Source organism: Aquimarina atlantica (assembly GCF_000626715.1).
Classification (GTDB): Bacteria; Bacteroidota; Bacteroidia; order Flavobacteriales; family Flavobacteriaceae; genus Aquimarina; species Aquimarina atlantica.
Genome location: NZ_AQRA01000006.1, coordinates 288,358 through 346,028, shown reverse-complemented (window position 1 = coordinate 346,028; position 57,671 = coordinate 288,358). Strand labels below are relative to the sequence as shown.

The window sequence follows — 57,671 nt, the reverse complement described above, 5'->3', positions numbered from 1 at the left end:
CTTCATAAACTTATTTAATTCGGGATCATCATCTGTAGTTACAAAGAGAAATACTACTTTATCTTTATAGTCATTATATAATTTTTGCAGAGAAGGCATTTCTGCGATACAAGGAGGGCACCATGTAGCCCAATAATTGATTAAAACGACTTTACCTTTAGCTATATTAAAATTAGTAGACTCTGTATTTACTCCGTGCAATTTCCAATCATATGATGCTACCTGCGTTCTTTCTTCTACTTTTACTATCCCCGGGCTGAAGGAAAAAATTCTGGTTAAAAATATCTGCATCATTCCTCTGGTATTAGGAATAAAAAATAATACCAGTATGATTGCAAAAATCACATTCGAAATGTTCTTTTTATTAAATTTCATCTATTTAGATCTTTTGTTTATCAGAACTCATATGATGAGTTTATCTGATTTTTTTGTCTATTATGATCAATATTTTGGTTAGTACCAAAGTCCTTAATCACCTTACAAAGTTATATAAATTAATAGCACTACATCTAAGCTATAATACAGACTTTATTTTTTAAAACACAGGCTTTTTTAAATTAATAAAGCGCAATCAAAGATTGCGCTTTAAAACTAACAAAAAATAACAATGAACTATTATCTTGTTACACTTCCCGAAGGAAATGAAGCACTATTAAGCTCAAAGGTATAACTAGCAGGTGCGGTATCTGTACCAGCGGTACCTACCAAAGGTTTTAACAAAAATGGTGCTGCCGAATTGTCTGGAAATGGTTCTACAGAAATCACAACTGTTTTTCCTCTAACATCTAATGGAAATGTTACTCCGTCTGGAGCATTTCTAAAAAAGTCTTCTCCTGGTAATTGTGGACCATTAGAAGCGGTTTCACTAAACCCGTTAAGGTCTCCTGCATTATCATCTGCGGTATTATTCATTGTAAATGTTCCTGTAGAAAGTGGTACTCCATCTGCTACTACCCATCCTTCATATTTCCACCCTGCATCAAGAACTGGTAAGGTTAAATTTGCTGCTGGTGGCATCCCTGGTGTACCAAACCATACTCCATACTGATCATTCCCATTATTAGCTGTTCCCGAAGCTTCATCTGTTGGGGTTCTTAAGAAAAATCCTCCTGCCGAAGCTGAAAAATCTCCTTCTCCTACAGGTCCTAATCCTACTGTCGCTGTATTACCGGTTCCAAAATCACCTTTTAATAGTTTTGTATCCGATGGTGCCGGATTTGGATCTGGATTAGGTTCTATTGTTAATACAAAAGCTGCTGCCGCTTTAAGTGATTCTGTATTTACCATGAAAGAAGTACTAGATAATTCTCCTGCGCTATTTACAGAAAATGTTCCTGTAGAAACCGGGGCATTATTAACTATAATCCATCCTTCATAAAGGTAATCGCTTCCTAAGTCTTCTAATCCACTAAGATTAAGGGTTAAATTCGATTCTGTAGGTACATTACCAGAATCATCGTCATTATTACAGGAAGAAAAAATACATCCGATAACCAGAGTACCTATAATTGCTTTTTTAAACATCGCTTTTTTTTTATGATTATTAGATCATAAAATTATTGACATTGAAGTTTTTAAAATGTTAGCCACCTAACATTAAGCAACATTTTTTAATCGAATCTCTTTTCTATTAAAATCTATGACGTTAGATTCCTTTAGTTCGTTTAGAATAATATTTAGGGTTGGTCTCGATGTTCCGATAAGATGAGCTATGTCTTTTTGGGTATACGGATGTTCTATTACCATATCTCCTGTATCTGGGCAACAGTGCCCGTAGTCTTCTTTAAGTTCATTTAGGAATTCTAACAATCTTGTTTTGGTATCTTTAAAAAGTAACAACTGTAACCTTCTTTCTAAGCGTTTAAACCGCATACCAATAAACTTATAGATTCTGAGACTAAAAGATTGATTCTCGCGCATGAGCCCATGCATGGTTTCTACACCAATAGGACAGATAGAAGTTGTATTATCGACAGATTGCGCAAACTCTGTTCTTTTATTTTCTCCAAGAATTGCTTTTTCTCCAAAAATCTCTCCACGGGTAAGGATAGCTTTTATTACCTCGTACCCATCTTCTGCATAATATCCAATTTTTACTTTTCCTTTTTCTATAAGGTATACTTTGTTTGCAGAATCTTCTTCAAAATAAATATAGTCGTTCTTTCGGTAAGCATCAAAATCGTGGTCTTTTTTATACCTTTTGAACTTATGAGGGCATAATATCTTAAAGAGATCTGAATCCTCAAAAAACCAGATTGCACTCATGATGATTATGTTTTATGATGTTAGTTTATCTACTTATGTCGTAAAACACTCAAATCCCTTACATTATTGTATCAGAAACTCCTTAAAAAGGTAATTTTCAAGGAGTTTTGCGAATTTTATGAAATAAACTTGATTTATTGAGCAATTCTTTTACGAATCGTAAACAAGTTATCTTCTATTAGTAATTCTCCATCTTTAAAAACAGTTTTTAATAGCCCTTGGTTTTCTTCTTGTTCAGAAACCTGATCTTTGTACGCTATTTTTCCTTGTTCTTCGTATAATTGAATGCGTCCTTTTGCAGATTTTTTAGTTCCGTCATCTGTTATTGGGTCTTTAAAAATTTCTCTTCCCTCGCCTTGCACTTCGACATAAGTAGCTTTCATTGCAAATCCAAAAGTATCCCTGGTATTATATTGATATGTAAAACTTCCTATTCCCAGAACTACATTGGTAGAAGCAAAGCCTTTAGCTTTTAATTTTTCGCAAATCAGGGTAGCTCTTTCTATTGTGATACTATCTCCATAGATAGCTCCAATCTTTGGATTCAACACTTTGTATCCCTGATCATTTATGGTTCCTCCAAATTCATCCCAAAGCAGTTCTATAACACCTTTTGCAACTATTGGATTCTTGTGATCACAACCACAAATAATATCTACGGGATCGCCAGAATCTGGCCTAATAACAAGTTTACCTTCTCTTTCGAGAATTTCATTTTTTAGTTTAGGCAAATATTCTGTTAGCACTTTCCAAAGATCCCAGGTATCAGATACTACTGATAATATTCCCGTTGGGTATGTTTCTAGTAATCTTCTAAAAGTTCCTATTTCATCATCTTTACTTCCTGCGCACATTACACTATGCTCTGTAGCATTTACACTACCAATCACTAATTCTTTGGTAACATCTGCATTATAGTATGTTTCAAAAGCTTTTGCCACAGGTAATGTATCACTCCCAGAAAATGATAATGCATGCCCCATACCACTAAGAATCGAAGATTCTGTACCCGACATTCCTCGCATCGAGAAATCATGACCTTGCCAGGTAATAAACTCTATATTATCACGATCTGTATCTAATGCAAAAGAGGATAAAATGCTTTGATATTGTTTTGCAATAGTAGCAGAAGTACAAGGTTGCCAGATGATATTAGACAATAAAGTTTCTAGATAATTGGTAAGCCAAAAAAATTCTGGTTTAGTATTCATAACTGTAAACATCGGTACTCGAATAGGAACTTCTGTTCCTTCTGGTAGAGCTTTGATCTCGATAGGAAGATATCCTAAATCGTGTAACTCTTCGATATGGGTAACATCATAATCTGTACCTAGATAATGATCTACATATTTTTTATATTCTACAACCACTTCTTCTTTGGGAAGATTAAAAAAGTGTTCGTTAAATTGTTTGATTAGATATTCTTTAATAAAATACTGCAATCCAAAAAATACTACATTATCAATTCCCGCTATTCTACTTTTTCTAGGTGTCCAGTTAGAATACACAAAAGTGGTTCCGTTTGGATATTGCTCTTTATGCCCTAATTTATAACCGTCTGTTAACAGTAATGGATTCATCTTTATTTTATTTTGCGTTATTTATACGCAAATATAAATCATTTTTAATTATCACCAAAGCTATTTGCGATTTTTCTATTCTATTTGTTTAAAAAGACCTGTTAATTTGTATGGTATAGGCAGTACAAAAGTCGAGAATATTAAATCTAATGACTACACTGTTTCTAGTGAAATATTACGACTAGTTTCTTCCTTGTTCATTAGGATATAATGATGGAAGCGGATCACTTTGCCAATATTCTTTGGTATCAATATCCATAATGGTTAGCTTTCCTCTGAAACCTGCTCCTGTATCCATATTCCATAGGTTATAGGCATTTATGGGCGTGTCCTTGCCGTATTCGATAGTAGGAGTATGCCCGATATAGATCTCAGAATAATGACTAAATCGTTTTGGAGGATCATCTTTTAAAGCTATTTTCTCAACTTTATCAGCTAGCAATGCTGACTCCCATAACGTTCGGTCCCAATAATAATTAGAGTTATACTCCTCCCTCCCGACTCCATGCATGGATGTGAATCCTGCATGTACAAAAAGTCTATGTTCTTCGTCGAGGTAATAATCCTTGAGTGTATTAAAAAACTCCTTATGCGTTTCTTTGGTAAGTAATCCGGATTGAATATAGCTATTGATCGTTTCTTTTCCTCCATGTGCTAACCATACAGGATTCGTTACGCCCTTTTCTAACCATAACCCACACCATAAGTCATGATTTCCTCGTATAAAAATACAAGTATTAGATGCAGAAAGATGTATAAGTTCTTGTATTACCTTAGCCGATTCGCTCCAGCCATCTACATAATCTCCTAAAAAAATGAGTATATCTTCTGAGGTTACATTTGCTCGTTCTAAAACCTGAAGTAGTGCCTTATAACCACCATGTATATCACCGATTACCAGGGTTCGCATAATTACACTTCTTCACTTAACCTATTAATAATATTATTCATCAATGAATATTCAGACAATTTCTTTAAATTATCTTTCAAATATTCAGGTATACCATTATAACCAATATAAGTTCCCACTATTTGTCCGGTTATTGAACAATTCGTATCGGTATCTCCACCGCTATTTATAATTTCATCGAAAATAACATCAATAGGTTTTTCTTTTATCATATTTGCAGAAAAAATCGAAAAAGGAACTGAATTAACAACATATCCATCATTCCCTAAACTAGCAATTTCTGTTATTGATTTTGTTTTAGACAAAATATCTAATTCTAGTAACCTATCTTTTACTTTTGAATCTGGTAAATCCGAAGTAATTAATTCCATTAAACTTATTTCATTTATCCAATTCTCTTCTATAATGGTTTTAATTGCAAGAATTACTGCTAGAGCCCCAACATATGCCTCAGAATTATAATGCGTTATGGAGCATATTTGTTCTATTCGTTCTCTTGAAATATTTTTAAAAAAAGCTATTGGAGCGATGCGCATTGCTGCTCCATTACCTGCAGAATATTCTCCTCTTCTACCAGTCTGACTCCAATCTAAACCGATTTGGAGTTCCCTAAAAGCTTTTAACGTCGAGGCTCCAATTCCCCTAATCATTCCATTAGTAAAATAAGATATAAAATAACTAGATAGTGTTTGTGGATCCAAAAAAGGATCTTCAATCAATGCTTCACAAGTCGCTAATGTTAATTGCGTATCATCTGTAATATTCCAATCCGGTATTTTCTCCTCTGGTTTTCCAAAAGGATAAAAGATATTCTCTTCGGCTTGTTCTACATTTTCATATCCACTTCCTATAGCATCACCAATAGCTCCTAAAAACATAGAACCAAGAAATCTTTCTTTTTTAGTAATCATTTTACTTTTTTGTTATACAACTTAAACCTTATTGTTACAATCGTCTATACATAATATCTGTTCTTAACACATATTTTGTTCCAGATAATATTGGTTTTCCTTCATGGCGTAACGGATGGTAAAACACCAGAGCATCCCCAATTTTTGGGACAATTGTAATCCCTTCATCAAAATAAGTTTCCCCTCCATTAAAATCTTCATTTAGATATATTAAGAATGAGAAAAAACTACATTCATATTCATTTCGTTTATAACTCCCATCTCTATGCATCTTAAAACGTTGTCCTTCTTCGTATTTATATATCCTAAACATTTCATTAAGGCCAACTGCTTTGTAATTTCCAAAAGTCTCAACTATAAAGGGTTCTATTTTTAACCAAATCGATTGTGCCAGTTCTTCATCTTTAAAAAGGATTCTTTGGTTATTACGAATACCCTTTACCATTACCTGCCTACCGTCAATATTAACCTTAGCTTCTTCAAATGAAACCTGTTCTCCTTTTTCAATAAATTGATCGCACATTTCTTTAGAGAGAAAATTTTCAATAAGAAATATTTCTGGATGTAATTCTTTCCTTTTCATTTTAGATTATTCTTTATAATTGACTAAGACCTCACAGGTTTTAAAAACCTGTGAGGTCTGGATATATTATGATTTAAACTCAATATATTCTGGAGCTACTATATCGGTTAGCCATACTTTATTCTCCGATTGATAGAACTTAATGCCCCTGGCATACATTTCGCCTGATCTTACAGTTAGAATAATAGGTTTTCCTCTTCTGGATCCTACTTTTATAGCTGTTTCTCTTTCTTCACTAAGATGCACATGATGCCTGTTCATTTTTAGCAATCCTTTTTCTCTAATGGCACCCATAAATTTGGCTACAGTACCATGATACAAGAATTCTGGCGGCTGCTTGGGTTGATACTCTAAATCTACCTGTATCGAGTGGCCTTGATTGGCTCTAATCCTGGTATGATCTTCATTAAAAGCAAAGCGCTGTTTATCACAAGATGCTACAACTTCTTCTAATACATCCATATCTAATCCTGGTCGGTATCTATTTACTTTTTGCAGTAACTCCTGTACATCTAACCATTTTCATCGAGTTGCACTCCTACTTTATCAGGGTTATGCCTTAGAATAAGGCTTAAAAATTTACTTATATGTTTATTGTTTGTTTTCATTTTTCATTTAAAATCATAGACATAAACGTCTAATTGTTTTTCTAATAGTGTATTTGTAATAATGGGCTCTATCATTTTCCACTTTCCTCCTGCTAATCCGCAACCAATTCTAGGCATGTGTATACTTGCATTAAGTTGTTTTGCTTTAATTGCAATTTGTTCTAAACATTGTTTAACTGCTTCATAACGAATCGGAACTTCGTTTTTCTTTATTTTTATTCCTTGTTGCCCGATCATATTACCTACATACAGTTCTTCCGAAACTTGAATTAGTTGAACTGCACCTAACTCAAAATCATTATTTGCTCGATCACGATACCACTTTCTGTACGCTTTCTCCGGTTCTGTCCATTTTTTAGAAATCGCCAACACAAAACCTTTTCCCCAACCTCCTAAATCATTACAAATATGTACTATAATCTTAATTCCTTTTGCTTGAGGGATAGTCGCATCTCCTTTTAAATATGTTATTGTTTTCATTTTTTATAACTCTTGTTTTAACTCATCTCTCACTTCCATCAAAGCAAACCCCAACAGGTTTTGTCCTCTCCATAAATTAGGGTTTTCTGCTTTTTCATTATTCTCACTCATCCCTATTCCCCAGATACGATCTCTGGGACTAGCTTCAACAATAATTCTTTTACCGGTATTTAGTAAAAAATCCTTCAGTTCATTTTTTTGAGAAAATTTATAAATGTTTCCTTGTTTTACAATCTCAAATTTATGTTCATCCCAAACCTTTGGATCAAAGTTTTTTACTTTTCTTCCTAGTTGTTTAGCTTCCATTGGATGCGAAGATTTGATGATTTCTTCTATTATTTCGATATCATTAAACAATCTTGCTTTTTCTGCCATCATCCAATGTTCTGCAGTTTTATAATTGACATTATCAACTTTAAAAGAAGACTCCCACCATTGGCTAAAGCAACTTTTTCCTATACTCCCATCTTTATTTGGAGTATGCCCCCAAAAGAATAAGTACTTTAATTTTTTGCCTTTATTAAATTGCTCTTGTATGTTTTGTAGATTGTATTTCATTCTAATTTCTTCTTTACTTCATTAATCAATTCTTCTAAACTATTCACTTTTTGTAGGCCATACTGTTCACAGACAATATCTACATTTCCTTTTCTCCAAAATCCATCAGGGCAGCATACTACCAATTTATTACTCCGTGCATATAATCCTAATTCTAATAGTGTTATAGGAGATGTTGTGTTTTTATCAAAATACATAATGATCATATCTGCTTTTTCTAAAGCTTCTAACTCCCAAAGCACCTGTTCTTTAAAAACAGGGTTATCTATCTTTTGTTCCCAGCTAGCATCCCAACTCAATCTTCTGGGGTTTAGTAGTGTAACATTTTCTTCTGATAGCTCTTCTATTACCTTATCCTGCCATTTTTGGGCAACACCTGATTCAATGCTTCCTGCTAAAAAAACACTTAGGTCTTTATTCAATTCCGGAGTAATTGGCGGCACTACTAGATTCATATTTTAGTATTTATTGTCACAAAATAGATTCTTATTTACTCTTGGATTACAGGAATCTGCACTACTTTTTCTTCATCTACATCTCTAAAGGAATTTGTTGTAAAAATGGTATCAAATTGTTTTGTAAGTTCAGTAAATCCCTTGCTAAAAATCCCATGACTGATAATCAAACTTAGTTTACCTGCATTCTTTTCTTTTAGTGCTGTTGCCAGCCCTAGAAAAGTTCCTCCTCCATCACAAATATCATCAACAATTACACAATGTTTTCCTTTTAAATCATTTTCATAAACTCTAAAACCAGACAAAGCTCCTGTTTTTACATTTCTTTTTTTAGAACATTCTACCACTTCTACTCCTCCCAGAAACTCAGATACTTTATAGATTTTTTTTAACGCTCCACCATCAGGAGAAATTAGTACTACTTCTTCTTTAATGCTATCTAAACATTGTTTGACAAATTCATAATTCTGAACTACATGTACCCGATCTAATAATGCTGGAGTCACCTCAGAATGTGGATCAAAGATTGTTACCTGATTATAGTGTTGTGCATTAATACTATCGGCATATACCTTAACACTAAGTGATTCTCCTGCAACCATCACTCTATCTTGCCTGGCAGCAGGAAAATATGGAATAAACACATTAATCTCCTTTACATTCATTCTGCGTAACGCATCGGTAGCAATCAACAACAATCCTAAATCATTAAACGAATTGATTCGCTGTGTAATCGTTATACTACTCCCTATATTCTTGTCTAAAATATTTATATGTGGTTCTCCCCCATTAAAAACAAATGATTTAAAATCAATAGATTTTTCAAAAGGTGTAAACGATGGGTCCAAATGTAAATATCTCATAATTGTGTTATTTTTACGCAAATTTATAATAGAAATATGATATGACAAAATATTTTGCGTAAAAACTACATTATTATGATAAAATATATCTTTCTGAAGATCAATAGTATTAAAACAATGGTACTATTATTTGATATCGAAGAGAAAACCTTCTTCTTTAAGTTTGAAGTATTGCTTTTTATTAAATTTAAATAGATTTGCCGGCCGACCTCTTCCTTCTGAAATCTTTTCATCTAACTCTTCAAGGATTCCGAAACTCAGTATTTTTTTTCTAAAATTTCGGCGGTCAATTACCTTTTGAAGGATAGTCATATACAACTTTTCGAGATCCGAAAACAAAAACTTATCGGCAAGCAGATCAAATCCCACAGGTTCGTATGTGAGTTTATTTTGCAATCTTTTTTTTGCAGTTTCTAAAATTTGAATGTGGTCAAATGCCAAATCCGGAAGTTCTGTTACATCAAACCAGGCGACATCTTGTGCATCGGTATCTGCTTTAATTGCATGATGTTCTGGTTTAACCAATGCAAAATAAGTAACGCTTACTACCCTGTTTCTAGGATCTCTATCAGGGTCACCAAAAGAATATAATTGCTCTAAATAATCTATAGTTACATTGGTTTCTTCTTTAAGCTCCCTAACAACAGCTTGTTCTAAACTTTCGTTTTCTAAAACCAAACCTCCCGGCAAAGCCCAGGAATCTTTAAAAGGATCTATATTCCTTTTTATTAACAAGACATTAAGCGCCTTGTCTTTATATCCAAAGACTACAGCATCGACAGCTACTTTTATATTTTGGCGTACCATATACGCAAATTTACATATTTCTGTTTTGGAATAAAAAAACTTATCAATTTATATTTAAGAGATATACTGCTCCCATACCAATTTGTTTTTCTTAATTCTAAAGGGTATAGATTTTTCTTCAGAATTAGTATTATGGTAATATCCAATATACTTATTGAATATAAAAAAATAGTATTTTTATAGATAAGCTCATATCCTGAGAGCTATACAGTTCAGGATTATTACACAAAAAATTATGAAAAATACACTTTTAAATTTAGGGAAAAGCTTATCTAGAACAGAACAAAAACAAATTAATGGTGGCGGTCCATGTGATGGTTACAACGGTCCTACAATAGTTACTTGTAGCCAATACGAACAAGTTCCTCCTCAATACCAAATTTGTGTTAGGGTTAGTGTAGACTGTTTTCCTCACTAATCTATTTTTAATTCAGACAGAAAAAAACTCCCAAAGAATAATCCTTGGGAGTTTTTATATATTAATTGCTCTATTACATTAGTTAAGCATTCTGCTTTTTAATTAAGTTTAATGCAGAACCTTCTTGAAACCATTCTATCTGAGAATCATTATACGTATGATTTAACATAACAGTATCTTTAGATCCATCGGCATGAACAATCTCTAATGTCAATTGTTTTCCTGCAGCAAATTGATCAAGATCTGTAAAGTTAAACGTATCATCTTCCTGAATCAAATCGTAATCACTTTCATTTGCGAATGTTAATCCAAGCATTCCTTGTTTTTTAAGGTTGGTTTCGTGAATACGGGCAAATGATTTTACAATTACCGCAGCAACACCCAGATGTCTTGGTTCCATTGCAGCATGTTCTCGTGAAGATCCTTCTCCGTAGTTATGATCTCCCACAACAATAGTAGGTACTCCTGCAGCTTTATATGCTCTTGCCGTATCTGGTACACCACCAAACTCTCCTGTTAATTGATTTTTAACAAAGTTTGTTTTTTTACCAAATGCATTTACGGCTCCAATCAAACAGTTATTAGAAATATTATCTAAATGACCTCTGAAACGTAGCCATGGCCCTGCCATAGAAATATGATCTGTTGTACATTTACCAAAGGCTTTTATAAGCAATTTAGCTCCTTTAATTTCATTACCTATAGGTACAAACGGTGTTAACAACTGCAATCTTTCTGAAGTTGGACTTACTTTAACTTCTACATTACTACCATCTTCAACCGGAGCTAAATATCCATTATCTTTTACTTCAAATCCTTTTGGTGGTAACTCCCATCCTGTTGGCTCATCAAACATTACCTCTTCACCGTTTTCGTTAATTAACTTATCGGTTAATGGGTTAAAATCTAATCGCCCTGCGACCGCAATTGCAGCCGTTAATTCTGGTGATGCAACAAAAGCATGTGTATTAGGGTTACCATCTGCACGCTTAGCAAAGTTTCTATTAAAAGAGTGTACAATACTATTCTTGGGAGCGTTTTTCGGATCGTTATATCGTGCCCATTGTCCAATACAGGGTCCACAAGCATTGGTAAATATTTTTGCATCTAGTTTTTCAAATATCCCAAGAATACCATCTCTATCTGCCGTATATCTTACTTGTTCAGAACCTGGGTTGATTCCTAATTCTGCTTTCATTTTTAAACCTTTGTCCAACGCTTGTTGTGCTATTGAAGAAGCACGAGATAGGTCTTCATAAGAAGAGTTCGTACAGGATCCTATTAATCCCCATTCTACTTGAATTGGCCAATCGTTAGCTTTGGCTTTTTCTGTCATAGTACTACCAACTGCTGTTGATAAATCTGGGGTAAAAGGCCCATTTAACAATGGCCCCAGTTCAGATAAATTAATTTCGATTACCTGATCAAAATATTGTTCTGGATTTGCATATACCTCTGGATCTGCAGTTAAGTGTTCTTTCACTTCGTTTGCTGCATCTGCTACATCTGCTCTGTCTGTTGCTCTCAAGTAACGCTCCATAGACTCGTCATAACCAAAGGTAGATGTTGTAGCACCAATTTCGGCACCCATATTACAAATAGTACCTTTTCCTGTACATGACATTGATGTTGCTCCTGGTCCAAAATATTCTACTATGGCACCAGTTCCTCCTTTTACCGTAAGAATTTCTGCTACTTTTAGAATTACATCCTTAGGAGCTGTCCAACCCGATAACTTACCTGTTAATTTTACACCAATTAACTTAGGGAATTTTAACTCCCAGGCCATACCTGCCATAACATCCACTGCATCTGCTCCACCTACACCAATTGCAACCATTCCTAATCCTCCTGCATTTACTGTATGTGAATCTGTTCCGATCATCATACCTCCAGGAAAAGCATAGTTTTCTAATACTACCTGGTGAATAATACCTGCTCCCGGTTTCCAGAATCCAATTCCATATTTATCGGATACAGATTCTAAGAAGTTAAACACCTCACTACTAATATCATTAGCATTTTTTAAATCTGCTGCTGCACCTTCTTTTGCCTGGATCAAGTGATCACAATGCACTGTTGTTGGTACTGCTACTTTACTTTTACCAGCTTGCATAAATTGCAATAATGCCATTTGAGCTGTTGCATCCTGACAAGCAATACGATCTGGTGCAAAATCAACATAATCTTTACCTCTTGTAAACGCTTTTTTTGTTTTTACGTCCCACAAGTGTGAATACAAAATTTTCTCTGCCAAGGTTAAAGGTTTACCTGTAACTTCGCGTGCTGCATTAACACGGTCGGCTACCTGACTGTATACCTTTTTTATCATATTGATATCAAATGCCATCTCTAATTATTTTTTAGTATTGAAAAGTCCTGCGAAAATACGAATTTTAAAGGATTTTCTTAAATGAATACATTTAATCCCTTCTTTTTGCATTTTTAAAAAAATATAAGGCTTCATTTATTGAAATTCATAAATTAGAATTACGAAAATTACCATATCTCTAAAAATTAAGATAAGAAAATACTTCGCCATTTCTTCAATTCACGAAAACGTTATAGTTATTTTTCAAAAAATAATCTAAAAAAGGTAAAAACCGATATAAAATAAAAAAAGTGAAGCCATATAACTTCACTTTTTATTGATTTAAAACTTCTAATTTTAATACTAATCCTTTCTTTTTCTATGCCTTTCTTTTCTATGTTTTCTTTTTCTTAATTGCTCATACTGTTCTAATTGAGCTTCTGAGAGTGATGCTTTAAATTTTTCATTTTTATCTTTCATAATGGCTCTATGGTTTTTATGCATCTCTTTTTGCGACTCGCTAAGCGTAAGTTTTAACGCCTTTCTTTTTCCTTTTCTAGAAAGGTCTTCATTTTCTATAATTGCTAATTGTTCTTTGGTAAAACTAGCATGCATCGTCTTTCTTTGCTCTTTTCTAAGTTCTCTTTTGTTTTCCAATTCCTTTTTCTGGCTTTCTGACAGGCTTTCATAAAATTCTTTTCTTAATGCCCTGCGATCCTCATGATTATCCTCGGGTTGGGCAGATATTGCAATTGTTCCCATAAATAGAACCATGATACATATTATACTATTTTTCATCTGTTTCTTTTTCAATTTTTTAATATTAAACAATACTGTTTTGAACGTTCAATACTATGACCATTAAATATGAAAAAGGTTTAATAGTAATAAAGAAAAATGATTTCTAACAATAATACCAGTGTTGATTATACGCATCTATATTGAAGACTGACCGTATCTGAAATCAACATTTTTTTGAGAATTTTTATCCCATAGCTATTTAAAACAGGCTATGAATCACATCTTCTACACTAATACCTTCTGCTTCTGCTTTGTAGTTTTTGATAATACGGTGACGAAGAATCCCCATGGCTACAGCCTGTACATCTTCTATATCTGGAGAATATTTTCCTTTGATAGCTGCATTGGCTTTGGCTGCGAGGATTAGATTTTGAGAAGCTCGTGGTCCTGCTCCCCAATCTATATAATTTTTTACCAAATCTGTTGCTGTTGCTTCATCTGGTCGTGTTTTACCAACCATACCTACGGCATATTCAATTACATTATCAGCTACCGGAATACGGCGAATTAAATGCTGAAAATCAATAATCTCCTGAGCTGTAAATAATGAATTAACAGTAGTGGTAGTATCCCCTGTAGTACTTTTTACTACATCGACTTCTTCCTGAAAACTTGGGTATTTAAGCTCTATAGCAAACATAAACCGATCCAGTTGTGCTTCTGGTAATGGATATGTCCCTTCTTGCTCAATCGGATTTTGAGTAGCAAGAACAAAATATGGCAAATCCAAGGTATAATGGTGTCCAGCAACGGTTACAGATCTTTCCTGCATTGCTTCAAGAAGTGCCGCCTGGGTTTTTGGTGGAGTACGATTAATCTCATCTGCCAGAATAATATTAGAAAATATTGGTCCTTTAATAAATTTAAAGTGTCTGGTCTCATCTAGTATCTCACTTCCTAATATATCACTAGGCATTAAATCGGGAGTAAACTGAATTCTTTTAAAATCTAATCCCAAGGCTTGTGAAATGGTATTTACCATAAGGGTTTTGGCTAGCCCAGGAACACCAATTAATAATGCATGGCCTCCAGAAAAAATAGAAATAAGTATCTGATCGATAACTTTCTCTTGCCCAATAATGACTTTGGATATTTCTTTTTTGAGTTCTGAATGTTTTTTTACTAGTTTTTCTATAGCCGCTACGTCGTCTGACATATTATTTTATTTTTTTAACCAGTTACCACTATACTCACAGTTTCTGTACTCTCCGTTTATTTTAATATAAGTATCCATTATTTTTTCACTCTGCCACTTACGAATTGCATCAATTTGCTTTTTCCTTAATGCTAATTCCTGTATTTTAAGATAGTCATTGGCGTAATCTGCTATATGCTCATCATATCGATTAAGTACTGTTATTAATTTATACTTTTTTCGACCTTGACGATCCTGATCGGGAATTACCAAAGAAACTTCATTCATTTTTAGTTTAGATACTTGATCGTACAATATAGGGTCAATTTTGGTAAGTTCAAAACGAGTATCTCCTGTTGTAGGATTAAGTAGTTGCCCTCCATCTTCGCGAGTTTCTTTTTCATCACTAAATTTTCTTGCTGCCTCTTTAAATTCGATAGAACCCGAAACAATACTTGTTCGTATAGAATCTATTAATCTTTTGGCTTCATCAACAGTTTTTCTAGTTACTTCGGGAATAAGTAATATGTGTCTTACATCGATTTCTTCTCCTCGTATTTTATCAACTTTTACAATATGCCACCCAAAATCTGTTTTAAACGGCTCGCTTACTTCTCCTTCTTGTAAACTAAAAGCAACATCTTTAAATTCTTTAGCAAAGTTTGTTTTGCGATCAAGCGTGTATTTCCCACCAGTAGATTTAGAGCCCGGATCCTGAGAATACAATACTGCTTTAGTAGCAAAGCTACTACCGTTTTCTACAATATCTTCTCTAAACTGATTTAATCTATCGATCACTTTTTGTTCTTCTTCTTCTGGTATTTCTGGCTCTATTACAATCTGAGCTAGTTCAAGTTCTGTACTAAAAAGTGGTCTTTCGTCTTCTGGAATGTCATCAAAAAATTCTCTTATTTCTTCTGGAGTAATTTCGATATCCTCGATAATCTTAGTTCTCATCTGCTCTGACAACCTATTCGACTTATTGATTTCAAAAAGTTCTTTTCTGAAATCTACCAGGTTATCTTTTTTATAAAACTTTAATACTTTCTCTACAGTACCCAGTTCATTCGTCATATATGCCAATTGTTGGTCAACCATAGAATTAACCTCTGCATCTCTAACCACTATACTATCCTGGACAGCATGATGAGCATACAATTTGGATTCAAATAAACTACCAGCAAGTTGGCAACGGCTTACATCAGAATTCGAAGTACCTTCACTCATCAATTGCCGATACGCAATATCTATATCACTATCTAAAATTACATTTTCTCCAATCACTGCAGCTACACCATCTATTTTGGTCTTTTGAAATGGAGCTTTTACAGTTTCTACTGCGGTATTTATGGTATCATTTACCATTGGGCTGTTCTGCCCATTAATGGTATCCTGTGTTACTATGGAATCCTGCGCTACTTCTTCAATAATCTCTTGTGCATAAAATTGTGTATGTATACTAAAAGTAAGTATAACACAAAGTACTGTAGTTTTAATCATAAACTTCAAATTGTTTGTTCTCAACTGCATCTCTTGTAATGTCTTTTTCTATTTTTTTAATTAGCTCCAACTTTCTTTTATTTAATATAATCTGCCTTATTGTGGGCTTAATATATTCTATTGGTGCTATTTCATTACGCTTTAATACATCCTTTATTTTCACCATATATACTCCTGTAGAATCTCTAAGTTGCATATATTTTCCACTTTTTAAGAGTTTTGTTCTATCTTGTTTTTTGAGAATTGGAATTTTACTTAACACCTGATCTAACTTGATCCAAGCAGAATCATTTAAAGAATAGTTTAGGTATTCTATTTTTTTTCCTCTCAACTCTTCTACATCCTCTTCATTAAAACGATTAAATTGTTGCTTCGTTGCAACAATATTAGCGTAATCAGGTGGCAAATGTAAGTAACGTAATTTTACTAACTCCTCATTAAGATTAAAATTTTTCAAATTTTGATCATAATACGACTGAAGATCTTGTTCTGTGATCTCCATATTAATGGATTTATTGATCACTGCATTCTTGTAAGCATTGATATATAAGGTGCTTTGATAGTTTTCTACCAGATCATTAAATTCTTCGAGTTCTTCCTGGGTAAGATTTAATTTAGCCTTGTCGATAAATAATTGTCGGGTAGCCCACGTATTAATGTAATTATTAACAATATTAGTGCTATCACCTGCAGACATATCTTTTGGGACAAGTTTTTTAATATCATCTTTATATAGGTAGGTATCATTTACTCTGGCAATAGCTTCTTTTTTTATTTGATTCTTAAATTTTTGACAAGAAACTATCGTAAGCAATAGCAGTATTAATTTATAATATTTCATCTGTTTATATATAATATTCTCTTAGACGATCAGACCTATACTAAGTAGATATGCATGAAATAGTTATTTAGCTTAACAGGTCATAATCACCATATTTTATCGCACATTCCCACCTTTTTAATTATTCATAAAGAAATTAATAACAACATATAGGGAGCAACTACAATTTCACTACTCTCTAATTTAAGGGTTACTAATTTTTAAATTGATAATTCTTTTTTAGCTTTTTTCAAGGTTTTCTCATTAACTTTTACCGGGTATTTTACTCTTAAATGATCTAACCATTTATTTTCTATACTTTCCTGAAAATCATTAATCACCTCGCCCTTAGTTTCTTCAAAAGTTTTAATTCTTGAAGGTAAGATTTCTTTGACCATAATCAAAGTCTTAAAATTTTCTTCTTCGAGGAATACAATTTTCCCTTTTTCTGCAGAAAAATTCTTAGGCAATATTGCATCTCCTTTAGCTAATTCTTCTTCAGAAAAAAGTACTAAAGCTATATCTCCCTTATTAACTTCATTTTTTATTTCTTTAATCGACTTTTTCTTCTTCAATAATTTTTCAACCTTACTAATTGCTTCTTGTTTTGATGAAGAAGCCTTAAGAACTTTGTACGCCTCATTTTGTGTATACTTATCTTTTTGAACCTCATAATATTTTTTAAGCCCGATAGAATCTGTCTTAGAGACATTCCATATTTTAGACTCCATAAGGTCAAAGAGTAAAAGCCCATCACGATACTCTCCTATTACATTTGCAAAATCCTTATTATCTTCTTCAAGATGTTCTTCATAATATCGAAGTAAGGTTTGTGATTCGAATCGAGTATACATTTCTTCAACAAAGGCAGAGATATCTGAATATCCTTCTATTCTCATTTGATTACTCTTTAAAAATTCTGCAAAATCTTTATAGGAGTACTTCTCTTTTTTAAGACTAAAAAGTTCCTTTTTTAGATTTTTATCTTCAGGCACATTCCATTCTTCTTTAGAAAACGTAGCCGGTAGTATCTCTTTAAAATATGCAACTGCCTTTTCATTCTTGGTAATCGTATATTTTTTCTTTAATGAATTAAGAAACGAAGTAGTTACTAACTTTGATCTGCTATCTCTTTTTACTTTTTTGGTAAGTTCGTTTTTTTGTTCTTCAAAACTCTTGAGAGGGTGTTTTTCTATAAGTTGAATAATATGCCAGCCATACTTAGTCTGTATTGGTGCAGAGATTTCTCCTTTTTTTTCTAGAGCAAAAGCTGTTTTTTCGAATTTCTCAGAATTTAATGCCCCTTGCCCAAAACGTCTAATTTTACCACCTTCTATTGCAGTACTTGGATCATCACTATATTGTTTTGCCAAAGAAGCAAAAGAAACTCCTTGCTGAAGTTGTTGATTGATTTCTTTTATTCTCTTTTTTGCCTCTTCTGAAGTTCTATTATCGTTAATAGCTACCATAATATGAGCAACGGTTACTTCTCCCAACTTTTTCTCTCTACCATTAACTTTTACAACATGGTAACCAAATTGTGTTCTAAATGGTTCTGAGATCTCTCCTACTTTGGTTTCGTATGCTGCTTCTTCAAACGGATATACCATCCTAAATGCAGAAAACCAGCCTAAATTTCCGTTATTTTTGGCAACAGAAGGGTCTTGGCTATAAGCTTTGGCAACGACATCAAAAGGTTCTCCATTTACAACTTTATTTCTTGCTTCTATAATTTTTTGATATGCCGCAATCGTATCCTTTGCTGAAGCATTAGGTTTAACCATAATCAAAATATGACTGGCATTTACTTGCTCAAGAGAACGATCATATGCTTGCCGTATTAATGCGTCAGAAGTTCTGGTATCTGTAAGATATCCTTTTGCCAGTTGTTTTCTGTATCCTTCTAGCTCTTCTAAATAAGCTTGCTTTTTATCTAATCCAAGGTGTTTTGCTTCTTTTAACTTTAATTTATAGTTAATAAACAAATTAAGATACTCGTCTATATTCTTTTGTGATTTGTCTTTTACTAAATCTATATTTTTAAGATACACTCTCTTAAATTCTGATATATACACAGGAGATTCGTCAATAGTAAACAACACATCCTTTGATTGTTGTGCATTTACAAGTGTAAATAAAATACTTCCTAAAAAAAATAATAGCCCCTTTTTATACATAATTTCTATATGATAAAGTCCGAAATCGAACAAAAATAATAATATTAAAATGTTTTACAAGTTCCTTGTTCTAACGAAGCAAATGCCCCCTATAGTATTAACTTTTAAAATTTTTATGATCTATGTATATTGTGACCACATTACAAAACTAACTAACAACAATCTCGTCATGGAATATACACTCAACATCGAAATAAAAATACCTAGAAATCAGGTGGTTGAAAAGTTTAACAATGAAGAAAACATGAAACACTGGCAAAAGGGTTTTGTGAGTATGGAACACATAAGTGGTACAAAAGGAAAAACCGGAGCGATTTCAAAACTTATCTACAAAATGGGGAAACGAGAAATTGAAATGATTGAAACTATTACTTTACTTGATCTCCCAGAATCGTTTCACCTTACTTTTGATGCAAAAAATGTATATAATATTCAGGAAAATTATTTTGAAGAATTGTCTAACGGAAATACCAAATGGATCTCTAAAAACGAATTTAAATTTAGTGGCTTCATGAAACTTATGGGATTTCTTATGCCTGGAGCCTTCAAAAAGCAATCGTATACATACATGGAAGATTTTAAAGCTTTTGCAGAAGAAGGAAAAAGTGTATTAGATAATTAATTTATAAAAACATTTTTGACGTCTATAAAATTGAAAACTATTTTGGAACGAAAAATAAAACTAATTTGGGATTTTAGAGGTTCTACAGCAAGTAAAACAGCGCAACATCACGAAATTCATCTTAAAGAATATATTACTTCAGAAAAATTATCTCTTAACATCACTGGGTATCATGAATTAAATGATCTACATAGTCTGGCTTATATGGTTGTTACTGATTCTGAAATGAAAACAGTACGTGATGCTTTAAAACCACACCGTGGTCAACTCTATGAAGGATAGATTTTTAAAAAAAATAATTCGTGGCACGTATATTGTCTAAGACCTTATATATTTGCAAAAATTAGAAAATAAAAAAACAAAAAAGTAAAATGAAAAAAATAATATTATCAATCTTAGTATTGATCGTTAGTTTTCAATTAAATGCTCAATCTAAAACCGGAACCATAGATTCTGAGTATATTCTTTCTCAAATGCCAGAACTTACTAAGGTACAGGAAGATTTAAAGGCTTATAATGCCAAAATGGAAGCTGATTTAAAAGTAAAAGTAGATGCATACCAGGTTAAAGTGAAGGAATACCAAGACAAAGTAGCTTCTTTTACCGAACCTTTAAAAAAAACAAAGCAAGAAGAAATTATTGCTTTAGAAAATGATATTGCAAAATTTCGCCAAAACGGTAGTAAATTAATACAAATAGAACAAAACAGATTGCTACAACCACTATATGAAAAAATCGGAAAAGCGCTGGAGGAAGTTGCTAAAGCCGAAAAATACACCCAAGTATTTACGATTACCACAAGTGGTTTGGCGTATATAGATCCTGCATATGACATAACTAAAACGGTAATGACAAAATTAGGAATCACTATAAAAGAAGCTCCTAAAAAATAAAAGTACAGTACAATACCATAATTATAAAAAAAACGCATCGATTGATGCGTTTTTTATAATGTATTACTCGTAATTTCTTTTAGTTTATCTTCTACTATAATTAGGTGCTTCTTTGGTAATAGTTACATCATGCGGGTGGCTTTCATTAATACCACTAGCAGTGATCTTCACAAAACGACCATTTTCTTGTAATGTAGAAATATCTTTTGCTCCACAATATCCCATACCGGCACGCAACCCTCCTATAAACTGATGTATACTCTCTACAAGATCTCCTTTATAAGCTACCCTACCTACTATACCTTCTGGAACCAGTTTTTTGATATCATCTTCAACATCCTGAAAGTATCGATCTTTAGAACCTTTTTTCATCGCTTCTACAGACCCCATACCTCTATAGGTCTTAAACTTTCTTCCTTCGTAGATCACTGTCTCTCCCGGAGACTCTTTGGTTCCTGCCAGAAGTGAGCCTAACATCACTGTATCTGCTCCTGCTGCTATAGCTTTTGGGATATCACCGGTATATCTAATACCTCCATCTGCAATTACAGGAACTCCAGATCCTTTTATTGCATTTGCTACTTCTAATACTGCAGAAAACTGAGGAAACCCTACACCTGCTACTACTCTTGTAGTACATATAGATCCCGGGCCAATTCCTACTTTTACGGCATCAGCACCTGCTTCAACCAGATATTTCGCAGCTTCGCCAGTTGCAATATTTCCCACGACTACTTCTAATTCTGGAAATTTTGCTTTTACTTCTTTTAATACAGCAACCACACCTTTGGTATGCCCATGTGCCGTATCAATAACTACAGCATCTACTCCAGACTTCACTAAGGCCTCTGCCCTCTCTACGGCATCACCAGTAACTCCAATAGCAGCTGCAACCCTAAGACGCCCAAGCTTATCCTTATTGGCCATAGGTTTCAATGTTAGTTTAGTGATATCTCTAAAAGTAATTAGGCCCACCAGAGTATTTTCTTTATCTACTACTGGTAGTTTTTCGATCTTATTATCCTGCAAAATTACTTCGGCTTGCTGCAATGATGTTCCTTCTCCTACCGTAACCAGATTTTTACTGGTCATTACTTCGGATATAGGTCGTTGATCATTTTTCTCAAAACGAAGATCTCTGTTAGTAACAATACCAATCAATTTATGATGATCGTCTACAATCGGAATCCCACCAATGCTATGCTCTCGCATATTATTTTTGGCATCAATTACTTTAGCATCAAGAGGTAATGTTACCGGGTCGATAATCATACCGCTTTCTGCACGTTTTACCTTGCGTACTTTAATTGCCTGTTCTTCGATAGTCATGTTTTTATGCAACACTCCTATTCCACCTTCTTGAGCCATAGCAATAGCCATACGACTTTCTGTAACAGTATCCATTGCTGCAGAAACGATAGGAACATTAAGTATAATATTTTTTGTAAACTTAGTTCTGATACTTACTTCTCTTGGTAGGACTTCAGAAAAAGCAGGAACTAGAAGAACATCGTCATAGGTTAAACCTTCTCCAACGATTTTGGATTCATGTGCTGTCATTGCAATTAAAATTTAATTGCGTGCAAATATACGCCTTTTTTAAGGAATATTATACCTATACCTTTTTATTTTGATAATCAGACCACTTGTATTATCGGTTTATTTTGATATGCCGCATATAAAATTATCGACAAAATGTTAAAATACCTATGTTTTCTTAATATTTGTTAATTATTTATTAACAAAACAAACTTTATTAACATTATTTTAATAATTATACAGTATATTTAGTTTGTCAGTATTTTTTGGTATTAAATTTATCAAAATGATCTGCGGCCCCAAAAAAAATATTGTATGAAAACTATGCTAACCCTGGTATTGATATTTTTATATATCAATATTGCCAATGCTCAATTTACCGATGCACCACTTACCAATTCTACATTTACGAATTCTAGTCAGATAGAATTTAAACCAAAAAAAACTTTGTTTAGTAAAAGAATTATACCTGTAGCGTTGATTGCTACCGGAATTCTTTTATCTACAAGTAGTTTTGAGAAATCACTTCAAAAAGATCTTAGGAATATGGTTGGCGATGATTTTTATTTTGGTATGGATGATTATACTAGATATGCTCCTGTTGTAGAAATGTATGCTGCAGATATTTTAGGGGCGAAATCAAAAAGTCATTGGTTTGATCAGACCAAAAATCTCGTTCTTTCATCTATCATAAGTAATGGTGCTTCTTCGTTATTAAAAAGAGAGGTTCACAAATACAGACCAGGAGGTTCTACTAATGCTAATTCTTTTCCATCGGGACATACGACTACAGCATTTACTACAGCGACAGTACTGTATGAAGAGTTTAAAGATACTAATGCTCTTTTGGCGTATAGTGGTTACTTTTTTGCTATTACTACAGGAAGTTTAAGAATGCTTAATAATATGCATTACCTCTCTGATGTTTTGGTTGGAGCTGGTATAGGAATATTATCTGTAAAGCTGGTATACCATTTTAATCATCTTATCTCCTGGAATCCATTCAAAAAATTAAATGGAATAGCTTTTGCCCCGCAATTCAGTGAAAAATCCGTCGGATTTTATCTTTCCAGAACTTTCTAAGATAATAGAAGTTTTTTATAAAATTTATAAAGATTTCAAAAAATCAATTTCTATATTGTTCTAACACGCCAAATTAGTATACAAAATGTATCTTTTGTATATATTTTAACTATAGTATCATATCATACAATTACGGAGGATCCATTCAACAAGGGGCAATATCCCCTACTCAAAATCCGTGTTTTCCCTCTACTTTGATAACACCTAATACCCTACTTTTGAATAAACAAAAACAGTCTAACTCATATTTCAAAATTTATAAAAATGATTGTTTCACACAAAGTAGAAAGTTATAGTCTTCAAATTGTTAGTAATTATGCTGGTGGTGGCGGTTACCAAATGGGGTTTGTATATCTATATGGTCAAAGTCAGGAATACATTGGGCATTTAGCTATTATTAAAGACGAAAAGACATTGCCAGAAAACAAACAACATAGCAATGGAGCTATCATACTCTATTTTCATGAAACAGAATTACAATCCATTCTTGAAACCCTTAGAAGCGAAAGTCCTGTATCAATTAAACTTAATACAAGTTCTAAATGGGGATCAATCGAAACAGGCAAAGAAACAGTGGGAAATGGGGAGCTTGCTGCATAGTACCCAAAAGATCTGAAAAACAACAAAGTACCATTACTCTCGATTAACACATGGGCCAGCCAGAAATGAGAGTTCTAAAAAATATAAATTGTGAAGAATGTAATTGGTTCGCAATCTGGTGACAGTGGAAGTGTTGTTAAATTAAATGGAATCTACTATTTTTCAGGTCTTTTGGATATTTTTTTCTAGAAACAAACTAGATTCTTTTCTAAAAAGAAGTGCTGTATATATACTAATATATCGATCTCTATATAGGTTTAGAAATACAACTTCTTAATCAATTGGTTATATTTACAAAAATGATTTTTGTTTATAAATGATAATACATCAAAGTGAATTATTTTAACACCTTGTTGTTTAGCATATTATAAAACACACAATCAATATTCTTAATGTAAACTACATTAAGAATATTGATATGGTAAACTAAAACCAAACCTTACACTCTGTAGAATGAAAACACAAACTACAAAATACCGCATAATCATAATTATGTTAACTATAATTATATGCGGATGGGCCTTACATTATAATTTAGAAACTTCTAACATAAGAGAAGAACATGAGGCCTTTTTAAACAACACCTATCAAAAAGCATATGTAACAGAAGGAGAATTAAGTAGCAAAAAGCCTGACAGACCAGATTTTGCTGCACTTCACGAATATCTTACTACTCTAGATCCAGTAACAAAAAATGTCCCCAAAGAGCGTTTATTAAAATCATATCAATTTACCAAAGCACAAGCGCTTAAGAGTAAACTATTAAAGAAAAGCGGTAGTGATCAAATACAATGGAAAAATATCCCTGCAAACATATCGGGTAGAATTCGAAAAATAGTCTTTGATCCTTCAGACGCAACGCATAAGAAAATATGGGGTGGATCTGTTACCGGTGGATTATGGTATAATAATGATATTACAAACCCAGATTCCTCCTGGGAAAATGCATCTGGTTTTTTCGAAAATCTAGCAGTAGGTGCTATTGCTTTTGATCCTGATAATAGTAATACTATGTATGTAGGAACAGGAGAATCTTATACAGCTGTAAATATCTATAGAGAATCTTCTGGCCGTGGTACCGGTATATGGAAATCTACAGATCATGGTGAAACCTGGCAGCTTTTACCATCAAGCACAGATTTTGCTTATGTAAATGATATTCTGGTAAGAAATGAAGCTGGCACAAGTGTACTCTATGCTGCAGTTGCTTCGGGTACTTATAAAGGAGCTCCGCATGGATTCAATAGGACCAATGGGTTATATCGATCAATAGACGGTGGTACTAATTGGGTACAAGTGCTTCCTAATATAATAGGAGATACTACACCATATGCTCCTTCAGATATAGAAGAAGTTGGTGGAGGGAAACTTCTTGTAGGTACTATGCGAAATATTGATGAAAACGGAGCAGGTACAATACTTAGTTCTTTAAACGGAACCGATTGGACTATTGATGATTCTTTTGCAACAAGTAGATTTGATCCATCTAGTGATCTTTACCCAGGTAGGGTAAAATTTGCAGTTGCTCCTTCTAACCCAAACAGAGTTTATGCTATTATAAGCGGAGGATTCAAGTTTCCTTCTGGGTTTATTAGAGACTCTAGTAGTTTTTGTATCCTTTTGCAATCTTCTGATGCTGGCAATACATGGTCAGAATTTGCAGGTCCAAGTAGAGATTTGGGCTGGGGAGGCTGGGGTTCTCTTACCTGGCACGCCATGGCTATAGGAGTAGATGCAGTTGATGAAAATACTATTATTATAGGTGGTCTTAATAGTTTTAAATTAACAGGAACCGATACTGCTGATACTTCAGATGCTAGTGCATTACGCTGGCAATCGGTTTCTTACTGGGTAGCAAATCGCCATAAATTCCCAGAATATGTTCATGCAGATCAACATACTATTCTGTATAGACCAGGTTCTTCTGATGAAGTTCTTATTTCTACAGATGGAGGCGTATTTTACTCAAATAATATGACTACTTCTAATGTAGCCGAATTTGATAACTTTTTAAATGTATTCCCTTCCTTTGTTGAAGTAAATAAAGGCTTAAATACTATTCAATACTATACCATTGGTATTCATCCGGGAAAAGGAGTTGATGCTTATTATGGAGGAACGCAGGATAATGGTACATTACGATATGATGGTAATCCTATTGATGTTACGGATATGGTAAGTGGCGGAGATGGTGTATTTGCATTTGTTGATAAAAACGAACCTCATATCAGGATCACTACGGTATATCATAATCAATATTTTATAACTAGGGATGCAGGCAAAAATGTTACTTATGTTGGTCCATTGAGTGGTACGTTTATTAATGCTACAGATTATAACTCTCTAACCAATACCATTTTTGCAAATGCTATGGGACTTGGTGGTGCAATAGCCTCTACAGATAATCAACATATTGATGAGTTATTGCGAGTAGAAATAAAATGGGATACTATAACGTCAAAATTCATACCACTAAATACAGGATCGACGGTACCTTATTCTAGTATAAAGGTATCACCATATGACAAAACAAGAACTTCGACACTGTTTATTGGTACTCAATCTGGTAAATTATTTAAAGTAACAAATGCGCAGCATGATACCCCTACTGCTACAGAAATTGGTAGTAACTCATTCCCTCCTGCAACTATATCCAGTATTGATATTGGTGAAACAGAAGATGAGATTTTAATTACTTTTTCTAATTACGGTATTAGTTCGGTTTGGTATAGTGATAATGGAGGAAGCTCTTGGGCAGAAAAAGAAAGTAATCTACCCGATATGCCAGTACGATGGGGATTATTTAACCCTTTTAATCGATCACAAGTGTTGTTGGCTACAGAAATTGGAGTATGGGCTACAGATGATATAAAATCAAGTGGGGTAGAATGGTTTCCTAAAAATGAAACCCTTGCCAATGTAAGAACAGATATGATCGCGATACGAGAATCTGATGCAAAAATTGTAGCAGCTACTCATGGTCGGGGAATGTTTGAAGCTACTCTAGATGTAAAAGACAATCCAACCGATCCTCCTATTGTAGAGAAAGAGGTTTTTTCTATTTATCCTAATCCAGCCAAAAGTACATTTACGATTAGCTCTACATTAAAAAGTGTTGTTGCATACGAAGGAGAGATTTTTACGATAGATGGCAGACTGGTAGAAAGATTTTCTTATACATCTGGAGGGGAATTCGATATTAATATTAGTGGCTATACATCTGGTATTTATCTTGTAACTTTAGAAGGAAATGATGGTTCACAAATTATCACTAAAATGGTGAAACAGTAAACCAGATTATTGTTTTTTGTTTCTTAAAGCAATCTCCATGGTCCACCAGTATTTTTTATAACTCAGGGGCCAAAGTTGTTTAAGAACATCAAACTGGCCATAATATATCCATTCCCATGAGAAAAAGGTGCGAAGTAGCATTCTTGAAGAAATACGTTTTCGTATTTGATGTACTTCGTCTTTATCGATTCCGTTTTTTTTAAGTAATTGTATTACATTTTCTTTCTGTGCCTCACTAAATTCTGTATCCAAAAACTCATCACATAATAATGACCAATTATCAACTGGTGTGGTTAAACTAATATTCGATTTTTCTTTAATCTCAATACATTGTTTCTCGTCCAGGCCTTGTAGAAAAATGATTTCGTTAGTATTGATTTTTGCAGTAACAGGTCTTGTATTGGTTCGTATTTCATTAATGATCGAAAACGGTAGTTTCTTTTGATCTTTTAAATACCCATACTTAAAATAATATCCTTTGGGAAAATAAATATGATCTTCGGCCACAATACAATTTGTACTTTCAATTCTGTTTTTATTTTTCTGTATTGACATAACTACTTCTTACTGATACTTTTGTATAAAGAACTCATCTTGAATACTACTTTTGCTTATAAATTTATATTTTCTACCCAAATTTTGTCATTTTTTTCAACGTAGCTAACTATACTGAAAAAAATTAACTTCATCATGGCAAAAAACCCAAACTTTTCGACTTAAAACCACTTCAGGATAAGTTCAAAACAAAAAACGGAGTAGGTATATAAACTTACTCCGTTTTCAAAAATGGTTTACGTTTAGTTATATAAAATGCAATTATAACTAAGCAGCAAATATAGTTTTTTATCAGGAAATCTTATAAAAAATACGATTTTAAGGAATAAGCAGCATGTGTAATTAGCTTTTATTGAGGCTTAACTTTTTCTTTTTCTACCCAATGCTTCCATGAGTTGTGGTTGATCTTCTAATGCTATATCTGCTACGGCGTAAAAATCCCGCATCCAATCTTCCATTTTGGCAAAAGCAGCATCTTTTTGCTTGGTAGCATCTTCTGATTCTCCTACTTCTTTTAGGTATTTTGCACGGGCATTCTCTACTTCTTGTATTTGCATATTACCAGAGGTGATATCTTTTGGTGTAATTTTTATTGTAGCCAGTTGATCAATAATATTTTGATCTGTTTGATTATAAAAACGACGGGTTGTTTCTATCCAATTGGTATATGCTCGTGGTGTTGTACCAACGACACCTATTTTTTTTAAGGTTTCAGGTTGTTTACGAAAAACTACTTTTGCTTTTTTACGATGTTTTCTATATAGAATATCTAATTGTTCTTTTTCTTTCTTAAATGCTGTTGATGCCTCTGTGGTTTCATCATCTTCTTGCTTTTTGAAATCATAGGCTGCACGGGTTTCTGCGAGTAATTGCTCTCCTTCTGATATTTTATCTTTGTTGTAATTGAGTTCTTCCATCTCTGAAGCTATTTCGGGTTGGTTCTTTACATTTTCCAGAGCTACCCGGTATTGTTCTAGTAGTGCTGCTTCTGATTTTCTTGAATTATTCATTTTATTATGGTTTTAAAAGTTAATTATATGTTCTTCACTTTTACTTTTGAACTACTCTGTATTACTTATCCATTCCTCACCATTACTTTTCTGTTCCTCAGCGTTGTTTTTGTATTCCTCATGATTGTTTTTTTATTGATTATGATTCCTCATGCATTTTGTGGGGTTGCTTTTACATTCTATATGGTTACTTATACGTTCTGCAAGGTTACTTTTGCATGTGTAACGCTATTATATACCGGGTATTGTACTTAATATAGTATCAATCTAACGTTATTCTATTATTTCAAATTCATCTCTGTAACCGTATACACTTTTTGATATCCTTCTACTAAATCGGTTGTTTCAATAATTTCTAAAGGATAATATTGTTCTAAAACCTCTTTTAATAGAACAAGGGGATGGTACTTAAATTTAATTTCTTCTGTGACATACATTATGTATTTTTCTTTGATTGCAGGAAGTTTGCTACTTAATGGTAAAGGCTTATTAATTTCTAACACTACCTTAAAACACTTGTATCCTTTAATCACTTTTGTTTGATTTCGATATTCGTTTATATGAAAGTCATTAACATTGAAATAATAATACTTTGTTGGCTGACTTCTTATTCTGTTCTGCTTTTTATCCAGATAAATTTGAGTTATAGTTACATTTTCTGGGTCGAGAATATAGTTTTGCGATTTTTCATTTGCAGTGCATGTTGAAAGTATTAGTCCTTTCTCGAAGCAAAAAGAATTCCTGACATCTTTTTCCATAAAATTAGGGTGGCAAGTTTTTTTGAAAGCATCTTTAACCATGTTTTGCATATCCATGACCTTTTGCATAGCCTGATTTTTGCCTCTTGTGCTTACTGCTATTTCTTTAATTATATCGACCGAACTGTTTCTTGTGTTTTCAAGAATTGTATTTAAACTCTTACTATATGTAGAATCAACTAATTTTTGATTGGTTATATGAATAACTCTTTCAAAGTGTATACTTCCTTTTTCTGGTATTAAAGGTATTTCGGGCTGACTAGAACAACTAGCTAATATCAATAAACTAAGTATTATACATGTTTTTTTCATTAAATCAGGTTTTATGAGAAATTGAATTATTAAAAATTCTGTTTTGTTTTTATAAGTTGGATTTTGTTTGTTATTGTTCTGTATTGTTATACAATATTAGTGCTTGCCAGTTTCATTTTTCGAAACTACGGAGCACAGAAGTGTTAAAAAACAGTTAATAATGAATCGAAAATAGAGTTCCGCATTGAACTCTTCTCTAGTAATGCTTTTGCCCCTTCTAGACACATTGAGACACAAGTGTTTTTTTTATTTTATAGAAGTGATTTAAACTTTACTAAATCTACTATTTACCCCATAATATGTATTGAGAGTTTCTGTAAAAATCAAGTATTCATCGAGCAGGAAGTGTTGTTGAGAGAAAATAATAGTCAAATACTCATAATTTAACGATATTACAATCTATTTTACCCAGTTTGAGATATATTAATAGCATCTTACATTATTATGACAACTTCTCTATTTTTTAAAAATCGAACCTTAAAACATATTGTTTTTTGGATTCTTTATTTATTGATTTGGATAGTAATGGATGTAATGTATGGTGCTTCTTTGATAAAAGCTTCTTATAAGTACCTAGGTTGTTTACTAGAAATCCCATTTTATTATATACATATGTATTACTTGTGGCCTAAGTATATTAGCACCAAACGTTATGTATATTATTTTCTGGCTTTCATTCCTCTTCTTATTATAAACTCATTACTTGTAAAACTTTTTCAATATTACTTTATCTATCCGGTTTTATTAGAAATACCAAAACTTCCTTCTGATTTTTTTTCTTTTCCCAGAATACTGGATTTTGCAAGAGCAATATTATTATGGTTTGGCCCTCCTACTGCTATCAAGATTTTACAAGATCACTACGAAAATAAGATCAACTTAGAAAAAATAAAAAAAGAACAGAAGATTAGCGAATTGAATTTTCTGAGATCTCAGATGAATCCTCATTTTCTCTTTAATACGTTAAACAATCTGTATTCATTATCATTAAAAGGTTCAAAAAAAACTCCAGAAGCTCTATTACAACTATCAAACCTATTATCGTATACTCTATATGAAGGTAGCGAAGACAAAATTTCTTTAGAAAAGGAAATACATCACTTGCATGATTATATCGAATTAGAGAAGTTGCGTTTTGGAAATCGTTTGAACCTACAGATGGAAATCACGGGCAATTTTAGTGGTGTGATGATCACTCCCCTTATTCTAATTCCTATAGTCGAAAATGCTTTTAAACATTGTTCTTTAAATGAAAGAGGAGATGTCGATATACAAATAAAAATAGCAGTTACTAATGGTGAATTACACATTAGCACCGTTAACCCTGTTGGAAACTCTGTAAAAGAAGATAACAAAAACGGAATCGGTGTTCAAAATTTATCTAAAAGATTACAGATTATTTATCCTCAAAAACATACCTTTAGGTTAGAAGAACGTGCACATAAATTTTACGTCGACCTAAGTATACAACTAGATAATTGATGAATATTATAAAATGCATTATTATAGATGATGAGCCATTGGCTCAAGATGTTATCTCTGATTATATCAGCAGGTTAGATTTTTTATCCGAAGTTGGAAAGTTTGATGATGCTTTATCGGCTATCGAATTTTTAAATTCTGAAACTATCGACCTCATTTTTTTAGATATACAAATGCCTATGTTGAACGGGATCAATTTTCTAAAAGCAGTCTCTTCTCCCCCTAAAGTTATTTTTACTACGGCACATCGCCATTATGCCGTAGATGGATTTGAACTTAATGCTGTTGACTATCTCATAAAACCAATTCCTTTTTATCGATTTGTACAAGCCATTGAAAAAGTAAGGACACATACAGATCAACCTGTAAAAGTTCCCGAAACTCCTTCTGGTGCAGCTTTTTTTAAGGTAGACAATAAAAAAATCAAAGTATATTATACCGATATTCTTTTTATTGAGAGCTTAAAAGATTATATTAAAGTAGTCCTAAAAGACAGGTTTTTTGTCACTTATCAAACGCTTTCGGGAATGTTAGAACTATTACCATCATCTCAGTTTGTACAAGTACATAAGTCTTTTATCGTAAACTTTCACTATATAAGTGTTATACAAGGAAATGTACTGGAAATAAATGATCATACCATCCCGATGGGAAGAAGTTATAGAGATAATGCTCTAGAGAAAATATACCAGACCGGAAAAAAAGTATGGAAATAAACCCTGTTATTTACTATAACATGAATCACATCTTAGCTTTAAAATTAGTTAAGTTTTTCTCGTATAATTCTGTTTGTTTATCTTTTCTACGTTTTGCAATAGTTACTGCTGCTTCATAATGTTTTAATGCTAATTTATTTTGTCCATTTTGTGCTAAAACCTCAGCATAGCTATCCTGGGCATTAGGAGAATCAGGAAAAAGGATTGATCCTGCCCTTAAAATTGCCAGAGCAGCTTTTATATTTTTTTCCCGCAGGTAATTATATCCCATATCGTTAACCATAAAACTTTCCATATGACCTCTTTTTAATATCAATTGTAGAAGTTCACACACAGTTTCTTCATCTTGTTTTGTAAACTCATTTTTTTCTAAAATCTTTTCAAGTTGCTTAAAGGGTTTTTCTCTATATTTTGCTGCACTTGATTTAGCTATTTCTTTAGCTTTTTCTAGTGCATCATCGGCAGCAGATTTAACATCTGGGATCACTCCGACACCTTCCCAATTTGTATTTGTTACCGGGTTGATCGAGCGAGCAATTGGGACAATAAGCCTATACCCTTTCGGTAATCTCATAAAATTTACAGGATGTGCACCACCACCAGTGTTCTCTCCTATAACTGTGGCTCTTTTTCTTGCCTGCAGATCATATGCAAAAGCTTCAGATGCAGAAAAAGTTCTACTACTAGTTAATATAAATAAAGGAACTTCTAACCTTTGCATACCTTTTACAGGAACGGTACTATAATTTTCCATAGTATCTGTTCTTCGAGTATACACGCCTGTTAGGGGTAGATTTTCGGGAAGAAAATAACTACTTAAATTAACACCAACAGGACCATTACCACCTCCATTTCCTCTTAAATCGATAATTATAGCATCAGCAGTTGATAAGTATTTCATTAGAGGATCTACTTTTATAGTATCTTCTACTCTGAATCCTTTTAAATGAACATAACCTACATTTCCTTCAAAAAAATTGACTTCTCCAAATCCTCCTCTTCGAAAACGTTCTATATTTTGCAGATGCATGGGAATAAAACCTAAAGGATTACTTGGTCTACTATTTCGGGGTCTTGGAGGAGCAATATTGAGATGTTTATCATTTGTGATTTTTTGCATCTCTTTTGTCAATGCCTTTGCAAACTCTCCTGGTTTTTTAAAAGTATCGAAATATTTTTCCTGCATCAATTTATCCAGACGTTGATTTACTTCTTTTGCTTTATCCAGAAAAACATAGTTCTCTGTCATTAACTTTTGTATTCTTTTAATAACATCGGTATTTGATTGAGCCAAAAGAAGTATTGGAGTTAAAGTAATCAGAACGAATATTGATATTTTATTTTTCATTATTTTAATTTGTATTATAATGTATCTTAAGTATTATTTTTATTTATTTTAGTTTGGATATCGATCTACATTCTTATGTTGCCAAAGTAAATTTATGATCTGCCATTGGTCATTTGTTTTTACCAAATGCAAATATTCTACCCAATTGTCTGAAATCAATTTAACCGTAGCTATGCGATTATAGATATCTAATATCTTTATTTTATTACTGGGTTTAGGCGGAAACTTAGTTCCAGATTTGTTCCATGATTTTGCAAACTCTATCATCTGTTCGTAACTGGTTTCTCTAATCACTTCTTTTTGTTTTTCACGATCAAACCCCATGGTCCTCTTGGCTAAATCTTTATGAAACACCTCTTTCATAAGATCAGGTTTTAATTCCTGTAGTGCTATTAAATACCCTAAAGCTTTTTCACTGATTTCTATACTATCTTTTTTACTTACCGGACTAGCCATTCTTATACGGGTTACAGAAGGGAAATTTCGCTTGTGTATCAATTCGTTATTTTCGTCAAACATCGCTCCTTTTATGAGATACCCTTTATCATCAAACTCTTGGTTGTTTGCAGCAAAATTCCATTGGTTTTTAGTTAATTCTCCTTTTGCATTGTGATAAGAATACCGAACATGATTTCCATATTCATCATAAGTATCTTCGTAAGACGCTATTCCTATCGAGTTTTCTTGAACTTCTAACTTCTCATTAAGGTTATAATTAGCTTTTGGAGATCCGTCTTTTCTATATAAAATTCCTGTTATCCCAAATTCAAAGTATGGTGAAATATTAACTGGCTTACTTTGTAGATCATACCGCTTTTCTACAACCATTTTTTTGTTTTTCGACCATCGATAATTCGCAATCTTCCAATTAGACTCCATAGGATCATCGTTCAAATCATAAAAATCAAGTGCATTTATAAATCCATTTTTATCATATTGATATACTTCTTTATAGACTTCGCGATCATTAGTCATTCGATTTCCTTTTTTATCAAAAAAAATGCGAGTCTCTTCACTATTAGTGTATTCAAAAACCGTTTTATGCGCCCCAATTGTTGCTAAGGGGTGTTTTCTTTGATCGTGATAATGATAGTTAATAATCTCTATCAATTGTTTTTTTTCATTGTATTTAAAAACATAATGAGAAGTACGTTGAGCTTCTTGCTGATTTATTTCATGGATTCCGTGAATTCTTACATGTGGTGATACATGATTATATCTCATGTGCCTAAAATATTGTTCTGTTGTAGTGTGCTGAGCGCTGGATTTAGGAAAATGCAACACTGCTAGTAACAAAAATGAAGTTATCAAAAACAGGTTGTTTTGCTGTGTGTTTTTCATGAGTACATCTTTTTTTAGTGTTTTTTACATAGTGATATTTCATGTGGTTAGATTAATACTTCCTATCTAACCAATGTATTAGATTAAGCAACAACTGATAATTTTCGGTAGCTTCTGCAGCATTCATCCCAACCTTAACCCTATCTCTACCTGCAAGTTGAGCAGTAAACATGGCTGCTTCTCCAAATACAGCTATTCTGCCTTTTCCGTATTCTAAAACAGCACCCTGAGATAAATTCTCTGCAGAGATTCTTGGAGTTTTCTCATTAAAAACCCACATTGTATCTGTAATGAAGACAGTATATTCTTTTTTTAAATTTAAAATAGAATAGGCTTTTTTAGGTATCTTAAACCCTTGCCCGGTAAAGGTTCTTATTTTGTGTACGCGTTCCTGATGATTTCTACCATTTGTTATTACATGATTGCCGAGCATTTTATTTTTTCGGGAAAAGTCAAAAATTCCTTTGTCATCTGCGTCCATTACAAAGCTGTCATAAAATGTAAAACCAAAAGCTTTTGCTAGATTTGCAGAAGCACCAGCAAAAGGCATATGATCTGCGATCAAAAAAAGAGAGCCTCCATTTTTAACCCATTCTTTTATAGTATTTATTTCATTTGTTGAAAAAGCACTCTCTGTGGGAGCAACAAAAGGAGGTCTGCTATTTTCTGATAACGCATTAGAGATCACTAATATCTTTAGGTCTTTTAGCTTATCTTTTTCAAATTTCCCGTCAAAACCATCGACTTTATAGCCATCTTCTAACACTAATTTTGCAAAAGGTAAAAACCTATTGTTTTTTGTATGAAAATTACGATGTCCCTGATCTATATAAATCGTAGTACCCGATTTTTTAGGATACATTTTTGTGGTTATCTCTGGACTATAGGTCGTATCTGGTATTTGTTGAGAAAATATATGGTTAATAGATAAAAAACTAATTATAAGCAAGATCTTCCTGTTCATTATTTTTGATTTTTAACTGATAAAAAGTAAAATACCTTATGCTATCTCATGGTTACTATTAACAGTCATTAATTCTGTTCTATGAACCAAGGTAACACAATCATACTCTTGCAGTTAAATATTTTTGCTGAACGGTAAGATCACACCTCTATATTAAATATCTGTTTCGACATTCTGTCGAAAGTTAAATATTTGTATTTCATCGAGAAATAGATGTTGTTGAGAGAAGGTTATGGGTTATATCCTCGCTTCTTAGCTTTTTAGTTGTTTTCCGTAGTCACAATCATTTGCTAATCCTTTTGAATAGCTGGTTCTTGTATTTAGATCCATAACAAGATATACTTTTTTCTTTATGAATATGGTTACATACTCTTCTTGCCAACGTATTTTTATATCTTTCTTTTTAAGATTTTTAACATAACTATATCGATTAGCATATAAGGCTGGTAATGGTGCATCTCTTCTTTCCCGAATGTTCTTATACAATTTTACATCAGAAAATCTCGGATCAATTACTGCACATAGAAAGCCATCAAAATCAATATCTTCTTTATCTGTACTCAAGAGATATGCCCAAACTGAATAATCTTCTTCTTCGATCATCAAGGTTCTGCCAGAATTAGTATGCGTATCAGTCATAAAAATTTTGGAAGTACTCGTTTCATGCTTCTTTTCTTTAGTATTTACACTAAATAATCCATCAAAAATAGATAGTAATTCAATTTTCATTTACAAGTTTTCTTTTTGGAGTCCATAAGCTAAAGCTTATTATATTGGACGTAATCTTACCATAGCAGATAAGATGTAGAGTTTTTATTTATTTCTTATTCATTTTCCGACTTTGTATTACACTAAGACATATCCACACAGGATACTAATTCTTAAACTATGAAACGGTAGCTGATCAAGTCTATATTTTATAGGACTAAAAACTTTATTATCATATGTGTAATACTGCTAACCTAAGTATTTATTTTTAAAGATATTTACGGTTTTCCTCAACAGCAATCACTCCCCTGTTAAAGCACTGCATCTCAAAATAATACCCATAAGAACTCGAAAAAAAGATTTTAAAAAAATAGAAGTATAAATCGCATAAACCCAAATGAAGTACTTTTCGTAGGTTTTTCTTATCATTCTGACAAAAAAGCTTCTTATTATTCAGAAAAAAAATATGCTTTTTATTTTTTCTTCATCATAGATAATGTAAATCCCCCTAACAACAGGATTACAATACCCATAATACCCCATAGCCAGATCTTATTAGCAAATAAAGGTTTTGTTGCAGAAGATTTTTGGTGACCAATAGTTGACTGTGCTTCAGGAAATAGTGTTGTCATATCATCTGGAATTTTGGTCGATACATAATTAAGATCATATGAAGGCTTTTTCATTTTATCATTTCCATAAACCAAATAATACGTTCCCGGATTTGTAAAACGCGTAACAAGTTCGTGTTGATATCCTTTAACGATGACTTTATTTATCTTTAAAGGTTGATTATCATGATTATCAATCACTATTCTAAATTTTTGAGCAATTGTACTCGTATTGGTAAATACATTATCTTCTATAGAATTAAGTACTCCAGAACTAAGCTCTCTATACCGGGGTTTCCAAATGCTTTGCTGGGTTTGTACACTATCTGTTACATACCGAATAGATATAGGACGATAATAATCAAAAGTTTCTTGTACTTCGACACCAATATAGCTTACAGGAACTGGAGTTTTAAGATTTAGATCGATAATTGTTTTTTTGGTTCCCTTAGGATTCTGAATATTTAGTTTTTCTATATCATATTCTTTGTAATTTGCCTTTTTAACTTCGTATCTGGTTACATTAGCCGATTGTAAAACTGGTTTTTTAGTATTTTTTATCAGTATCCTGAAATAGTGGTACTGCGCATTAAGAAATCGTACTGTAGTGAATTGATAATCTGTAAGTTCATTTTTTATAGAAAGTATACGATAGTCTTCTTTTATGGTATACCATTCTTTACGGTCCTGAGTTCCTTCTAAGGTAATTAACCAATCAAAATTAGATTGCTCAAAATCCAAATGAATCTGATTAATGGGTTGTTTTGTTGGGATTTCTAGTGTAATATATGTTCCTTTCTCATTAAACGAGGTATTTAAGATGGTAAAAGGTATTTTATTAAAAGATTTTTTTTCTGTTTTTAATCGTAAAAGATAAGGTGCTTCTATGGTATCTTTCTTGTTTGTGATTCCGAAAACTCTAATATCAGATAGATTTGGTGAAACTTTACTAAACATTTCATCGGGTAGACTAATAGCATGCCAGGTGTCTGTTATCTCTGGCAATATACTTCTATAAGCATATTGATCTATCTGGGCATAAGCTCCAAAGCTAATCAACAGTACCAAGAATTTTATAATTTTCTTTTCCATGAGTTTACATCTTTTTAATTATCCCTAATTAAGAACGCATATGATTATGACATTCTCACTTTACAGGTTTTATATATATTCTTTTACAAATAACTTTTTAAAGTTGATTACTATTGGTTTCGTCTGCAATAATATGTTTGTATTTATTGTATAAAAATGAAATAATCAAAAGAAGCACTCCTAACGCTAAGAATACAATAGTTTTGGCAATGGTTTCCATATGTGAAATATCATAGAAGAATAACTTTATAAGTGTAATTCCGAATACTATAATTGCTAAGATTCGTAGATATTTCTTTCGCTTCCATATTCCTAAAACAATGAGTAATAATGCGTAAACACCCCATAAAATACTTAAGCCAAGTTTATACGTTTCTGTATACCCCAACAAGTCTAACCAATGTATTAATTCGCTGCTCACTATCCAGATTAATGTACAATGTAGTATAATTTCAAAAGCAACTTTAAAAGTTCTACCCAGAAATTCTTGCCGTACATACTTATAAAAAGTAAATAGTAAACCGGCTACAAATACAAAAGAAATATATCGTATCCCGATATGAGAAAAAGCTGTTGTACTAAATTCTGTTCCTTTTAATTCTAAATAACTGTCTCTAAACTCGCTTAACAAGTATAATCCTCTGGTTAAAAACACAAAAAGAGCTAACCATATAAAACTAAGAGTGATATACCCAAAAACATTATTTTTAATTTTTTTGATATTCACAAAAGCCAAAATAATTAGAAACAACATACTATAATTAATGAGCCATATAGCTTTAAAATTTCTGGTGTCTGATAATATTGTATACTGTTCTGTACTATTAATATTTTGGGAAATGTAGTGGTGATCTAGATCTTGATACACCTGGCTCCAATAACTATCTATTTCTATCCAAAATGTAAAGTAGGTAGTACATACCAATAGTAATGCCAGACCTATGGTAAGCATTGTGTACAACCAGGGTTGTTTTGGCCAGGGAAAAGATAGTTTCTCTTTACGATGTGTGATATAGATAAATGCAAAAGACACAATACACAATATTGATGTCATAAGATAAATATTAAACACTGGCATTAGCCTGGTTTCTGGTAGTGTTGGGCTATATCTATAGTACACCACGATCCAATCATGCAAAAGGCTAAAAAAAGTTAAGGCCCACAGTGGATATGAGAGCATTTCGTATATCGGTACTTTTTTGGTTCGCCCGATCCAAAATAACAATGCTGCTTCTCCTGCCCATAGCAGTGTAACCCAATTTCCGTCTAGTTGTACAGGAAATGCAATTGTAATAAAAATCAAAACCATTCCAGATACAAAATAAAACAGGTTACGATCAGCTAGTTTTAATCTATACACAATAACGCTTACTACAAAATGAATCACAGCATTCGCTAATGTAAATACGCCTAATAAATCTTTACCGTATTCGTGATTGCTTAGCATCGAAAATCCAATGCCATAAAAGATAAACGAATTAGATAATTGCAGAATTACATCAACAGTTTTAAAGCTTTCTTTTTTTCTGAGTTTGTACACCAAAAACATAAGATAGAATGTGATAAAAAAGATAGTAAGAAATATAAAACCAAGGGCAAAATGTTCTTCTATTGTGTATTTATCGGCATACCATGACATAAAAATGATCCAGGTGAGCAAAAAAGATGAAAAATAAAGGGGTTTCCAGTATTTTTTGATGGCAATAATAAGAATACCTATATTAATAATTGCCATATAACTAAACAGAATAACTACTCTACCCGATCCGTCACTTAATAAAAAAGGAACTGCATAGGCTCCTACAAGTCCTATATGAGCTATAATTTGCTTATTATATTGTATTGCTGCAAAAACGGTAAATGCCGTAAATAATAACATAAGAACAAATGTCAAAGTCTGCGGAATCAAGCCGTATAAGTCGTATGCTAAAAAGGTAATAAAATATAAAATAGCCATGGCGCCACTAACCAGTACGGCACTAAAGTTTTTATATTTTTTCTTTAGTTTCATACCAATTCCTAAAAGTCCTAATCCTGTTAAATATCCTAGTATAATCCTGGTTAATGGTCCTATTAAATCATGTTCTATGGTATATTTTGCACCAATAGCAACACCAATGATAATAATCACAATACCTATTTTATTGATTAAGTTTTCTCCAATAAATTTCTCAAGATTAGATTTCTTTTTAGGTATACTGGTTTTGGCAATAACAGGTTTTTCTTCTTTTACTAGCGCTGGTTGTACAGCCTCTGACTTAACAGGAGAAGGTGATTCTTTGATACTTTCTTTTGTAACTTCTGCTATAGGCGAAACAGGAATTGGATTTTCTGTTTTTATATCGGACTGGTTGGTCGATGCTGTTTTTAGTTTATATATCTCATCTTTGAGGTCTTGTATTTGAGTTGAGAAATCTTGTTGTCTTTTCAGTAGGATCTCGAGCTTTTCTAAAAGCTGATGTATCTGATCTTGGTTATTTCCCATATTACAATATTATTATATTTACCTAATACTAAGTATTCCTCAAAGCTCCTATAAATTAAGATACTACAAAATATAATAAGGTTACATTTAGCACTATATCCTTACTTCTAAGAGTACATACTACTCACTATATAAATTAAAAATCTGCTTCTTTTTAAAATCTATTTTTTCTCTGTTTAGTTTTTCAAAACCATATAAAGTATGTACAGTTTGAATAATAAAACAAATATCTATAATACCTGCAATTTATAGAACACTGTTTCCCGTGAAAAGTATTATTTATTTCGCATAGAATTACAGAATAAAAAAACATTTATTCTGAAAAGGTAAAAAGATTTTCTGAAACACCGTTATCATAACCAGTTTTCAATTCGATATACGAGCAATTTTATCTTTTAGAAACTGTCTTTCTTGTTTGGACTGAGTGAGTTCTATTGCTTTTTGGTAATATGTTGTAGCTGTGTTATTATCTTCTAATCGTTGGTAGATTTCGCCTAAAGTTGCATGATACAGGTAATATTTTTCGAGTAACTTGTCGTTCTTTACACTTTCGAGTGCTGCTATTGCTTCTTTTGGACCTTTGAGTTCTAGGATAACCAGACATCGATTTAAAAAAACAATAGGATCATTAGCAATCTTTAATAAGAGTTCATAATATTCTAATATCATTGTCCAGTTTGTATCTGCATATTGCTTTGCACAGCAATGTTGATATGCTATTGCAGCTTCGAGGTGATATGTAGAGAGCTCGCCTCCAAAAGCAGCCTTATTAAGATATTGTTCTCCAGATCGTATTAATTCTGCATCCCATGTTGTACGATCCTGTTTAGAAAGCAAAATAAGCCTTCCTTCTTCTGTTAGTCTACTATTAATTCTAGAGGCATGAAAACACATTAACCCCATCAAAGCATAAACCTCGGGTAATTGTGTACGTTTTTCGGATAAAAGAGACCTACATAGAAACATTGCTTGACTAATTAGATCTTTGCGAATCAATTGATCAGAATGAGTAGAATTATATCCTTCATTAAACATGAGATAGATTGCACTAAGTACCGTTTTGGTTCTAAGATTAATTTCATTAATCGTAGGAATTACAGGACGTATCTTATGTTTTCTGAAATATTCTTTGGTTCTATACAATCTCTTAGAAATAGTATCTTCACTGGTAAGAAAAGATCTTGCAACTTCTTTGGTACTAAATCCACATAATGCTTTTAGGATAAATGTAATTTGATTTTCTTGTGAGATATCGGGGTGACAGCACGCATACATCATTCCCAGAAAATCATCTTTTATATGTTGCTCCTGCCAGTAAGTATCCATCGTAGTAGTTAGCGTATACCCAGAAGTTAAAAGTTGTTTTTCGGGATCAGAAAAATCAATAATACTACTATGCTTATTGCGCCTGATAATATCTATAGCTTTATTTTTGGCTGTGCGATATAACCATGCTCTTGGATTATCCGGCATTCCTCTATATTTCCAGGTTTCTAGAGCTTTAACCAGAGCATCCTGTACTACATCTTCTGCTAATTCTATATTTTCGGTACCGAATATTTTAATCAATACAGCAACCATCTTTCCAGATTCTTGTCTAAAAAGATGGTTTAATGTACGATCTATGTGATCTCTATTTTCCAAAAAAATTATTCCATTGGGCTTATTTCTCGTACTTCGACACTGCATCCATACTCAAAGCTTGGGCAATCTTTAGCTATTTGTGCAGCATGATCCAGAGAATCTGCTTTAATTAGCAAGTACCCTCCAACTAGTTCTTTTCCTTCTGCTAATGGGCGATCTGTTATTTTTTTACCTCCTTCAGTAAGTGTTTTAGCTTCACTCATTAAGGGCTGGCCACCAATAAGTTGTTCTGATTTTGCTAAACCACCCATCCATTGTTGCCAATGCTCCATATGTTGTTGCATTTCTTCAGGAGAGTTATTACTATACTTATCTTCTCCTCCTCTAATAATAAACATAAATTCTTTCATTACTGTATTTTTTAAATGTTCTTTTATCTTAACTTTCTGGCCACACTTCTCGTACTTCTACATAAGAATCCCATTGTAATGCTGGGCAATCTTTTGCCATTTCGGTAGCTTCTCCTAAGTTGTTTGCTTTAATAACCAAATATCCTCCAACCAATTCTTTTCCTTCTGTTAATGGTCTATCTGTGACTTTGGTTCCTCCCGGATGAATTGTGTTTCCGTGTGAATATAATCGCTCACCGCCAACAAATTTTTCTTGCTGAGCCATCTCACCTATCCATTTTTGCCATTCCTGCATATGTTTTTGTTGTTCTTCTGGAGATTTAGAATCCCATACTTCGTTATCTCCTCTAAAAAGAAACATAAATTCTTTCATTTGTCTGTTTTTTTAAGTGGTTTATTTATTTTTTACACTACTATGACGAACACTTTTTTGATTTTTGGACAAACAATATAATTTTTTTGACAAAAATATTCTCTGGTATCAAAGCAACCTATATAGTTTTATATTGTTTTTCGATAAATAACGCCTATCTACATACTAAAAAATCAAGAATCATTGTTAAAAAGACAGCGGGTGTATTAAAATACACCCGCTGTCTTTTTTATAGAATTTTGTTACAATGTTGTTTTCTTTAAAAAATTCTTATTCTTTATTAGATCTATTGTATATTATTTTTTCTTTGTTTTTATAGAGAACCAATGTATTTTCAGTTACTTCATAATTCATGCATTCTGAATCATCAATACATATTTTGCGGTTTTTTACATCTACAGTCCACTTCTTTTTAGTTGTCTTTGTTTTTGATTTTTCTACAAATAGATTACTCAACTTAAACATGATAACTGTATCGGGATCATCTTCTTTTACCCATATCCCTATCAATTCTTTGTCTATAACCTGATCAATTACAATCTCTTCAGGTTCTAACGTTTGATTTTGCTGTACAGGCTTTGTCTTAAAACTCATTAGCATTGCAGCTAATATTACAGTAGTAAAAATTACAGATATAGATTGGGGTCTTTTCATAATTCAATTTTTTAATAAAATAAAGATATAAATTTAATGTTTTTTTGGTAATCTACAGTTTTGAGATTTTTTAATGCTCGAAAAGGTGATAAAATTATCAATTCTTTTATCTCAATCACAAATTTTATACCATTACTATATTACATTATTCTTTAGATCTTGCATAGTGGAGTTTCATTTCATTCATAGTAATCACCAGCATATCTTTTCTTAATACATATTCTAAACACTTTTCTGTACCTCCTTCTACCGACGTCGCTTTTAAGCACAATTTACTATCTTTTAATAACCAATATCTTTTTAGAGGTTCTCCTAAGGATTTTTCAATAACAGTTCCATCCGACCTCAATTCTATATAAGTATTAGGATCACCATCCATTACCCATTTTCCTATTAATTCTTTTGGTCCTCCCTGATATATACCAGTGCTCTCTTTTTCGACCACACTCTTCTGGTTTTCTGGACTATTTTTAAAACTACTCAATGTTAGCATAGCTATACTAACCATAGTAAGAATGAATTTGGACTGCATAATTTGGGCGTTTAGGTAGGATAAATTTAACGTTTTTTTTGGTTTTATTCCTAATACTATGTTATTAAATATCTTTCTACACATGCGATAAACGCAATACAATTGATGTAAAACAACACAATTTACAAGAATCCTTGTTCTAATTTCATTATCATTTGGGTTTTTGTTATTAAGGTATTTTCAAAAATTTTGCACATATTCTACTTATCTATTTTTTAGCTAAAACTTTAAAAACTGTTAATAGAAAATTAATTGGGGTAGGGTATTATTCTCTATAAGCGTTTTATTATAAAAACGCCCATAACTTATCTATTAACGTAAATGGCTAAAAGGGAACACATAAGGATAGTGTTCCCTTTTTTATTTATAAAAAATGAAAGTCATTCTAGATATTTTTGGAGTTTCTAAAAGTTATACTCTTTCTATTTTACATATAAAACAACCTGCTTCAGCATTTCTAGCATGTAAATATGCTATGTCATTGCGGTTATGAAATATTTCTGGAATCAAAAGATCTACATCATCATCACCTACCAATTTTGTAAACACCATATTTTGTTTTGTAGTATATCCAATTAATGATAAAGGAAAATTTTGTTTATCTGCTTTGATTTCTGGGGGAAATTGATGGTCATTTTTATAAGGTTCGACTTCTTTTTTGTGAACAAAAATAGGTCCCGGTTGATTAAATGCATTTTTAATTTCAAAAGGACTATGGCTAATTAATAACCGGGTATCTTTTCCTGGATTAAACTTTTTTAGAGAAATACGACAAGGTCCATAACCAGTAGCTATTTGTTCAATAATAGGATTATCAAAATCATCTACTTTTGTTTCTTTGATTCGTGATACATATTCTTTTGTTAACGGGACAATCTTAAATTTTTTCATATGTTCGTTTTATGATTTAGTTCAGATGATGTAGTAGAAAAATTTATTACATCATTTTGATGTAGCAAAATTGATAAGAATTTAAAACGTAAAACACCCGAATCTTGCTTAGTTATGAATTAATTTTTGCAGCTTCCCAGCCAATTATAGCCGTCTTGCGTGTACTGCCCCAATGGTATTGTCCTAAATCGCCAGTAGATTGGATTACCCGATGACAAGGAATTAAAAACGCAACAGGATTACTCCCTATTGCTGTTCCTACAGCCCTGGATGCTTTAGGTTTATGAATATGATTGGCTATGGTTCCATAGGTTGTTAATCCTCCCTTTGGAATCTTGAGTAATGTTTCCCAAACTTTTAATTGAAAATCAGTTCCCTTAAGGTGCAATTTTATCTGACTTAATTTTCTCCAATCTTTAGTAAAGATAAATAGAGCATTTTGTTGAGATCTATCTACAATTTGGGTAAACTTTGCTTTCGGAAAACGTTGTTGTAATGCGGTAAATGCATTATCATCATCTGCAAATGTCATGTGACAAATACCTTTTGAGGTTGAAGCTACCAGCATTTTACCAAATGGGCTTTCGGCATAACTATAATTGATGTCTAGATTCTGCCCACCATTTTTGTATTCTCCGGGTGTCATTCCTTCTATTTTTATGAAAAGATCGTGTAATCTTCCTGTTCCAGAGAGTCCGGTCTCGTATGCTGCGTCAAACAAAGTGGTTTGCTGATCTTTTAAAATATTTTTTGCATACTCTAAACTAGTGTACTGCAAAAATTTTTTAGGGCTTACTCCCACCCAATCTGTAAAGAGTCTTTGGAAATGAAAAGGGCTAATGTGTACCTTTTCTGCAATCTCATCTAAGTTAGGCTGATCTTTAAAATTTTGCTTAATATACGTTATCGCCTCTGCAATACGATTGTAATGAAACTGATTTTGCTCACTTATCTTCATAATACTTTAATTTTAAAAACAGTATAAAAGTATATAGCTCTAAGTGGTATTAAAACCCAGAACTTGCTTATTTCAACACAGAATAAAAATAATAGTTGTATATAGTTAGAAAAATTATGCGATAATAAACTGATTTAATCCATTATAAAACTAAGTCCTCCTGAAAATAAATTAGAACTAAGTCCAGAGTTACGTTCATATTGTCTAAACCGAAGATCAATACTTTTTAAACCAAGTTTCCAGATATGGAATTTTGTAAAAATATCGGTATAACTAATACCAAAACCATATTGATTTGCATCAAAATCAGACAAATCATAATCCGAGGTATAGAATTGTTGCGTAGACAAGTGTTGGTTAAATGGTGCAAAGTAATCTGCTTTTGTTTGTGTATAAAAACGATATGAAGGATACAGTGTAAATTTATCGGTGATCTTAATGGGTATTTCTATGCTTGCGGTATGTGAATTAATCCCCCAATCATCTGTATAATATCTATAAAATGTTCGTATTGTAAAAATCTCGTTAATATAATAATGTAATCTTCCTCCTGCAGCTATTTTAAACCTGGAATCAGGCAATCTTTCTACATCATCACCATATGTAAATTCTTCAATAATTACATCGGCCACATCTGCAAATTGTACGCGCTGAAACGGTGTTGACAAAAGACCTTCCTGCTGAATAAAATCTAATGAAAGAGATCCCTGTAACCTTTTAGACAAAATTTGTGAAAACCCTAATCCTACAGAATACGAATTACGAGATTCATCATCAAACTTCGTAAATGTAGGCTGATCCCTTAATTCTGAAGGATATATTGCTTTCCATGTATCTAGAAACACATTGGCTTTTATACTTAATTCTGTATTTTTTTCATTAAAAAGTCTTGAATAACTACCGCCAAAGCCTATAGAAAAATAATCATACTCGGTTGCGACCGCAACATTGGCAGACCACACACTATTTCGATCATCGCTACTATGACTATAACTTCCTGATATTGTTGTTAACACATCCTTTTTTGATGCTCCTGAAGAGGCTACAAAAGGGTTTGCCGCACCATTACCATCAAAAGGATTAACATTACTAGAAGAAGCCGATGAATATGCAGATATTCCTGCATCTATAGTTAATACATCATCATCATTTAGTGGGATAGACACTACTATTGTAGGTGTAATATCTGTGAGTTCTTCTGTACCCACACCTCCTGTAACTGCTGCATTATCACCATCCTGAGTATAATAACTCATCAAAAAGTCGACTTCTGCAGATTCTAATACTCTTTTTTTGTAGGTTGTTGTATCATCTTGTTGTTGCTCCTGTGCGGTTACAATCCCTATAGATAATAATGCTATTATTAATGAAATTTTTCTCAAAAGATCTTTACTTTATAAAAGTTTCTAGTATGTTTTTCAAATTCTTTAGCTAAGAAAAGTGTTATCTCTTAATTACAACCACATCCTCCACCTGTTTTACCTCCATTTGCTCCAGCTGCAGCTTCTCTATAGGCTTGAAAATTAGTTTCAAAACGATCAATTTTTTTGAGTGCCAGCTCCATATCAGGATCATTGATTTGTACTTTTTCGTATTCTTTTACAGCTACACATGAGTTAAGAGAAAGTACTAGTACTAAAAGTATTGGTATCAACTTATTCATAAAGTACGTTTTATAAGAATTATTGTTATTTATTATCTATCTTAATATGATCAGAGGTATGAATATTTCCCTGATCATCAATTATAATACATTCAATCCCTTTTAATTGATTGATTCTATTTAATCCAGTCTCAATTCCCATCACAAAAACAGAAGTTGCCAATGCATCTGCCAATTCAGCTTTTGGAGCAAAAACTGTAGCGCTTACAATACCAGTAGATGGATATCCTGTTCTGGGATCGATGATATGAGAATACCGTTTACCATCTAAAATTACATATTTTTCATAATTACCAGAAGTCACTACCGCTTTTTCTACTACTGGTAATAGTGCAAATGCATTATTTTTATTCAAAGGATTGGTAATTGCAACTTTCCACTCACTCCCATCGGGTTGTTTCCCCCAGGTATTCATATCTCCAGAAGCATTTATGATTCCGGCTTTTACTCCTTTACTTATTAAGAGGTTTTTGGCTTTATCTGCTGCATATCCTTTACCAATAGCACCAAATCCTATCTTCATCCCTTTTTGGGTTAGAAATACTGTAGATTTCTTTTTATCCAAAATAATATACGAATACCCTACACGCGCAACTGATGCTTTAATTTCTTCCTCAGAGGGCATTTCTTTCATACTATTATCAAATTTCCAGATTCGATCCATTGAGGCATAGCTAATATCAAATGCGCCATCTGTTAATTTAGAAATCTGAATAGCTCTAAATATTAGGTCGAAAAGTTCTGCATCAACTTTCACGGGTTTAATCCCTGCATTGTCATTAATTAGAGAAGTTTGGGAATTTTTGTCCCACGAAGAAATCAATTTTTCGATTCTCTGAATTTCTTCGACAGCAATATTGATGTATTGATTAGCAGTTGTCTTATCTTTTTCGACAACGGTAATATCAAAACGACTTCCCATTAGTTTTAGGGTACGCTTATATATTTGCTGCGAAAAACTACTACTTATAGTAGCCAGAAATAAAAGGGTAATGAAAAATCTCAAAATATTATTTAGTCATTGTACTTAGCATTTCTAAGTATGCATTTGGTGTTACTTTTTTATAACCAATTTCTCCAAGTTTTTTGCCATTCTTATCTAAAACAACGACCAATGGAAAACCTCCACTTTTATTATACTTTTCTGCCAATGCATTATTCTGATGTTGCAAAGCTTCGGGTAATTGGTTTTTTTTCTTACGTGGAAAATCGGCTTTTAATAATACGTAATGTTTTTTGGCATCCCCTTGAAATTCTTCAGTATGCAAAATCTGTTTCTCTAATTTAATACATGGTGCACACCAATCCGAACCGGCAAATACCAAAATTATATTTTTATCATTTTCCTGTGCAATTCTTTTTGCTTCCTCAAAATTGGTTAGCCATTCCTGAGCACTTACCCAATTAATTCCCAAAAATACTAGGAATACAACTACAATAATCTTTTTCACACGTTTAAATTTTAGTAATTATTTGACAGTAAATTAATTATAAAATTGAGAACGTATGTAAACACTTCGTTCTCTCGTTAAGAATTTTAAACATTTCCTTTTGTGAAGTAATGTTTAAATTTCTTAATGTTCGTTTCATATCAATGTAAATCTACCTTATAGTAACTATTCAAATTGTTAATTAGTACTTAAAATTAGTTTGAAGGCTATAATACGTACTAAGTCTAAATAATTATTATTAAAAGAACAATTTTTATACCGAACAAGACTATGTACTTATTCTTATGCACTACAACCTTTAATCGGGTTTCTATTTATAATACAGGTATATAAAGAAACACCCTACATTAAATCGTTATTTTTTTACAAAAAAGCGGAAACACCTATGGGTATTTCCGCTTTCGAGAATGGATTAATATCCAATATATATTATAGAATCCTTTAAACTAAAGTTTAGGACATCTTTTGCAGTTGGATTTTCCTTTCTTTTTATATTTTTTACAACATTTTTTCTTTTTCCCTCCACAGGCTATTTCACAATTGACAGCCGGACAAGGAGAATATAATGATGGAGTACCTGAACTTTGCACTGATATAATCTTTATTGAATCTAAATAAAGCACAAAAATATAAAAAAAAGATTCCAAAAAAAGGAATCTCTATTTTATCTTTAATAACTTATTAACAATCAATTAGCTTGTTCGGGTGCTTGAAAAGTATTGATATCTCTATCAAATAAATAATGACCAGACTTATCGTCGCCAATAATTTTAAGTTTGTCTAATAATGTTCGTGCAGTAGCCTCTTCTTCTAACTGTTCTGCTACATACCATTGCATAAAGTTATGTACATTATAATCTTTATGCTTTAGACACTCATATATAACATTATTAATTTTTTCTGTAACAAATTCTTCGCTTTCTAAAAATGTTTCAAAAAGCTCCATCAACGATTTAAAATCATCCCTGGGTTTATCTACTGCAGGAATAACAGCATTACCACTTCGTTCATTAATAAACTTAACCAACTTGGTCATATGTACTCGTTCTTCTTCTGATTGCGTATAAAAAAAATCTGCAATACCGTTATATCCTCGAGTATCTGCCCAGCAAGCCATCGAAAGATATTGAGCAGAAGCTTTTGCTTCGTATTTTATTTGATCATTTAATAGTTGTTCTATTTCTGGTATCATGTTTTGATATTATGTTTAACTAAATAACTAAAGTACGTAATTTATTACTTTTTAAAGTGCAGTATTAAGTTGTTTTATACAATGTAATCCTATATATCATCTCATATTTTCGTAGTACTATAAAAATATTGGTATACATAATTAGTAATGAAGAAACAACTGGCACTACTTCTATTTAAAGATTATGCTGCTTTCTCAAAAGCAATATAATTTACTAATTTACCATGTTTATCCCTAACCGGAAATCCTTTAATTTGACATAGATATGGGGTTTTATCTTTTTTATAGTTTACAATCGACACTTCAAAAGGAGTCTCACTATCTATAGCACTTCTTATTTTTGCAGATGTCTTAGCACATGTATCTTCACCCTGAAATATCTTTGGCGAATTGCCAATAACCTCATTAGGTGAATATCCACTTAGCTTTTGAATATTTTGCGAAGCGTATACAATTTTAAGACTAGGATTGGTGATCACAATAACAGATTGTTCTTGAATAAATTCTTGAGAATAGTCTCTTGTAAAATTCCAGTTTTTAGTAATTTTCTTTAATGTATTAAGATCTTCTTTAAAGCTTTCTAATACAGAAAGATGTTCTCCATAAAACTCCCATGAAATTAATGGCAATACACGATTAGGTGTTTTCTCGTAATACTTTGCCACCATGTTATCATATGCAAAAAACTCATTCATAACAATTTCATTTTAATACTTTACTACACTTAAGTTATTTCCTTACCATTTAAACTGTAAAGTTGTATACCAGGTTAAAGGTTCTGAAGGTATAATTCCTGGGCCAGGATAACCGGTCGCTCTTCTCGTAAAATAAAGGCTATCTAAAACATTGTTTATCCCTGTTTCCAGTTTAAATTTCTTATATCGATAAGAAACTGAAAAATCAAGGATGTGGTACGATGGGATTTCGCCAATAATACCATTACGGCTATCACTAGGTGTTGCAACTGGTGCGTTGGAAACATCTGTAAACTGTTCTGATAAATAAGTAAACTGTGTATTAGCCAGAAAGTTTTTATAACCAAATTTTAATCCAGTCTTTAAATTCACTGCTGGAATAAATTCGACTTTATTACCTTGTACTCCTGCTTCTTCAGACTCTATATATTCTGATTCTGTAAAAGATGCATTAACAAACCAATTACATCTAAAATCTGAATTTCCTTCATAAAATGTATTAAGAATATTCCAATCCATAAAAGTCTCTAATCCGTAGATAAGCGCTTTTCCTATATTCTTTCTAACTCTATTTGCTCTATCGTCAAATACGATCCCAATACGATCATCATAAAGCAATCCAAAACCCCCAATATCGTAAGACAGTTTATTCCCTCCTATTTTTCCTCTAACTCCAAAATCGGCAGTAAAACCTTCTTCATCAGAAATATCGGGATCAATAACAAAAGTTGGGCTTACTACCCGAATATCACTAAAAGTCACCGATCTATAATTCTGAGATAAATTGGCATATGCCTCTAAATGGGTATTTGGTTTGTAACTAGCTCCAATACCAAAAAGTAAAAATGAGCGATCCAAAGTTCTGTTATCTTCCCGAGTAGTATTAGAAATAGGGTTTCCCGCCAGATCAAAATTAATCCGATTATAACTCCCTTCACTTTCGGTTTTAATATATTCGAATCTAAATCCCGGAGTTACCGAAAAACTATCAGAAATATTAAAAATATTCTCTCCAAATAGTGCAACATTAAGGTTAGGAAAATCAAAATCAGATTGGTTTGGGTAATCAGGAAATGCTTGCGAAGCAAAGTTAAAATTTGCATTAGTCCCAATACTTCCCGGACCTTGCCTAGAGTCGTTATTAGCCTGGTAATATTTTGAACCTATTAAAAAGACGGATTCTTTACCAAACAAATTATATCTGTTTAATAGTCTGGCTTCTGCACCCCAGTTTCTAAAGTTACCAACAATCAAATCACGCGGAAAAGCAAAATTACCATTTGCATCTGTCTCATCTACATCTGTGATAGGGTTTGAGTTTAGCACGAAAGGATTTCCTCTAAAACCTACTGCTTTTCGAGAAGCATCAAGACCAAAAAGGTTTAAACTAAAATCGGTCTTATCAGAAAACTTATGTTCTAATTTTAGGGAGAATAATTTCCAGTTTACATCAAACCAATTTCTGGTTCGATTGCTAAACTCTGGATTTTCATTAAATTGAGTATCGGTTAGTCCTCCCGGTTGTTGCGCCAGATAATCAAGATATGTGGCTTCAAAAGTTAGTTTTGTTCTATCGGTAAAAGCATACCCAATATTTGCATAAAAGTTTTTAGAATCAAATTCAGAATTTGGCCTATACCCATCACCTTTTTTATAATTAAAATAAGTGTAATAACTAAACTTGCCTAAAGTACCACTAATACTATTAAAACTTGTAAATAAATTAAATGACCCTAATGATTGTCTGGATATGAGTTCTATTTTTTTATTAGGGTTGGGTTGCTTCATTTTAAAATTGATGAGTCCTCCAAACTGGGTTCCATATTGTAACGAAGCAGCCCCACGAACAACTTGTATTTCACTCAAAGCTTCTGCAGGAGGAGTATAATAACTCTCGGGGTATCCTAAAACATCTGCACTTATATCGTAGCCATTCTGTTTTATATTAAAATTAGCAGATCGGTTTGGATCTAATCCCCTTCCTCCGATATTAAGTTGAAGACCTGCATCACTGTTCTCGTATATATTTAATCCAACGACCTGAGCATAAATCTGTCTAGAATTATTTGAAGCCAAATTACCAACTGTCTGATCTACTAAAACCACTTCGCTTTTTTTACCTGCAAAAATTGCAGTTCCTTCTACAGGTCTAAGTTGTTTGAGTCCAAAAATCTTTTCCTTTCGTTGTGTGATCAAAACTTCAGATAGTTCTTCTCCAAGAGGTTTCAACACAAAATCTTTTGATGAATCTCCTTCAATCTTTATGCGTTGATCCAAAATTTCAAAATCAAAACTAAAAATAGTAATCAGATATTCTCCTTCTGATACATCTGCAAATTTAAATTGACCATCGGTATTTGTAATGGTCTGCTGACCATTGGTTCTGTTATATACTTCTGCATTTGCAATGGGTTGATTGTCCAGACTTGTTACTGTACCCTTAAATTGATATTGCCCAAAAACTGAGCTTATTGTTAATAATGTTCCGAAAAATATACTATAATCCCTTAATTTCATCCTTAAATGGAATAATCCAATTTTTATGTTTAAATGACTCTTTTTGTTTTCCCAAATCCACTGTTGGATCTATATATTGAGTACTTAATCTACCATTAAGTGCTACATAGCTCTCAACAAATACTTGTATGTTTTGATGCCCTTGATTTTCAAAATGTTGCTTTAGATAATGAGCATATTGTAATATAAAATCAGGTTGTGATGCCATTTGTTTTTGTTGAAAAGCGGTAAGAAAATCGTCGTTATCTACATAAAATCGCTTTTTGGTTACACTATCAACAATTTTAAAATTAGCATAGCCTGCTTTTTCGATTAACATTACCCTCCACGAAAACCGAAACCCTTCTTCTGTCCAGAATAATTCTCCCGGGTATAATATATATCTAAACGGTAGAAATAACTGAATCGCAAAGAATATGGTTATAGCGGTTAAAAGGACTTTATTTTTCTCGGGATAAAATTGTAATGCTGTATTGGTATCAAATTGTAGCTTGTTTATTTTAAATACTTTAGAAATAAAATCTAATATCTTATGATGGAGACTAGCATCAAAAAATATTAATGTACTTACAATCATGATATAAGGAAACATTCCTATAGGAAAGAGAACTCTGGTTAAAACATGAAAGATAACCACCAAAATAAAAGCAAAAGGTCTCGTTTTTCTATATAATAACAATAGTGGGATTGTAAGGTCATAAATAGCTCCCGAATAACTAAACAGATAATGCATCCATTCTTTTTGCATCAAATCTCCTAAAAGAGGTACACTGTATTTAGAAGGTAACCATATTTTAAGAGGCATTGCTTTTACCAACCAATCAGAATTAAGTTTTGCCAAACCTGCATAAAAATACACAATCCCCAAAAGTAATTTGATAACATCAATTGTCCAGTTAGGAATTAATTGATAAGAAATTCTTTTCTGTTTTGCATCTAATGCATAATATCGATTTGCAGGTAAAAAAATCATTACAAAACTAAGTAGACTAATAAAATAGTAATGATTAAGATATGTTGTCTTATCCATCAGTTCTATATATGTGAAACTGATAAAAAAAGTAACTATTGCGATTCTATATTTAAAACCAAGAGTTATAAAGATTGTAGAAATCCCACATATGGCAAAAATAATGTAGGTATAAACCCCTATAGGTTTTACCCATTCGAAACCGTAATATGAGAAAAAAAACTTAGGTTGAATGTATAGTTTATCAATCCATCCATAGCTCCAAAAACGAATAATACTAATCAGCATCATTACTCCAAAAAAAATACGAAAGACTGCAAGTGGTGCAGCCTCCGTTGTTTTTTTCAGATATTCGTTAAGTTTAAAAGTCATCTAACAATATATGCTATTAATCTCCATCGGCATCAACAAAATCCACTCGTATAGACATTGCAGAGAGCATATCCACCTTAAGAAAAACTACATTTTTCTGTAATTCATCATAGGTTTGTGTCATTAAAGTATTGTTGGTACGAACCTGAGATGATAGATCGTCAGCCAGACTAGATGCTTTTGTTCTTGCAGTATTAAATTGGTTATTGATAAGCGTACTTAAATCTACACCATTTTTAATTGTATTTAAGAAATCTAAATACGTTTTTAAACTTTCTCCTGTAGTCGTACTGCCAAAATGTTTTCCGTTAAAAAAATCTTGTAACGCACTAAGGTTAGCATTAAAAAGTGCCTTAGATATATCTGCTTTATAAAAAGCCTCAACAGTAGTATCTAATGGAGAACCTGAGAATACACCTGCAGGTATTCCTATTTTGGCTGCACGTAAATGTTTTTCATAATGAAAAATAAAATCATTAGTCAATTTATCTAACGAACTTGTGGCAGAAGATCCACTATTACTTATAAAAGTACCTCTATAACTTCCTTTCCAATCGTTTAAAACCTGGCCGGTAAGGTCACTCATACGGTTTACCAAATCAGACAAATACTTTTTATAACCGGCAGCATTAGCATTGGTAGTATAAAACTCTACGATTCCTGTATCAGTACCTGATAATCCGTTCAAAAGATAATCTAACGCTCCAAATCCTTGTTCGTCCTGTTTTGTTACCGAAGTAAAATCATACGTCCCAGAAGTAATATTAGCTTCTATTTCTGCTACAGTAACAGGGTATACATTCATAAAATTTCGTAGCGAAAGTTCTTCTGCTTTTCCTATTTCAAACATACTAACCGATTGCCATGAGGTATATGCTTTTATCCAGGCATTTCGTAGTGCAACAAGATTTGCTGCATCGGTTGTAGCTATAAAAGTAGAGGTTGCCGTTTTTAAAGCAGTGATATCGGTAGAAAAACTTTCATATGAAGGTATAACTATATTATCTGCTATATTAGTTAATAACGCTTTTCGGTCAAAATTATCTGTAATATCGCCTGTATCATTCGAATCATCACTCGATGAGCAGCCCGCTATAAAAAATAACGTAACCAAAGCTAAAAATAATGATTTTTTCATCTTATTTTTATTTATTCTTAATAAATTTTTGCAAATGTAAAAAAAGAGGTTGGAAATGTTATAATTTCCAACCTCTTTTTTTAAACTTTATGAATTGTTTATTGTTCTAGCTACCTGCTTGTGCAACAGTAAAACTAAATTTACTTGCAATAGTTTCTGAAATTGATTGCAAAGTTGCCGGAGTTACATCCCAAAATCCATTAGTACCTCCCATTAACTGATCTATTAGTCCCTGAACCTCGGTTCTTGTTAAATAAGGAACATTACCTTGCGGTTTTCTTGTAAATTGTAAACTATATACAAATCCAAACCCTTCTGAAAGATCATGAAATGCACTAGCATAATCTACGGTAGAAGCTTCTAATGCAGTTTTTCCTTGTTGCAAATAATACACTGCTCTTATCGCAATAACCTGTGATATTTTTTCTCTAATAATAGCCGCTTGTGCATCACGTACATCGTATCTCTTTGCAACAATAGCTGCTCTACCCAACTTAAATGCATCAAATATTTCTTTTGCAATACCTGCAAAATCAGAATCTCCTTCTACTCTTCCTATATATTTATTTAAGAAACTATCGTCCTGACCTATAGTTTTATTCGGATCTGCTTTATCTTGAGAAGCTCCATATAGATAACCGTAGGCTTCATCCCATTTGTGTTCCATCGTAGTATAAGGCTTACCTTCTGCTACTACTCCATTATTATTATTTGCTATATTAGAAGCTTCATCCAAAACTAAAGTTCCTAAATAGTTATTTAAAGCCTGATCAGTCATTAAAGCACCTATCAAACTCTTTGCAAATGCCTGGTTTAATTCTAGTCCTTTTGTATTAACATATCTTTTAGAACCTCCTCCTGCTTCTTGAAGAACTCCTGCTACACCAGCCGAAGCATCTGTCGTCCAACTAGGAAAAACATCATCTACCTGGCTTTTTATCCAACTATCAAATTTATCCTTTATAGCTGCAGCATCTGTTGCGTTATCAGAAAAATAATCTCTTGATGCAGCCGTTTTACTTCTTACACTTTTACCAGATGCATTTAGACTAGCATCAGAAAAATCATTTGCTCCTTCTACATGAGCAAACATTGCATCCAAAATAGCTTCGGTACTTGTATTATCTTTTAATTTACTTACAATTTCTTCGGCCATTGCAATACGCGTAGTTTGACCACCAAAACTTACAGAGCTTTCATTATTACGTTCAAAAACGTAGGTTGAAGGTGCCACTACTTCTGTAGTAGAATCATCATCTGAAGAACAAGACCCTAAAATAAAGGTCCCTGATATACATACGATTTTTAGCAAATTTTTAATTTTCATTTCTTTTATTTAGACTTAATATCAATTACTTATAAGTCTGCAAATATATTCATCAAAATGAACTTCACAAAGTTTATTTATTCTAAATCTAAATTAATTTTAAATTTTAATACAGAAAAAAATTATTGTACTGATTATAAGCTTACTACCTAATGATACATAGAAAATATCTTGGTAGCCTCATTATGTGAAGATTCAAAACTTAGCGTTTTGATATTTGTTTCGGCATGTACTGTTGTAAAATATGAAATCATACGTTCGGTAGGCATATTACCTGTTAATTCGTCTTTTGCCATTGGGCATCCTCCAAACCCTTGAATAGCTCCATCAAAACGCCTGCATCCTGCTTTAT

The 57,671-nt window shown here is 32.6% G+C and carries 54 protein-coding genes and 1 pseudogene (2 of these 55 only partly in view); 8 read left to right on the top strand and 47 right to left on the bottom strand.

What is annotated here, in order from left to right; translation table 11 throughout:
* The 19 genes and pseudogenes from ATO12_RS15150 to ATO12_RS15060 form a co-directional block, all read right to left on the bottom strand.
* On the bottom strand, window positions 1-375 hold the 5' portion of the coding sequence (locus tag ATO12_RS15150; RefSeq protein ID WP_034243084.1) for a TlpA family protein disulfide reductase. It extends 186 nt beyond the left edge of the window; only the first 375 of its 561 coding nucleotides appear in the window; the start codon lies at window positions 373-375; its stop codon lies beyond the left edge, outside the window.
* Between the two features lie 240 nt (window positions 376-615).
* Window positions 616-1,524 (bottom strand): anti-sigma factor, encoded by a 909-nt coding sequence (locus ATO12_RS15145; protein ID WP_034243082.1) that lies wholly within the window; start codon window positions 1,522-1,524, stop codon window positions 616-618.
* Between the two features lie 72 nt (window positions 1,525-1,596).
* The gene (locus ATO12_RS15140) at window positions 1,597-2,265 is read right to left on the bottom strand and encodes a Crp/Fnr family transcriptional regulator (RefSeq protein WP_034243079.1); all 669 of its coding nucleotides are present in this window, start codon (window positions 2,263-2,265) and stop codon (window positions 1,597-1,599) included.
* Between the two features lie 134 nt (window positions 2,266-2,399).
* Window positions 2,400-3,845 (bottom strand): nicotinate phosphoribosyltransferase, encoded by a 1,446-nt coding sequence (locus tag ATO12_RS15135; protein ID WP_034243075.1) that lies wholly within the window; start codon window positions 3,843-3,845, stop codon window positions 2,400-2,402.
* 181 nt (window positions 3,846-4,026) lie between these two features.
* Window positions 4,027-4,755, bottom strand: coding sequence for a metallophosphoesterase (locus ATO12_RS15130; RefSeq protein WP_205625246.1), 729 nt, complete (start codon window positions 4,753-4,755; stop codon window positions 4,027-4,029).
* Between the two features lie 2 nt (window positions 4,756-4,757).
* Entirely contained in the window at window positions 4,758-5,666 is a 909-nt protein-coding gene (locus ATO12_RS15125; protein ID WP_034243068.1) for an ADP-ribosylglycohydrolase family protein, read from the bottom strand.
* A gap of 34 nt (window positions 5,667-5,700) precedes the next feature.
* Window positions 5,701-6,249: a prolyl hydroxylase family protein gene (locus ATO12_RS15120; RefSeq protein WP_034243066.1), complete on the bottom strand. Its 549-nt coding sequence runs from the start codon at window positions 6,247-6,249 to the stop codon at window positions 5,701-5,703.
* A gap of 66 nt (window positions 6,250-6,315) precedes the next feature.
* Window positions 6,316-6,857 (bottom strand): annotated as a pseudogene (locus tag ATO12_RS15115) (RNA 2'-phosphotransferase).
* A gap of 3 nt (window positions 6,858-6,860) precedes the next feature.
* Window positions 6,861-7,337: a macro domain-containing protein gene (locus ATO12_RS15110; RefSeq protein ID WP_034243064.1), complete on the bottom strand. Its 477-nt coding sequence runs from the start codon at window positions 7,335-7,337 to the stop codon at window positions 6,861-6,863.
* A gap of 3 nt (window positions 7,338-7,340) precedes the next feature.
* Window positions 7,341-7,895, bottom strand: a complete 555-nt coding sequence (locus tag ATO12_RS15105) for an NADAR family protein (protein ID WP_034243062.1) — start codon at window positions 7,893-7,895, stop codon at window positions 7,341-7,343.
* Complete coding sequence (locus tag ATO12_RS15100; RefSeq protein WP_034243060.1) at window positions 7,892-8,350, bottom strand: nucleoside 2-deoxyribosyltransferase domain-containing protein; 459 nt, start codon at window positions 8,348-8,350, stop codon at window positions 7,892-7,894. The genes ATO12_RS15105 and ATO12_RS15100 overlap by 4 nt, the downstream gene beginning before the upstream one ends.
* Before the next feature lie 35 nt (window positions 8,351-8,385).
* On the bottom strand, window positions 8,386-9,213 hold the full coding sequence (gene prs / locus ATO12_RS15095) for a ribose-phosphate diphosphokinase (protein ID WP_034243058.1): 828 nt from the start codon (window positions 9,211-9,213) through the stop codon (window positions 8,386-8,388).
* A 126-nt stretch (window positions 9,214-9,339) separates the two neighbouring features.
* A complete protein-coding gene (locus ATO12_RS15090; protein ID WP_034243055.1) occupies window positions 9,340-10,020 on the bottom strand; it encodes an NUDIX hydrolase in 681 nt (226 codons plus the stop codon).
* Window positions 10,021-10,520: 500 nt separating this feature from the next.
* The gene (locus tag ATO12_RS15085) at window positions 10,521-12,788 is read right to left on the bottom strand and encodes an aconitate hydratase (protein ID WP_034243052.1); all 2,268 of its coding nucleotides are present in this window, start codon (window positions 12,786-12,788) and stop codon (window positions 10,521-10,523) included.
* Between the two features lie 324 nt (window positions 12,789-13,112).
* On the bottom strand, window positions 13,113-13,547 hold the full coding sequence (locus ATO12_RS15080; RefSeq protein WP_131248843.1) for a hypothetical protein: 435 nt from the start codon (window positions 13,545-13,547) through the stop codon (window positions 13,113-13,115).
* 202 nt (window positions 13,548-13,749) lie between these two features.
* Window positions 13,750-14,706, bottom strand: coding sequence for an AAA family ATPase (locus tag ATO12_RS15075; protein ID WP_034243047.1), 957 nt, complete (start codon window positions 14,704-14,706; stop codon window positions 13,750-13,752).
* Between the two features lie 6 nt (window positions 14,707-14,712).
* Window positions 14,713-16,185 carry a peptidylprolyl isomerase gene (locus ATO12_RS15070; protein ID WP_240486142.1) on the bottom strand — a complete coding sequence of 491 codons (1,473 nt, stop codon included), beginning with the start codon at window positions 16,183-16,185 and terminating at the stop codon, window positions 14,713-14,715.
* Window positions 16,178-17,026 carry a hypothetical protein gene (locus ATO12_RS15065; RefSeq protein WP_034243042.1) on the bottom strand — a complete coding sequence of 283 codons (849 nt, stop codon included), beginning with the start codon at window positions 17,024-17,026 and terminating at the stop codon, window positions 16,178-16,180. Before ATO12_RS15065 ends, ATO12_RS15070 begins: the two co-directional genes overlap by 8 nt.
* A gap of 200 nt (window positions 17,027-17,226) precedes the next feature.
* On the bottom strand, window positions 17,227-19,182 hold the full coding sequence (locus tag ATO12_RS15060; protein WP_034243038.1) for a peptidylprolyl isomerase: 1,956 nt from the start codon (window positions 19,180-19,182) through the stop codon (window positions 17,227-17,229).
* A gap of 169 nt (window positions 19,183-19,351) precedes the next feature.
* On the opposite strand from ATO12_RS15060, the gene ATO12_RS15055 reads away from it, so the two are divergent.
* The 3 genes from ATO12_RS15055 to ATO12_RS15045 all read left to right on the top strand — a co-directional run bounded on the left by ATO12_RS15055 (window position 19,352) and on the right by ATO12_RS15045 (window position 20,697).
* Window positions 19,352-19,804 (top strand): SRPBCC family protein, encoded by a 453-nt coding sequence (locus tag ATO12_RS15055; RefSeq protein ID WP_034243578.1) that lies wholly within the window; start codon window positions 19,352-19,354, stop codon window positions 19,802-19,804.
* Window positions 19,805-19,846: 42 nt separating this feature from the next.
* Window positions 19,847-20,086: a hypothetical protein gene (locus ATO12_RS15050; protein WP_034243574.1), complete on the top strand. Its 240-nt coding sequence runs from the start codon at window positions 19,847-19,849 to the stop codon at window positions 20,084-20,086.
* An 89-nt stretch (window positions 20,087-20,175) separates the two neighbouring features.
* Complete coding sequence (locus ATO12_RS15045; protein ID WP_034243036.1) at window positions 20,176-20,697, top strand: OmpH family outer membrane protein; 522 nt, start codon at window positions 20,176-20,178, stop codon at window positions 20,695-20,697.
* Between the two features lie 84 nt (window positions 20,698-20,781).
* Here the strand turns inward: ATO12_RS15045 and guaB are convergent, their stop codons facing one another.
* Window positions 20,782-22,257, bottom strand: a complete 1,476-nt coding sequence (gene guaB / locus ATO12_RS15040; protein ID WP_034243034.1) for an IMP dehydrogenase — start codon at window positions 22,255-22,257, stop codon at window positions 20,782-20,784.
* A 294-nt stretch (window positions 22,258-22,551) separates the two neighbouring features.
* Here guaB and ATO12_RS15035 point away from each other — a divergent pair, with 294 nt between their 5' ends.
* The 3 genes from ATO12_RS15035 to ATO12_RS15025 all read left to right on the top strand — a co-directional run bounded on the left by ATO12_RS15035 (window position 22,552) and on the right by ATO12_RS15025 (window position 27,210).
* Complete coding sequence (locus tag ATO12_RS15035; protein ID WP_034243030.1) at window positions 22,552-23,319, top strand: phosphatase PAP2 family protein; 768 nt, start codon at window positions 22,552-22,554, stop codon at window positions 23,317-23,319.
* A gap of 264 nt (window positions 23,320-23,583) precedes the next feature.
* Window positions 23,584-23,919 carry a hypothetical protein gene (locus ATO12_RS15030; protein WP_025666058.1) on the top strand — a complete coding sequence of 112 codons (336 nt, stop codon included), beginning with the start codon at window positions 23,584-23,586 and terminating at the stop codon, window positions 23,917-23,919.
* A 492-nt stretch (window positions 23,920-24,411) separates the two neighbouring features.
* Window positions 24,412-27,210, top strand: coding sequence for a T9SS type A sorting domain-containing protein (locus ATO12_RS15025; RefSeq protein ID WP_165583391.1), 2,799 nt, complete (start codon window positions 24,412-24,414; stop codon window positions 27,208-27,210).
* 6 nt (window positions 27,211-27,216) lie between these two features.
* Here the strand turns inward: ATO12_RS15025 and ATO12_RS15020 are convergent, their stop codons facing one another.
* The 3 genes from ATO12_RS15020 to ATO12_RS15010 all read right to left on the bottom strand — a co-directional run bounded on the left by ATO12_RS15020 (window position 27,217) and on the right by ATO12_RS15010 (window position 29,845).
* Window positions 27,217-27,765 (bottom strand): hypothetical protein, encoded by a 549-nt coding sequence (locus ATO12_RS15020; protein ID WP_034243026.1) that lies wholly within the window; start codon window positions 27,763-27,765, stop codon window positions 27,217-27,219.
* 359 nt (window positions 27,766-28,124) lie between these two features.
* Window positions 28,125-28,775, bottom strand: coding sequence for a hypothetical protein (locus tag ATO12_RS15015; RefSeq protein WP_034243024.1), 651 nt, complete (start codon window positions 28,773-28,775; stop codon window positions 28,125-28,127).
* 281 nt (window positions 28,776-29,056) lie between these two features.
* Window positions 29,057-29,845: a hypothetical protein gene (locus ATO12_RS15010; RefSeq protein WP_034243021.1), complete on the bottom strand. Its 789-nt coding sequence runs from the start codon at window positions 29,843-29,845 to the stop codon at window positions 29,057-29,059.
* 444 nt (window positions 29,846-30,289) lie between these two features.
* Here ATO12_RS15010 and ATO12_RS15005 point away from each other — a divergent pair, with 444 nt between their 5' ends.
* Together ATO12_RS15005 and ATO12_RS15000 are read left to right on the top strand one after the other, a co-directional pair.
* On the top strand, window positions 30,290-31,327 hold the full coding sequence (locus tag ATO12_RS15005) for a sensor histidine kinase (RefSeq protein ID WP_034243019.1): 1,038 nt from the start codon (window positions 30,290-30,292) through the stop codon (window positions 31,325-31,327).
* Window positions 31,327-32,043 (top strand): LytR/AlgR family response regulator transcription factor, encoded by a 717-nt coding sequence (locus ATO12_RS15000; protein ID WP_034243016.1) that lies wholly within the window; start codon window positions 31,327-31,329, stop codon window positions 32,041-32,043. The genes ATO12_RS15005 and ATO12_RS15000 overlap by 1 nt, the downstream gene beginning before the upstream one ends.
* A gap of 25 nt (window positions 32,044-32,068) precedes the next feature.
* On the opposite strand, the gene ATO12_RS24995 is transcribed toward ATO12_RS15000, so the two are convergent.
* The 24 genes from ATO12_RS24995 to ATO12_RS14880 form a co-directional block, all read right to left on the bottom strand.
* Entirely contained in the window at window positions 32,069-33,391 is a 1,323-nt protein-coding gene (locus ATO12_RS24995) for a S41 family peptidase (protein WP_051575860.1), read from the bottom strand.
* A gap of 48 nt (window positions 33,392-33,439) precedes the next feature.
* Complete coding sequence (locus ATO12_RS24990) at window positions 33,440-34,732, bottom strand: nuclear transport factor 2 family protein (protein WP_081802081.1); 1,293 nt, start codon at window positions 34,730-34,732, stop codon at window positions 33,440-33,442.
* A gap of 52 nt (window positions 34,733-34,784) precedes the next feature.
* Entirely contained in the window at window positions 34,785-35,696 is a 912-nt protein-coding gene (locus tag ATO12_RS14985; protein WP_034243013.1) for a hypothetical protein, read from the bottom strand.
* A gap of 252 nt (window positions 35,697-35,948) precedes the next feature.
* Entirely contained in the window at window positions 35,949-36,425 is a 477-nt protein-coding gene (locus tag ATO12_RS14980) for a hypothetical protein (RefSeq protein WP_034243010.1), read from the bottom strand.
* A 452-nt stretch (window positions 36,426-36,877) separates the two neighbouring features.
* A complete protein-coding gene (locus ATO12_RS14975) occupies window positions 36,878-38,107 on the bottom strand; it encodes a DUF3999 family protein (RefSeq protein WP_034243008.1) in 1,230 nt (409 codons plus the stop codon).
* 97 nt (window positions 38,108-38,204) lie between these two features.
* Entirely contained in the window at window positions 38,205-40,592 is a 2,388-nt protein-coding gene (locus ATO12_RS14970) for a DUF2339 domain-containing protein (RefSeq protein ID WP_034243005.1), read from the bottom strand.
* A gap of 366 nt (window positions 40,593-40,958) precedes the next feature.
* Window positions 40,959-42,236, bottom strand: coding sequence for an RNA polymerase sigma factor (locus ATO12_RS14965; protein ID WP_051575858.1), 1,278 nt, complete (start codon window positions 42,234-42,236; stop codon window positions 40,959-40,961).
* 5 nt (window positions 42,237-42,241) lie between these two features.
* The gene (locus ATO12_RS14960; protein WP_034243002.1) at window positions 42,242-42,586 is read right to left on the bottom strand and encodes a YciI family protein; all 345 of its coding nucleotides are present in this window, start codon (window positions 42,584-42,586) and stop codon (window positions 42,242-42,244) included.
* A 28-nt stretch (window positions 42,587-42,614) separates the two neighbouring features.
* Window positions 42,615-42,959 carry a YciI family protein gene (locus ATO12_RS14955; RefSeq protein WP_034242999.1) on the bottom strand — a complete coding sequence of 115 codons (345 nt, stop codon included), beginning with the start codon at window positions 42,957-42,959 and terminating at the stop codon, window positions 42,615-42,617.
* Window positions 42,960-43,229: 270 nt separating this feature from the next.
* Window positions 43,230-43,613, bottom strand: coding sequence for a hypothetical protein (locus tag ATO12_RS14950; protein ID WP_034242996.1), 384 nt, complete (start codon window positions 43,611-43,613; stop codon window positions 43,230-43,232).
* 145 nt (window positions 43,614-43,758) lie between these two features.
* Window positions 43,759-44,145, bottom strand: coding sequence for a hypothetical protein (locus tag ATO12_RS14945; RefSeq protein WP_131248842.1), 387 nt, complete (start codon window positions 44,143-44,145; stop codon window positions 43,759-43,761).
* A gap of 411 nt (window positions 44,146-44,556) precedes the next feature.
* Window positions 44,557-45,036, bottom strand: coding sequence for a DUF1203 domain-containing protein (locus tag ATO12_RS14940; RefSeq protein WP_034242985.1), 480 nt, complete (start codon window positions 45,034-45,036; stop codon window positions 44,557-44,559).
* A 112-nt stretch (window positions 45,037-45,148) separates the two neighbouring features.
* The gene (locus ATO12_RS14935; protein WP_034242982.1) at window positions 45,149-45,994 is read right to left on the bottom strand and encodes a bifunctional helix-turn-helix domain-containing protein/methylated-DNA--[protein]-cysteine S-methyltransferase; all 846 of its coding nucleotides are present in this window, start codon (window positions 45,992-45,994) and stop codon (window positions 45,149-45,151) included.
* A 134-nt stretch (window positions 45,995-46,128) separates the two neighbouring features.
* The gene (locus ATO12_RS14930; RefSeq protein ID WP_034242980.1) at window positions 46,129-47,376 is read right to left on the bottom strand and encodes a DUF3570 domain-containing protein; all 1,248 of its coding nucleotides are present in this window, start codon (window positions 47,374-47,376) and stop codon (window positions 46,129-46,131) included.
* 68 nt (window positions 47,377-47,444) lie between these two features.
* The gene (locus tag ATO12_RS14925) at window positions 47,445-47,657 is read right to left on the bottom strand and encodes a DUF4266 domain-containing protein (RefSeq protein WP_034242978.1); all 213 of its coding nucleotides are present in this window, start codon (window positions 47,655-47,657) and stop codon (window positions 47,445-47,447) included.
* A gap of 25 nt (window positions 47,658-47,682) precedes the next feature.
* Window positions 47,683-48,663 (bottom strand): FAD:protein FMN transferase, encoded by a 981-nt coding sequence (locus ATO12_RS14920; protein ID WP_240486141.1) that lies wholly within the window; start codon window positions 48,661-48,663, stop codon window positions 47,683-47,685.
* A 4-nt stretch (window positions 48,664-48,667) separates the two neighbouring features.
* Window positions 48,668-49,108 (bottom strand): thioredoxin family protein, encoded by a 441-nt coding sequence (locus tag ATO12_RS14915; protein WP_034242973.1) that lies wholly within the window; start codon window positions 49,106-49,108, stop codon window positions 48,668-48,670.
* 688 nt (window positions 49,109-49,796) lie between these two features.
* The gene (locus ATO12_RS14910; protein ID WP_034242970.1) at window positions 49,797-50,300 is read right to left on the bottom strand and encodes a ferritin; all 504 of its coding nucleotides are present in this window, start codon (window positions 50,298-50,300) and stop codon (window positions 49,797-49,799) included.
* A 182-nt stretch (window positions 50,301-50,482) separates the two neighbouring features.
* The gene (locus ATO12_RS14905; protein ID WP_034242968.1) at window positions 50,483-50,995 is read right to left on the bottom strand and encodes a PAS domain-containing protein; all 513 of its coding nucleotides are present in this window, start codon (window positions 50,993-50,995) and stop codon (window positions 50,483-50,485) included.
* Between the two features lie 42 nt (window positions 50,996-51,037).
* Entirely contained in the window at window positions 51,038-53,512 is a 2,475-nt protein-coding gene (locus tag ATO12_RS14900; RefSeq protein WP_034242965.1) for a TonB-dependent receptor domain-containing protein, read from the bottom strand.
* On the bottom strand, window positions 53,493-54,854 hold the full coding sequence (locus tag ATO12_RS14895; protein ID WP_034242964.1) for an HTTM domain-containing protein: 1,362 nt from the start codon (window positions 54,852-54,854) through the stop codon (window positions 53,493-53,495). The genes ATO12_RS14900 and ATO12_RS14895 overlap by 20 nt, the downstream gene beginning before the upstream one ends.
* Window positions 54,855-54,870: 16 nt before the next feature.
* On the bottom strand, window positions 54,871-55,992 hold the full coding sequence (locus tag ATO12_RS14890) for an imelysin family protein (protein WP_034242963.1): 1,122 nt from the start codon (window positions 55,990-55,992) through the stop codon (window positions 54,871-54,873).
* Between the two features lie 106 nt (window positions 55,993-56,098).
* Entirely contained in the window at window positions 56,099-57,319 is a 1,221-nt protein-coding gene (locus ATO12_RS14885) for a DUF4856 domain-containing protein (RefSeq protein ID WP_034242962.1), read from the bottom strand.
* 149 nt (window positions 57,320-57,468) lie between these two features.
* Window positions 57,469-57,671: the final stretch of a hydroxymethylglutaryl-CoA lyase gene (locus ATO12_RS14880; protein ID WP_034242961.1), read on the bottom strand. The gene runs 664 nt beyond the window's last position; only the last 203 of its 867 coding nucleotides appear in the window; its start codon lies off the right edge, out of view; its stop codon occupies window positions 57,469-57,471.

Excerpts from the sequence above, each read along its gene's own strand:
- ATO12_RS15145 (WP_034243082.1), bottom strand. The coding sequence starts at position 1,524 with ATGTTTAAAAAAGCAATTATAGGTACTCTGGTTATCGGATGTATTTTT.
- ATO12_RS15140 (WP_034243079.1), bottom strand. The coding sequence starts at position 2,265 with ATGAGTGCAATCTGGTTTTTTGAGGATTCAGATCTCTTTAAGATATTA.
- ATO12_RS15135 (WP_034243075.1), bottom strand. The coding sequence starts at position 3,845 with ATGAATCCATTACTGTTAACAGACGGTTATAAATTAGGGCATAAAGAG.
- ATO12_RS15130 (WP_205625246.1), bottom strand. The coding sequence starts at position 4,755 with ATGCGAACCCTGGTAATCGGTGATATACATGGTGGTTATAAGGCACTA.
- ATO12_RS15125 (WP_034243068.1), bottom strand. The coding sequence starts at position 5,666 with ATGATTACTAAAAAAGAAAGATTTCTTGGTTCTATGTTTTTAGGAGCT.
- ATO12_RS15120 (WP_034243066.1), bottom strand. The coding sequence starts at position 6,249 with ATGAAAAGGAAAGAATTACATCCAGAAATATTTCTTATTGAAAATTTT.
- ATO12_RS15110 (WP_034243064.1), bottom strand. The coding sequence starts at position 7,337 with ATGAAAACAATAACATATTTAAAAGGAGATGCGACTATCCCTCAAGCA.
- ATO12_RS15105 (WP_034243062.1), bottom strand. The coding sequence starts at position 7,895 with ATGAAATACAATCTACAAAACATACAAGAGCAATTTAATAAAGGCAAA.
- ATO12_RS15100 (WP_034243060.1), bottom strand. The coding sequence starts at position 8,350 with ATGAATCTAGTAGTGCCGCCAATTACTCCGGAATTGAATAAAGACCTA.
- prs (WP_034243058.1), bottom strand. The coding sequence starts at position 9,213 with ATGAGATATTTACATTTGGACCCATCGTTTACACCTTTTGAAAAATCT.
- ATO12_RS15090 (WP_034243055.1), bottom strand. The coding sequence starts at position 10,020 with ATGGTACGCCAAAATATAAAAGTAGCTGTCGATGCTGTAGTCTTTGGA.
- ATO12_RS15085 (WP_034243052.1), bottom strand. The coding sequence starts at position 12,788 with ATGGCATTTGATATCAATATGATAAAAAAGGTATACAGTCAGGTAGCC.
- ATO12_RS15080 (WP_131248843.1), bottom strand. The coding sequence starts at position 13,547 with ATGAAAAATAGTATAATATGTATCATGGTTCTATTTATGGGAACAATT.
- ATO12_RS15075 (WP_034243047.1), bottom strand. The coding sequence starts at position 14,706 with ATGTCAGACGACGTAGCGGCTATAGAAAAACTAGTAAAAAAACATTCA.
- ATO12_RS15070 (WP_240486142.1), bottom strand. The coding sequence starts at position 16,185 with ATGATTAAAACTACAGTACTTTGTGTTATACTTACTTTTAGTATACAT.
- ATO12_RS15065 (WP_034243042.1), bottom strand. The coding sequence starts at position 17,026 with ATGAAATATTATAAATTAATACTGCTATTGCTTACGATAGTTTCTTGT.
- ATO12_RS15060 (WP_034243038.1), bottom strand. The coding sequence starts at position 19,182 with ATGTATAAAAAGGGGCTATTATTTTTTTTAGGAAGTATTTTATTTACA.
- ATO12_RS15055 (WP_034243578.1), top strand. The coding sequence starts at position 19,352 with ATGGAATATACACTCAACATCGAAATAAAAATACCTAGAAATCAGGTG.
- ATO12_RS15045 (WP_034243036.1), top strand. The coding sequence starts at position 20,176 with ATGAAAAAAATAATATTATCAATCTTAGTATTGATCGTTAGTTTTCAA.
- guaB (WP_034243034.1), bottom strand. The coding sequence starts at position 22,257 with ATGACAGCACATGAATCCAAAATCGTTGGAGAAGGTTTAACCTATGAC.
- ATO12_RS15035 (WP_034243030.1), top strand. The coding sequence starts at position 22,552 with ATGAAAACTATGCTAACCCTGGTATTGATATTTTTATATATCAATATT.
- ATO12_RS15030 (WP_025666058.1), top strand. The coding sequence starts at position 23,584 with ATGATTGTTTCACACAAAGTAGAAAGTTATAGTCTTCAAATTGTTAGT.
- ATO12_RS15025 (WP_165583391.1), top strand. The coding sequence starts at position 24,412 with ATGTTAACTATAATTATATGCGGATGGGCCTTACATTATAATTTAGAA.
- ATO12_RS15020 (WP_034243026.1), bottom strand. The coding sequence starts at position 27,765 with ATGTCAATACAGAAAAATAAAAACAGAATTGAAAGTACAAATTGTATT.
- ATO12_RS15015 (WP_034243024.1), bottom strand. The coding sequence starts at position 28,775 with ATGAATAATTCAAGAAAATCAGAAGCAGCACTACTAGAACAATACCGG.
- ATO12_RS15010 (WP_034243021.1), bottom strand. The coding sequence starts at position 29,845 with ATGAAAAAAACATGTATAATACTTAGTTTATTGATATTAGCTAGTTGT.
- ATO12_RS15005 (WP_034243019.1), top strand. The coding sequence starts at position 30,290 with ATGACAACTTCTCTATTTTTTAAAAATCGAACCTTAAAACATATTGTT.
- ATO12_RS15000 (WP_034243016.1), top strand. The coding sequence starts at position 31,327 with ATGAATATTATAAAATGCATTATTATAGATGATGAGCCATTGGCTCAA.
- ATO12_RS24995 (WP_051575860.1), bottom strand. The coding sequence starts at position 33,391 with ATGAAAAATAAAATATCAATATTCGTTCTGATTACTTTAACTCCAATA.
- ATO12_RS24990 (WP_081802081.1), bottom strand. The coding sequence starts at position 34,732 with ATGAAAAACACACAGCAAAACAACCTGTTTTTGATAACTTCATTTTTG.
- ATO12_RS14985 (WP_034243013.1), bottom strand. The coding sequence starts at position 35,696 with ATGAACAGGAAGATCTTGCTTATAATTAGTTTTTTATCTATTAACCAT.
- ATO12_RS14980 (WP_034243010.1), bottom strand. The coding sequence starts at position 36,425 with ATGAAAATTGAATTACTATCTATTTTTGATGGATTATTTAGTGTAAAT.
- ATO12_RS14975 (WP_034243008.1), bottom strand. The coding sequence starts at position 38,107 with ATGGAAAAGAAAATTATAAAATTCTTGGTACTGTTGATTAGCTTTGGA.
- ATO12_RS14970 (WP_034243005.1), bottom strand. The coding sequence starts at position 40,592 with ATGGGAAATAACCAAGATCAGATACATCAGCTTTTAGAAAAGCTCGAG.
- ATO12_RS14960 (WP_034243002.1), bottom strand. The coding sequence starts at position 42,586 with ATGAAAGAATTTATGTTTATTATTAGAGGAGGAGAAGATAAGTATAGT.
- ATO12_RS14955 (WP_034242999.1), bottom strand. The coding sequence starts at position 42,959 with ATGAAAGAATTTATGTTTCTTTTTAGAGGAGATAACGAAGTATGGGAT.
- ATO12_RS14950 (WP_034242996.1), bottom strand. The coding sequence starts at position 43,613 with ATGAAAAGACCCCAATCTATATCTGTAATTTTTACTACTGTAATATTA.
- ATO12_RS14945 (WP_131248842.1), bottom strand. The coding sequence starts at position 44,145 with ATGCAGTCCAAATTCATTCTTACTATGGTTAGTATAGCTATGCTAACA.
- ATO12_RS14940 (WP_034242985.1), bottom strand. The coding sequence starts at position 45,036 with ATGAAAAAATTTAAGATTGTCCCGTTAACAAAAGAATATGTATCACGA.
- ATO12_RS14935 (WP_034242982.1), bottom strand. The coding sequence starts at position 45,994 with ATGAAGATAAGTGAGCAAAATCAGTTTCATTACAATCGTATTGCAGAG.
- ATO12_RS14925 (WP_034242978.1), bottom strand. The coding sequence starts at position 47,657 with ATGAATAAGTTGATACCAATACTTTTAGTACTAGTACTTTCTCTTAAC.
- ATO12_RS14910 (WP_034242970.1), bottom strand. The coding sequence starts at position 50,300 with ATGATACCAGAAATAGAACAACTATTAAATGATCAAATAAAATACGAA.
- ATO12_RS14905 (WP_034242968.1), bottom strand. The coding sequence starts at position 50,995 with ATGAATGAGTTTTTTGCATATGATAACATGGTGGCAAAGTATTACGAG.
- ATO12_RS14900 (WP_034242965.1), bottom strand. The coding sequence starts at position 53,512 with ATGAAATTAAGGGATTATAGTATATTTTTCGGAACATTATTAACAATA.
- ATO12_RS14895 (WP_034242964.1), bottom strand. The coding sequence starts at position 54,854 with ATGACTTTTAAACTTAACGAATATCTGAAAAAAACAACGGAGGCTGCA.
- ATO12_RS14890 (WP_034242963.1), bottom strand. The coding sequence starts at position 55,992 with ATGAAAAAATCATTATTTTTAGCTTTGGTTACGTTATTTTTTATAGCG.
- ATO12_RS14885 (WP_034242962.1), bottom strand. The coding sequence starts at position 57,319 with ATGAAAATTAAAAATTTGCTAAAAATCGTATGTATATCAGGGACCTTT.